The sequence below is a fragment of the Methanolobus bombayensis genome (assembly GCF_017873415.1).
Taxonomy (GTDB): Archaea; Halobacteriota; Methanosarcinia; order Methanosarcinales; family Methanosarcinaceae; genus Methanolobus; species Methanolobus bombayensis.
This window is the reverse complement of record NZ_JAGGKD010000010.1, coordinates 1-57671: the sequence shown is the minus strand read 5'-3', so window position 1 is coordinate 57671 and position 57671 is coordinate 1. Positions and strand designations below refer to the sequence as shown.

Genomic DNA, 57671 nt, shown 5'->3' with positions numbered 1-57671 from the left:
GTCAGTACCACTACTTGTACTGTTTCCCCACCATCCTGTGTCTTCCACAAGAACTGTGGCTGTGCGGTATGCAGTATAGTCGAGACTACTTTCACCTGCAGATCCTGATATGAACATACCCGGAATGAATTGCACTGTAAAGGTTAAAGCGATAAGGAATAACGATATCCCCAGGAGGAAATCAACTGCAATTTGACCTTTTTCATCAATCATTTCTAGAATATATGCCATATATAATATAAAAATGATTTGTTAAAACAAAAAATATACAGTTTGAAATGTGCATTCCTGCACTTTTGTAAGTATAACCTCTATGTTTTTAATTTAAGTTTACCGAAAGATCATTTCTGCTAACGTGAAGATATGTTATACTGCCCGGCATCCCGTCATAGTACAAAGTAAGAGTCGACTCATCATAATCCACAGGGTCAGAGTGTCCTGGCTGCTGGAGAGTAAACAGCACCGAACCGTCCATTGTAATGAGTTTCATATAATGTTGCGTAAGATTATAAAGTGGCATAATATCGCCTTTTGAGTAATCTACATTTGGTCCAAGGCTGATGGATGAATCGTTATCCCATGAAAAATCATTATTTTCATCATATTCCAATGTATATGTTTTTGAAAGCAGGTCTACTGTGGAAGATTGATCATCCTTTGCACCGTTCACTACAAAAATACCATTATGTTCCCATGTTTCAACACTGCCTACTGAGGTATCCTCATATTCAACATCAAGAAGTAGCTGGTTGGCACCACCTTTCTTTGCAAGGGTATATGTAAGTGTCTTTGTTCCTGATGTAGCAGTTATCTGATAGTTGCTTGGATTAAGTCCCTGTGATGCCCTGGCTTCAAGGTCAAAGGAGAAATTGTATATTGGTTCCGGATTAGAAGGATTCACAGATCCTACTTTAAAAGCAGACTTCAATGAGTCTTTTCCCATTGCAGGTATAACTTCGAGTTCAACTACTGCGGTACTGTTGTAGTCATCGGTTGTGGCAGTTGCATAGGCAAGTGTATTGGCATAGTCGGCCCATGCATTATAGAAATCGCTCTTGATGTAAATAATAACCTTGTCTGATGTAAGAGGATTTGTCCTTCTGTTATCTGAACCCGGGTCAGGATATAGTACTACAGGCATGTTATTAGAACTGACAGTGATGTCGACATCTGATTTTCCACTGTGCAGTGAGTCTCCCTGAACTCTCATTACAGGCAATGTCAGTGTTTCACCATTATAATGGAACTCCGGAGGTGATATCATTACTGATTTTCCGGTAGGATATTTTGACCAGACTCCTCCGCCTTCATAGCCTATGATTCTGTCGTTGTCTCTATAGACTATGCTTCCCATGGAGGCATTGAACTCATTCATTTCCGGGTTTGAAGTGTAACTTTTCCAGCTACCCCATCTGTGCCTGTTATTTTTATAACTGTTGTACCATGTGGCGTTTATATCCACTGAGATTATGACAATCTTGCTGGAATTGTAGGATTCATTGTTACCATTAACTTTTAAGTCTCCTGCCATCATTGACAGGGAAGTTGTCTGGCTCGGTGATTCTCCAAGGGCGACTTTACTTGTTCTGGAGTCCAGTACTGTGAATGCCTGTTCCACTTTCTGAGCGTTTGCTATGTCTTCCATTTCATAGATCGTAGGTACCCCATAAAGGAAGATCACACTGACAGATGTGATCGTAAGTGCCAGTATCATTATCATACCAACTACTGATGATACTGCTTTTTGTGATCTGAAGAAGTTTTTCACGATATGATCCTCCTTGTATTGTTTTTATTCAACGGTCACGCTCATGGGTGAAACTGTTATGAACACATCTATGTTAGGGTTGTAATTCTTCTCTGCATGGATGGTATTTGTTGTGGTATTTACATCTGTGACTGTCATTTCAAGCGAGTCATCAAAGTACTTCTCCCATGCTTCGTAGTATTCACTGGACATGGTAATTTCAACTTTTGATACGTTGGTATAGGTTTCAACTGCAAGTTGTCCACCATCAGCTATCACACGAATAAGTCCTGAACCTGAAGTCCCTTTTGAACCTGTTATCGTTGCCATTGGTATTACCAGGGAATGGTTGTCATATGCAAAGGCTGGTTTTGATATCATCAACGCTTTTCCTTGAGGATATTTTACCCATGCACCGGTATTCTCGTAGGCAACTGATGTGTCCTCATATTGGTTTTCGATCATGCGCAGCTGTCTTTCATATGATGTGGTTTCAAGGAACGAAGAAGATTCATTCCAGTGTTCCATACTTATATTCATATAACTGCTTCCGGTTACGTAGGTCGTTCCACCATACATCTTCAGTTCCACTGACTGGGAAGGTGCTTTACCGAATACTATTTTGTTCACGTTAGGGGTGAGTACTGAAAAGCTCTGCCTTATGTTTTCCATATGTCCCGTCTCTTTCATGTGCTGGACCATAGGGTATCCTGCAAGAGCTATCACTGCTATTGCAAGGAGCATAACTCCCAGAGTTATACTGAAATCCACAACTTCCGAGACAGCATCTTCTGTCTGGAACAGGCTTTTCTCTTTTTTCATCTGTAAATTCCCGGTTTTTCAGTAGATATTTATGATATTTGTTTCAGGTTCGTATGCAATTACAAAATTGCCTTTTATGCTCTGTACTGTGGTTGAGACTACCAGGGTATTTTCTGCAAAATAGGGAACTTTCACCTGAGTTCTCTCTCTTTCATCTGAAATGAAAACTATGTCCCTGGTGCTGTTGACTATCTCTATGGAATAAGGTTTGCCTGCAATTTTTGAAGGCAGAGAAAAATCGTATCTTATCTCTTCAAGATTTGATCCTGAATCTTCCATTGAACCTACCATGGTGTCAATTGTTGCTATCCTGACAGCAATGTCATTTCCGTGTATCTCAAATTCATCATGCATAACTGTCTGTTCGGCATTATCCATCAGGGAATAGAAAGAACTGAGGACAATTACTATCATGATCACACTTATTGAAAATGTCAGTATGAATCCAACTGAAATGGATACAGCATCCTCATTATCAATGAGTTTCCTGATCATCCTATGTTCCTCCCTGGCAGGGATATCGGAGTATTTCGAACAATTCTCATTTCGCCGGATGTCATTTCTACGGAAGGATTGACAATCCAGTATCTAGCAAAAACATAAGGGTCTCCTGATGTCTGGGTTCCTGAAAAGCTGCAATAACCAACTGCATTGCTTCCGTTAAGGATATTGATAGAATAATCGCCACCATCGGTATGGCTGTTGAAATAGAAGTTTTCAGGCGTTGAAAAGTCGATCCTGTCCCCTGTAATATTAATATGACTTGAAGCGGTGTAAGTACCGATTACTGATGACTGGTCAGAGACAGTGATGTTTATGTTCCCGCTGGAATTGTATAAATCAAGTGACCACAGTAGTCCTGATCTGTTAGTTATTGCTATTGTCAGACTGTTCGTGCTGTTTCCCAGGCGTGAAACATCTGGTATTTCCACTGCAAATCCGCTGGTTGTGTTGATATTTTTTATAACTGTCCAGTCGTCTCTCCCGCCAGCCAGACCATTCCGGGTAAAGTATGCCTCATTTAGTGTATTGTTTTCTATATTGTAGGTAAATCCGGACATGGCAAAATTCTTCTCTGCCATTTCAGAATATGATCCAATGTAATTTTCAAAATCTGTGTTGTTGAAACTTCCGTTAAGGGTTGCATATCTGTATGCATCTTCATATGCTTCAGTTGTTATCTGGGCCGCATTTGCAATTTCGTAGCGCGATGTATCAATACTTGCTTCAGAGGCAATATTGCTGGCATAGATCACATTGTTCAGCATGATCGTCAGCACGACTATACCTACGCCTACAGCGAATCCTGCAATCAGGAGCAGTTGTGCTTTATCATCTGAATTAATCTTTTTGGTCTGTATCAATGTGATCACATTCTCCAGAGTGTCATTTTTACATTGACTATATTGTAAAATCCGGTGCTGTTATCGATATCAGGAATAGCTGTGTTTGTCGCAAAGGATGACACATTTGCCACTTCATAGTCAGAAAGGATAACTTTTTTTGAAACTATTACTGCATTGTCCGAGGGGTCTCCATTGTATATGTAAGATCTTGATATTGATACTCCATCTTCATTTATCCATGCGAAATGAACATTATGTGCAATTCCTCTTGGTGTCGTAATGAAATTAAACATATCAACAAGAGAACTGTTTGTAAGAGTGGAATTCACTGAGGATCGCGATTCATATGCTGTCCCGTTCCATACATATTCGAGTCCGTTCCAGTTCAAAACGTCACTTTTCAGGGCAGAGGTGTGTCCGTAAGGTGCATATGAAAGAGCATTCAGCATGTCCTGTCCCATGGTCTGCATCTGGGCTTCGATGTGTGCGTTTGCAGTTGATGATGTAAGTGGTGTCAGGGAAGTTGCTTCAACGGCAAATACGATCACTCCTACCATTATCAGTGCAGCCATAACAGCCTCAAGTGTATGCATCTGCGCATCTCTGTCAGACATCAGGGAGTTTTTCCTGAACATTTTACCACACCCTGAAAGACATTATTGCTGTCTCTGTTTCTCCGTTGTCATCATTTCTGATGAGAACTATGCGTTTTGTCTGGCCTACGTTTACTCCCCGGGGAATCACTTTTCCTCCCGTATTGATCGTAGATGTCTGGTTCTCAAGTGTAACATTGAAATCATATCTAAGATATGAACCGGTCAGTCCCAGATAGTCAATGTATGAATCGTAATTAGTGTCCAGTTCTGTGAAGAAATCATCAGTTTTGTCTTTATTAAGCATGTTTGGGACGGTTTCGTCACCTTCACTAAGTATTTTCTCAACAAGTGCGGTGGATGTCCTGTCAGCTATAAGGGTTATTTCATCAGAATTTGAGTGAAATGGAGTAAATATTCCGGAAGTGTAATTGAATATAAAGATGACAGCGAACAGGAAAATAATAATTCCTATCAGATAATCTATAGTGATCTGTCCGTTGTTATCCATAAATGTTCCCTATCAACCCTGTGCGTTTGTTACACAAAGCATCTAAATTATAGAATCTAATATTATATAATATTAATATATTCCTATTCTAAATAAATCCATCCCAAACAATTAAACTAAATGAAGCATATCATCATTTCTAATGGATGAGATAAGGATAATCCATACAGGGGATACGCATATTGGATACCGGCAATATCATAGTGATGTGCGCCGGAAGGATTTTCTGAATGCTTTTTCTGCTGTGGTGGATGATGCTATTGATATGGGTGTGGATGCTTTAATACATTCAGGAGACCTGTTCGACTCACGCAATCCTACACTGGATGATATTCTTGATGCAATGGAACTCTTTTCAAGGCTTAAAAATGCAGAAATTCCGTTGCTTGCCATAGTAGGGAATCATGAGAGCAAACAGAATACCCAGTGGCTTGATCTGTACGGCAGCCTTGGTCTTGTGACAAGGCTCAGTAATGAGCCTTACAGACTTGGAGATGTTGCCATATATGGAATAGATAGTGTGGCAAAGACAAAGATACCATTATTCGATTATTCAATATTTGACGGCAAAGAAACTGGTGCCAGTTACAACCTGCTTGTGATGCACCAGCTTGTCAAGCCTTTCTCATTTGGTGACTGGGACATTAAGGAAGTCATCGAATCAATTCCATTTGACATACATGCGGTGCTTCTTGGAGATAATCACAAGTATGAAATTACAAAAGTGAATGACACGTGGGTAACCTATGCCGGAAGTACCGAAAGGAACAGTACATCTGAACGTGAGCCCCGGTCATATAATATAGTCACTGTAAAAGAAAGCGGCATAGATATCAGCAAAAGAATAATTCCAACACGTGATTTCCTGTTCATCCCTGCAAATGTGAGTGAGGGTCCCAAGGCCATTGAAGATGTTTTTAACGCTATAATGGAACACGACATTCATGACAAGGTCGTGTTCGTTGAACTTACAGGTGATGTGAAGGCGAGGCTTGATTTCAGTGAGATCGAAAAGTTCCTACTGTCAAGAGGAGCTCTGGTTCCGGGAATAAAGGATCTGCGTTCAGGAGTTGATACTCTCAATGATCCTACTTTGAAAGTGGTATTTTCAGATCCTGATGATGTTGTAAAAGAAGAGATTAAAAAAATGAATCTCACTTCCGGCGGTCTGCTGCTCGATGATATGATACGGGATTCCCGGATTGCCAAGACCAGAATGGGCGATGAAGCGGAACAGAAACTAGGGGAGCTTCTGGAGAAAATGGACTTTACACGCCCTGTTCCAGTTTCTATATCAGTTGAGGGGTCAAGTCCTGATTATTCTCCTGAACCTGAAGTAGAGTCTATTGATGAAACCCCTGTTAATTATTCTGAAAATACTGTCGAGTCAGAAGTTGAGACCCCGGTTGTTGAAAAGGCTGAAACCGTTGAATCCGTAGAAACTGATGAAAAAGAACTTCCAGTAGAAGAAGCAGCCATTGATTCTGGTAAAAAAGTTGAATCTGCAGACTCGACTTCAAAAAAAGTAAAAAAGAAAAAGGAAGATGAACCGAAGCCACGACAGTACAACCTGGGTGATTACCTGTGATGTTAAAACGTCTTAAAGTGGAGAATATCAGGAGCTACAAAAAGCTTGATCTGTCTTTCAAAGACGGCGTGACAGTAGTTTCAGGTGTTAACGGAAGTGGCAAATCCAGTCTTCTGGAAGCATGTTTTACAGGACTTTTTGGAAGTAAGACTCTGGATAAGGAGTTCGTTCTTTCTGATATAATCACAAAAGGTGCTACAAAGGCATCCATACTTCTTGAATTCGAACAGAATGGTCATCAATATTCCGTGGAGCAGACATTCAGGAACGATCCTGAAAAAGGCAGGGCTTCCAATACTAAATCTGTTTTCAAAAGAGACGGGGAGATTATATTCGATCAGGCTACCCGCAGTTATGAGGCGGTTACATCTCTTCTTAATATGGATGAAGAAGCATACCGTAACTGTGTTTACATCCGGCAGGGTGAGATCGATGTCCTGATCAACTCCAAACCTAAAGACCGGCAGAAAATGATAGATGACCTGTTGCAACTTGGAAAACTGGAAGAATACAGGGAAAGGGCTTCCAGTGCAAGGGTTGGCGTAGGCAGGCATCAGAGAGATAATGAAAGGCGGATCAAAGAGCTTGGTTCAGAGATTAAGCTCTTGGAAGATTCGGATCCCAGCGCAAGACTGGCTTCCATGAGAACACGGTCCTTAAAGATAGATGAGGAAATTTCTTCATTGAATGAGAAAAGGGACCGTACTCGCAGTTTGATCGATGATATTAAAAAGAAATTGTCTGAACTGAGTGAACTCTCATCTAAAAAAGAGTCTGTGCAGCAACAGATAAAGGAACTCAAAGACCGTAAGTCCCGTTCATTTACTTCTATTGATTCTTTTTCAAAGGATATTCATTCACGCAGGGAATCCTTGGAACTGAAGAAAGCAAAGTTATCTGAGATCGAGTCAAAACTTACTGTGAATTCAAAGGATGTAGATTCTCTCGTATCTGTAAAAGATGATGAGGAACGCTCTATCCGTGATAGGCTTGCGGAAGTGAAAAGCAAAAGGGCCGTTGCAGAAAAAGATCTTCTTAATATGGCACAATCGGTCAGGGATAATGAAAAACAGGTCAAAGCTCTTGAAGATGGAATGAAGGATGTGGAAGCACTTATTGAGTCTGTTCATTCTGAAACTAAAAAGCACAAACTTCAGATTGCTGAGCTTGAGAACCGGCGTAAGGAAATAGTCTCCAGAGTCTCTTCCCTGAGATTCAGCCTTGAAAAGCTTGAAAATATCGATGATGTCCTTGATCTTGTGAATAACCAGCAGAAAATATTTCATGGTCAGGAAGCTGAGCTGAAGGTCAAAATATCTGAATTAAAGGTCCGTCTTGAGAAATCAAAAAAGCTGCTGGAAGCAGGAAAGTGTCCTACATGCGGTCAGGAGCTTAAAGGTTCATGTGTGGAGCAGTCCACGGTTGAGGATGACGAGGCATTGTCAAAGCTGGAAAGTGAACTTTCACATTTAAAAGGAAAACAGGCTGAAACTGATGCAAGGATTGAGAAAGTAAAATCTGCAAGAAAATTTAAGTTGGAGATTGATGATGTTCTTCGTGATATCGGCTTGGAGAAGGAAGCAATTGAGCGTGATGGGAAGAGAATTGAGGAATATAAGCTTCGTATAAAGGCTGATGAGAACAAGATTGTGGAACTGCGTAGTGCTAAGGAATCTCTGGAAAAAGCACTTGAAGAAACCAGGGCAGGAATTGAAAAGATAAAACAGGAAGAGGGATCTATTCAGAAGGAACATTCTGATGTTCTTGAAAAACTCGGTATACTAAGGGAAATGCAGAAGATAATTGGTGAATCCGAGAAGATTGAGTCTGAGATTAAGCAGATGGAGGAGAAGATAAAGAGCATTCAGGAGATGATATCTTTATTTGAGGCTCAGATAGGTGAAAAGAAAGAGTCGCTGGAAGATATTAATAAGAATATAGGGGAATTCAATAAGAAGGAACTTGAAACTCTGAGCCAGGACTATGGCGATGCCTTTGAGAATATCAATTCAAAGATCGATGAACTGAAGCTTGAAAAAGATGAAGTCATGAAGAAGGCCGGTATGGCTGAAAATGATCGTAAGCGACTTTCAGATATGAAAAAAGGTCTTGATGTGCTGCAAAATAAAGGTGATTACCTGCAGGCTGTATATTCGGATGCTGAAGACCTCGAAAGTATGTACATGCGCATTCGTGCCCAGTTGCGTTCGAGTAATATTCAGACACTTGATACGCTTATAAATGAGATATTCACATTCATGTACTCTAACAATGCGTATTCTCATGTGATGCTGGATGCTGATTACAACCTCACGGTCTTTGAGAAGGACGGCACTGCACTTGAACCTAAACTTCTCAGTGGAGGTGAGAGGGCGCTCTTTAATCTTGTACTTCGTTGTGCTATCTATCGCCTGCTGTCACTTGGAAATTCTACGCATGCAGGGGAAGGACTTCCTCCGCTGATTATGGATGAGCCGACGGTTTTCCTTGACCGTGGACATGTGCATCAGTTGATCAAGCTTGTTGATATGATGAGGGAAATTGGAGTGGCACAGATTCTCATAGTTTCACACGATGAGTCGCTTATTGATTCCGCAGATAATGTTTTTGCAGTTGAGAAAGATCCGGTTACGAATAATTCTGCTATTTTTGCCAGGTAACACTGCCAGATGAAACTGAATGTTGTGATGCAGACCAAATTAAATAATTATTTATTCCTTGAATTAAAATACAGGAGACGACCATAAGGTATATTATACTTTTATTCATATATTAACGTGGTATTTTCGCATAACAGCGATGAGGGACTGAATGGATTTGCGAGGCTTTTCATGAACACTGAAAACAGGGACTTTGTCATTGAACGCCTTGAGCGGCAGCTCAAGGATAAAGAAGCAGAATTAGATGATATCAAAACCAATCTCCGTGAGTCGATACTCCGTGAGATACGAAGCGACCTTAAGAACGATCTTGATTTTAACAACCGTATAGCTCAGCTTGAACGTAAGGTCCAGTCCATAAGCAGTAATCTTAACGGTATCATGGACGAGCTTCTTGACCAGAAATCTATGATAAGGTCGTTGAAAGAGTTGTCCGTTCCTAAAGATATTCCTGTTCCAGATGAAAAGAAAATTGATACAAAGGCTGTATCTGAAGTAGAGAAACCAGCTCCTGCGGAAGCTCCTGTAGAACTTTCAAGTCCCAGGGTTTACAGGCCTGAACCTAAACCTGTTGCTTCTTCTGCCAATGCCCCTCAACCTGTAAAAGATTCACCTTCGGTAAATCCACCTTTAAAACCCACAGTTCCTAAAGAATCCGCACAGCAGCCCTCCAAACCAAAACCCAGAGTTTCCATTCGTTCAGCAGAACCTGAGCATGTTTCCAGAGAAAATCAGAAGCCTTCAGCTTCCAATATGCGTTTCAATGTGAGGGAAGTCCCTTCTGTGAAGCAGCCTGAAGTTCCCGAGCCTGAACCAGATTCTGAATATATCATTGCAGAAACTGATGATGAACGCCAGCTGAGACTCAACAGGACATCACGTCAGGAAGTAGATTCATGCAATTATATCGTTGCTGAAGAAGACACACCGGGATCATGCAATGATGAGAGTTCTGATTATGAGATCGTTGAAGCGCGTGAGGACGAAGATGCTGTAATAATGACCTCCACAAGAAAAAAATAACCTTTTCATAAAAACAGAGGGTTCACGTGCATATCAAGGAACTTGAGTTTATAAACTTCAAATCCTTCGGGAAAAAGGTAAAGATACCTTTTTTTGATGGTTTCACTACCATATCAGGTCCGAATGGTAGTGGTAAATCTAACATAATAGATGGTATTCTCTTTGTACTGGGACTTTCCAGTTCAAGGACTCTGAGGGCTGAAAAACTTACTGATCTTATCTATAACGGCGAAGGTTCCAAAAAACCTGATTTTGCCCAGGTGACTATTCGTTTTGACAATGGTGACCGTGAAATGCCTTTTGATGCAGACGAGGTTTCAATCACAAGAAAGATCAGGGAAACCGATTCCGGATATTACAGTTATTTCTATTTCAACGGCAAGGCCGTAAGTCTTGGTGATGTTCATAATTACCTCGCAAAAGCCCGTGTAACTCCTGAAGGATACAACGTTGTGATGCAGGGAGACGTTACACGCATCATCAATATGACTCCCGGTGAAAGGCGAAAGATCATAGATGAGATTGCCGGAGTTGCAGAGTTTGACAATAAAAGAGACCGTGCGCTCAGCGAACTTGAGATAGTTCGTGAAAGAGTCGAAAGAGTCGACATCATCATTGAAGAAGTAGGTCAGCAGCTTGCTAAATTAAAGACCGAACGCGACCAGGCACTTAAGTACCAGTCTCTGAAAGAAGAGAAAATGAAGTTCGAAGGCTTCGTTTTGCTGGCAAAGCTTAAGGATGCCAAAGTTGAGCTCACAAACGTTGTAGGTGACATTGAGGCAAAAGAAGAAGTTCTTTCTAAGCTGGAAGTAGACCTTGATACTAAAAGACTTGCTGTGGATAAGCTTGAGCAGGAACTTGAGGAAATGACCCTTCACATCCAGAAGATGGGTGAGAATGAACAGATCCGGATCAAGAAGGAGATAGAAGGCATCCGTGGTGAAGTTTCCAGGTGTACGGACACAATAGAGATATCAGAAAAAGAGATGGAAGATGTTGAGTCCAGAAGAAGAAAGGCTTTTGTTGATATTGACGAGATCAAGGGCAAGCTTGAGGAACTGGATTCTAAGATATCTGAAGAAAAAATGCGAAAGGAAAGCATCCTTGCCGAAATGTCAGAGCGCAAGACAGAACGTATGCTCCTGCAAAGCAAGATCGCTGATGTGGATGCTAAATTCGCCCAGACCCGTGATGAGTTAAGTACTCTGAAATCCCGGCTTGAAGAAGTGAAGAATGAGAAAAATGAGCTCATGCGTCAGGAAGACCGTCTGCTTGATTCTCAGAGAAGAAAATCAGTTGAAGCAAGAGATATTGAGAGCGAGATAGCTGATGCAAAATCCAAGGCAGAGTCTTCGGGAAGCGACACAAAATCCGTAGAATATGATATTGATAAACTCAATGAGAAGATCGATGCTCTGACAAAGGACATGGATGACCTTGAGTTCACACGTTCCCAGTTAAAAGTTATTGTTAAGGAATTTGAAGACGAGCTTCGCAAGCATGAGAATGATTATGCAAGGATCGAAGTTCGAGTCAGAGCTGCAGAGGACCACAGCAGATATTCCAAAGCCGTAGACATGGTGATGAATGAGAAAAAACACCACGGTCTGCCGGGAATATATGGTACTATTGCAGAACTCGGTAGCGTTGATCAGAAGTATTCCAATGCTCTGGGAATTGCTGCCGGTGGACGTATGCAGGCAGTTGTTGTTGAAAACGATGAAGATGCATCAAGAGCTATCTCTTTCCTAAAACAAAGACGCGGAGGCAGAGCAACCTTCCTTCCTTTGAACAAAATGGAAGCCCGCAGGCCTTACAAGAATCTTTCTGACAGGGAAGGTGTCATCGGTTATGCGATCGACCTTATAGATTTTGATAGCAAATTCGAGGCTGCATTCTGGTATGTTTTCAGGGATACTCTTATTGTTGATACTCTCACCAATGCTCGTCGCCTGATGGGGGGCTTAAGAATGGTCACGCTTGAAGGTGAAGTTATTGAAAAGAGCGGTGCAATGGTGGGAGGTTCCCAACAGCAGAAATCCGGTCTTTCATTTGCAGCATCTGAAAAGGATAAGCTTGTTAAGATCGCTGAAAAGATTACTGAACTTGATTCCAAACGCAGCAATGCAATCAAGAAACTGGATCAGGTTGAAGGTCATATTGCACAGATCAACCGTGAGATCCACGAACACGACAAGGACATCTCCAAGAAGCAGATGCAGCTTGAAGAGATTGCAGGCAGAGGTGAGCGTCTGGATCAGCTTATTGAAGCAAAGAGTCAAGAACTTGAAGAGATAGAGGAAGGACGCAAGCAGCTAAGAGTTGAGATGGATTCCACTCTTACAAAGAAGCAGGAACAGGAAGAGCTTGTTGTTTCACTTGAAAAGGATATTGAAGTCCTGGAAGAGAAACTGGCAGGCTCAGAAGTACCTGAACTTAACAGACAGGCAGAGCAGCTTGATGAAGAGATCAGGCGTCTGGATGGTCGTGTGAGGGATATTGATTCCACTCTTAATGCTCTTAATCTTGACCGTGATTATGCATCTAATAAGATGGAGGAGAACAGGGTACTCATCAAATCCATGGATGAAAAGAAGAGCACTCACAAACAGCGTGTTTCCGACCTTAAGGATAAGATCACTGAACTTGAGGAATCACTCAAAGAAAAGCAGCAGCGTGAAATGGAGCTTGCCGATGAGCTAAAGGAGTTGCAGCAGGAACGTGCAGAACTTCATGATAAGCATCTTTCCATGAAGAAGGAGTTTGATAAATTCAAGGAAAGATTCGATGAGGGCAACAGGCAGATGCTGGCTCTTAAAGCAACAAAGGAAGCCCTTGATGAACAGGTTGGTGATCTTGCTGAAGAGATCCAGAGGCGTGGAATCGAGGAAACAGAAGAGGTTCCCAATTATGAGACCGTGCGCACAAGAATTGGTTCTATTGAAAAGGCAATGGAAAGGCTTGAGCCTGTGAACATGCGCGCAATTGATGAGTATGACGAGGTTGAATCAAGACTTGATGAACTTGTGAGCAGGCGTGATACTCTCTCCACTGAAAGGGAGCAGATACTTGAGCGTATCGAACAATACGAGCAGCTCAAAAAAGACACTTTCATGGAAACCTATAATGGTATTAACGAACCATTCAAGGAAATATTCCATGAACTTTCCGATGGAATTGGAGAACTTGTTCTTGATAATTATGATGATCCTTTCGCAGGTGGTCTGACACTTAAGGCACAGCCAAAGGAAAAAACACTGCAGCGTCTTGAAGCTATGTCAGGAGGGGAAAAGAGTCTGACTGCGCTTTCATTTGTTTTCGCTATCCAGCAGTACAGGCCGGCACCTTTCTATGCATTTGATGAGATAGACATGTTCCTTGACGGAGCAAATGCCGGAAGGGTCGCCCAGCGTGTGAAAAAGGCAGTTAAGAATGCACAGTTCATTGTTGTGTCCCTGAGAAAACCAATGATCGAAGCTGCAGAACGCACGATTGGTGTTGCAATGCAGGAAAATAATATTACAAGTATTACGGGTGTGAAATTACGTTGAACGAAATAGCAGAGGATATGGAAATGGTTCAGGCAGTCGATATTGCCCCGATAGCTGATGTTTCGTTACCTTGCACCATTGACCAGGAGTTTGTTGATACTCTGAGGGGTCTGGGTGTGGATGAATCCCTTCTGGAATTCCCGGAAGATGTTCTCAGTGAACCTGTTGAGATCCTTATGAACCTTGCAAAGGATGGCGCTATCAATCCCTGGGATATTGATATTGTCAATGTTACTGACATGTTCCTTGAGCGTATCGAGGTCATGCAGATGCTTGACCTGCGTTTATCCGGCAGAACCCTTCTTTATGCAGCAATCCTCTTGCGCATGAAGTCGACAGGGATCGTTCAGGAAGAAGAGGATGATGAAGATTTTGATATGTTTGACGATGAACTGGACTTCTATGAAGTTGATGAATATCCGGTTCCAAAGCTTCCGATAAGGCGCAGGGCCACCCGTCCCGTAACGCTTCAGGAGCTTATCGTTGAGCTGCGGAAAGCTGAGAAAGTGGAAACCCGCAGGAAAGACCGCAGCGTTCACCGTAAGCTTGAGCAAAAGGCAGCAGCTACCACTGATGAAGTTCTTGGGATTGCTCATGAAGAAGATATTCTCGGGCGTGTCAGGGATATGGGTGAAAGGCTGAAAAAGTCCTTTGAGGATAGTGAATGTGTCGTGCTTTCCGATCTGATGACCGATGACAGGTCTGAGAACATTATGACCTATGTTTCATTGTTATTCCTTGCAACCGAAAAGAAAATCTGGCTTGCGCAGAAGGAACTTTTCGGTGAATTATATGTATATCCATGCGACGAGGCGTGCGATATTGTAACTGAGGCTGTTTAAGAGGTGTACTTTTGTCTATGAGTGACAAGGAAGTTATTGAAGCAGCTCTTTTTGCTGCCGGTGGTGCACTTGATGCTACTACTCTGGGTAAGCTTATAGGTAAAAACAAAAAGAAGGCTATTCCTATTGCTCTTGGTCTTGTGGAAGAATATGCTTCAAGGGAAACAGGTCTTGAAGTTCTGGATCTTGGTGAACGTTACGTTATGCAGGTAAAGCCCCAATATACTGATGCAGTAAGGCCTCTGGCTCCAAAGGAACTGAGTGCTCCCATGTTACGCACACTTTCCATGATAGCTTATCACCAGCCACTTATTCAGTCTGATCTTGTTGACATGAGAGGTAACTCTGCTTACGATCATATAAGGGAGTTAAAGGAAAGAGGTTTTGTTGAAGCCCTACCTCATGGCAGAACTAAGATTCTGCAGACCACTGCATTGTTTGCGGATTATTTTGGTCTGGAATCCAATGACCCTGAAATTGTTAAAAAGAAGATCATCGAACTCTCACGAGCCCAGAGTGGACAGAGTGGTCTTAATAAGTGGCTTGGAAGAAGATTCATTGGTGTAACTCCGATGTATGAGTCTCTGATGCAGCTATGTGGCATTAAGGAGTATAAAGTGATCAATGCCTATGATCCGACTGAATCAGAACTGGATGAGCTCGAAGATGTTTACAAGCTGGTTATTTCAAAAGGTTATCTTGAGAAAGTAAGCAAATATTATGACGGAGAGATAATCGAGGTCAGTTCAACTACATTTGATGACATTATTGATTCTGTTAAGCTACTTGAAAATGTCTGGGATGAGGATACTGCCGTTTCAAGTATTGAATCTATAACCGAGCTTAAAGAGCGTTATGTATCCAAAGCTCTTGTGATAAGTAAAAAGGTGCAGCCTGCCACTGAGATGGTTGCGCGCATCATCAGTGACCTGCGTCTTGGTGTCTCATCAACAGGAATTGTCATAGCTCCTGACTACGGGAAATCGAGTGATGGCGTTGATGTTTCAGAGGGTGCTGATATTTTGATCCCCACACACAAAGGCATGGACGGCGATCTTATTGAAAGAGTATGCAGCAAATATGATGCTGTTATTGATGGTCTTAAGAAGTTCGAAGATGACTGAGATGAAAAATTAGTATTAAATTTCATCTAAAATGTCTTAAAACTTTTATCATTTTGTCAGTCCCTTAAAAACCTATATAAATAAGAGGGTATAAGTTTATATACTGAATTGTTGAATATTAGCCCGCTTTAAATATGAGGATTATACTATGTCAGATTACAACATCAAAATTGAAAATGTGGTCGCATCTACCAAGCTTGCTGAGGAGTTCGATCTTACAAAAATAGAAGCTGAATTTGAGGGCGCGGAATATAACAAACAGAAATTCCCTGGTCTTGTCTACCGTGTTTCTGATCCAAAAGCCGCATTTTTGGTCTTCACTTCCGGTAAAGTGGTATGTACCGGCGCAAAGAATGTGGATGATGTTCACACTGTCATAGGCAATATGGCCCAGAAACTTAATGACATTGGCATCAAGACAATCGAAAATCCTGATATAACAGTGCAGAATATTGTTGCATCTGCAGACCTGCAGGCAGTCCTGAACCTGAACGCAATTGCAATCGGTCTTGGTCTTGAGAATATTGAATATGAGCCGGAACAGTTCCCTGGTCTTGTTTACCGTATTGACGATCCTAAGGTCGTAGTGCTTATTTTCAGTTCCGGAAAGCTTGTGGTCACCGGCGGCAAATCACCTGAGAATTGTGAACAGGGTGTTGAGGTCGTAAGACAGCAGCTTGACAGCATGGGTCTGCTTTAAGACCTTTCATTTCTATTTCTATATCGATGTCAAACGAAAATGTTTGTATTCTGCTGCCTACTCTGAACGAAGAGGCTACCATCGGTCAGGTTATCAGGGATTTTCGCTCTGAGGGTTTTGACAATATTCTTGTGATAGATGGTAACAGCAAGGATAAAACCCGTGAGATAGCTGAGGCTGAAGGCGCCAGGGTAGTTGTCCAGACCGGCAAGGGAAAAGGTCAGGCCATCAAGCAGTCTTTTGAGCTAATCGAGGAAGATTATGTTGTCATGGCGGATGGTGACGGAACAAACCTTGCAAAGGATGTTCATGCTGTTCTTGGTCCTGTGCTCGAAGGCAAGGCAGATCATGTTATGGGTAACAGACTTGTGGATTTTGAGGAAGGCGCTTTCACAAAGCTCAATCTTTTCGGGAACAAGGTAATAAACAAGATGTTCGGCATGGCCTATGGTGTGTGGCTTAATGATATTCTTACAGGTTACCGGGCATTCAATAAAAAAGCCATAAGATCTTTTGAGCTCAAGAAAATGGGATTTGAGGTCGAATCTGAAATTACCATAGAAAGCGTGAAGAAAGATCTGCGAATCGAAGAGGTTCCAACTACTTATCTGGCAAGACATTCAGAAGGTGCTACAAAATTGAATCCTCTTAAGGATGGATGGAGAATTGGTTCTACCATCTATAAAATGGCAAAACTTCATAACCCGATGTTCTATTTTGGAATAATCGGTGCTGCGTTTATCTTTGCAGGCATTATTGTTGGTGGTTTTGTGGTTATACAGTGGTTCCAGGGAGTTACTCGCATTCCAATGACAATTCTTACAACATTGCTTGTTGTTGCAGGTTTCCAGATGTTCATTTTCGGAATGCTCAGTGATCTGATGGTTACACTTCACAGGGAAAATATGCGCATGCTCCGTAAGATCAGCGAAAATACTGAAAATGATGATGACTGATCTTTAATGAGGCCCTGATTCTGTAAGTAAGATTGAAATATTGCGTCATTTTTCCTGATAACAAAACAATTTTAGTTGTATCCTGTTTTTCTATTCTGAATGTATCTCCCATGAATTATAGTACTATTGTCTTTTTTGATGTTGTTTTTTGAAATAAATAATCTCTTTGGCTATTTCGCTATGAAATAAAAAATCAATATCTATAAAGTTAACTTGACTTTATCTAAAGTTTATTTTTTGACAAACATTATATACGATTTGGTTATTGTAGGTTACATCAAAACTTGAGGTATAAACAATGACAATAGTTACAGATGCAAAAAATGGTAAGATCACAGAAGAGATGAAGATCGTTGCCAAGATTGAAGGTAAAGATCCTGAATTTATCAGACGTGGTGTTGCTTCAGGAAGAATCGTAATCCCAATGACCCCTTACAGGGACATAAAGATCTGTGGTATGGGTGAAGGTCTTAAAACTAAGGTAAACGCATCCATTGGTGCATCATCCGATATTGTTGATCTGGATGCAGAAGTTGCAAAAGCAAAGGCAGCAGAGGCAGCAGGTGCAGACACACTTATGGAGCTTGGTACCGGTGGAGACTTCCTTGGAATCAGGAAAGCTGTATGTGACGCAATCTCCCTTCCAGTAGGTTCAGTTCCACTCTATCAGGCATTCATAACAGCAGCAAAGAGAGACGGTTCTATTGTTCACATGACCGAGGACGATCTCTGGTACGCAACCGAGGAGCAGGCAAAGCTCGGTACAAACTTCATGGCTATTCACACAGGTATCAACAACATTGTTCTTGACAGGTTGAAGGCACACGGCAGATACGGTGGTCTCTGTTCCCGTGGCGGTGCATTCATGAGCACATGGATGCTTCACAACGAGAAGGAAAATCCACTTTATGCAGACTTCGACTACCTCTGTGAGATACTCAAGGAACACGAAGTTACCCTTTCAACCGGTAACGGAATGCGTGCAGGTGCAGTTCACGATGCAACCGACAGAGCACAGGTACAGGAGCTCATCATCAACTCAGAATGCGCACAGAAAGCACACGACAAATACGACCTTCAGGTAATCGTAGAAGGACCAGGTCACGTACCACTTGATCAGGTGGAGATGAACGTTAAACTCATGAAGGCAATGAGTGATGGAAAGCCATTCTATATGCTCGGTCCACTCGTATCTGATATAGGTGCAGGCCGTGACCACATCGTAACAGCTATCGGTGCATCAGCTTCCGCAGCAGCTGGCTGTGACTTCCTCTGCTATGTAACACCAGCAGAACACCTTGCACTTCCAAACCTTGAAGATGTTGTTGAAGGTGTCAAGACCTCAAAGATCGCTGCTCACGTTGGTGACATGGTCAAGTACCCAGAAACAGCTCGTGATGTTGACTTGGCAATGGGCAGAGCACGTGCAAAACTTGACTGGGAAGAACAGTATAAGCATGCACTCGACCCAGAACTTGCAAGAAGCATCAGAGACAGCAGAGCACCAGGCGACGAAGATGCATGTACAATGTGCGGTGACTTCTGCGCTCTTAAGATAGTAAACCAGAACTACGACCTCTGTAAGTAATGTTAAAGACATTACTTTTTTCTTTTCTTTTTTCAATTAATTGTGCTTTTATCTTTTGCTATTTTAACTCACTTTCAATAGCAGTATCTTTATATTCTTCTGTTATATCTTTAAGGCATAATTATGTTTATTGCAGTGACTTGTATAGCTAAATAAAGCAAAATACATTTTATTCTGGACCTAATTTAAACATGTATTTATATCAAAACTGATAAAAATAATATCATGTCAGTAATTACTCTTACTACTGATTTTGGAACTCTTTATCCTGCATCCATGAAGGGTGTTATACTTAGCATAAATCCTGAAGTTACGATTGTTGATATTAGCCATTCTGTTCCTCCTATTGATATCAGGGCTGGTGCCTTTGCCATCTATTCTGTGGTCAGGCATTTCCCTCCCGGCACAATTCATGTAGGTGTGATCGACCCAGGAGTAGGCACTGCTCGCAAGGCAATAATTATTAAAGCAGGTGACCAGTACTTTGTAGGTCCGGACAATGGTCTTTTGATTCCTGCTGCCCGGCTTCTAGGAGATTTCCAGGTTTATGAAATTGAGGATGGTCTTCTTCCGGATAGTGTTTCTTCAACGTTCCACGGAAGGGATATATTTGCCCCGGCTGCTGCTCATCTGTCTGCGGGACGTGATGTTCAGGAAATTGGCCGCAAAACCGATGATTATGTTGACCTTGATTTCTCAGTTTATTCCATAGAAAAACAGTTCATCGAGGCAATTGTTGTATATGTAGATGATTTTGGTAATATCATCACAAATATTCCGGCTGAAAAGCTACTGGATAAAATAAAACCCGGAACTATCTTATCAGTATCCGGCAGGCAAATGCCATTCATGAAAACCTACAGTGATGTTCCAAAATGGGGAATAGTTGCATTGGTGGGAAGCCACGGTTTTTTTGAAATTTCTGTAAATCAGGGAAGTGCATCACGCTTGCTTCATCTGACTAATGGGAACAGTATTCGGATAGGAATAATGGGCAGCATTTAGCTGCTTTCTTAATCTATTCTTTTTCTGACAATATACAAACAGCATAAGGCAATTAAAGCTATTATTGAACTGTTCTGACCCGTTGTGACACTTTCTTCTTCAGTTTCCGTTTCTGCTCCACTTTCCGGAGTTGTCACTTCCACGTCTCCCACTATAATCTCTGCATTGGTTATTTTTGTTTCCAGACTATCTCCTGCGGAATTGGTAATTATCACATTTTTCATCTCAAGAATGGCAACTCCTGATTTTTCCTTTGAATGCAATGTTATTGTAGCAAAAATATCAGGTTCCAGCATTGTGTCATCACCCATTATCACTGAATATATTTCATTCACAGTTCCAAGTTCATTATCAATGGTTCCCTTTGAGAATATTGTGCTTTCTCCATCCTGCTTGAAAAAGTTTCCTTCAGAGATGGATGTAACTTCTATTAGTTCGGGGTCATATGTCAGTTGCATCTCAGCACCGGAAACATTGACATCGCTTTCGATCATGATGTCAATAGTGAACTCCTCGTTTTCTTCAACGCTGGTTTGGGACGGATAAAAGGCAACTGATATCTCTGCGTTTGCAGTTCCTGCAAGTAAAAGTGTAATAAGAACAAAGATGGAAATGGCTGAGAATGACTTACAGCTTTTAATATATGTAATAGTGATCACCTTCAATTATTTCTTATAATTATTGATGCGTTATTATATTAAAACATTGCAGTTAATATGATGAGAAATTCACATCCATTCATAGTGCCTTGCAACTTCAGTATTGAAATTGTACATCAGGCTGTTCTCAACATAACCAAAGAAAAGGCATTTCTGACAATCACGTGCTTTCTCCTTTCGGAGTTTCCTTGTCCTTTCCCATACGTTTGCAATTCCTTCACTGATATGTCCTATCGGTTCACGATGGATTCTGCAGTTCTCTATACTGCCATCAGCTGTCACATCAAGTATGATGTCATTTGCATGGCATGTAAAATCAGGATTAAGGTCACGGGCCATTTTAAGGTATGTATAAGAGTTAATTATCGGATAACCTTCCTTTTTCATCTCAATTATCCTGTCAACAGTCTGATGATACTTTGAAATGTCACGTATTCCCATCATTTCCCAGGTATCATTCGCAATTCCCTGGAATTCGTACATAGGCTCAAATGATATTTTCACATCCAGATCTTTTGCCATTGTGATAAGTTCTTCAATATCATCCAGATTCTTTCCACTTATCACACAGTTTAGCAGAAGGGGATTGTCAAGCTTATCTTTTGCTTTCAGGATTCCTGGCATTATTCTTTCAAGATCAATGCCTCTTATCTCTTTATAACTGGAAGTTCCATCAACGGAAACAGAAAGATAGTCAAGGTCTACAAGTTCATCTATGCGTTTTTCAAGCAAAAGCCCATTCGTTATGAGTGATGTTACCATTCCAATACTTTTCGCATACGCCAGTATTCCAGGAAGGTCTTTCCTGAGAAGTGGTTCCACTGTCCATGCATTATATACAAGGATCCCAAATTCTCTTGCTTCATCAAGGAGCTTGAAGATGTCCTGAAGCTCCATTTCTTCGCCTTCTGTTTTCCAGTACTCGCAGAATGAACATTTCATGTTACATCTGGAATTGATGGCATGTGATAGAACAAAAGGACGTTTTCTTATGTGCATCTGCCAGACAGCTTTTGCAGCAATGAATGGTGAATATTTTGTCATGAAGATTATCCGCAGTTGTTTGTCCTCTTTTAAACTTACATAGACTAAAAAAGATTTGCTCTATCACCTGAAACCTTTTGTCTTATGATTAATCTTTATCATCGAAGCATTAATTATTATCAAATTGAATAAGATTCTACATAAATAGCACAAACTATATATTTAGTATTACTGTGTGATTATTCAATCTATTATGTTGGTAGGAGATTATAATGAGAAAAATTGTTTTGAGCTTATTATTCATTGGAATGCTGATGTGTTCCGCAGGTATGGGAAGTGCTCACTTCACAATGGTTTTCCCAAGCGATAGCGAAGACACCTTATGGGATGTAACTCCGGAAGATTACATCGCAGAGCTTGGTGACACAAAAGATGTTTATATGATGTGGGGTCACCCTTACGAACACATCCTTTTTGATATGTCTACTGTTCCTGAAGTTTCAGTTACAAAACCAGATGGCACTGTTGAAGAGCTGACTGTTGAAGAAACAACTGTTGATGGAATGGACGAAGAAGGTAACATGGGAACCTTTGTTGCTTACAAAACATCATTCACAGTGGACCAGATGGGCGATTCAGTCATTTCTGTAAAATATGCTGACGTTGACGAGGATATGGTTGACTTCACCAAAGCAGTAATTCACTGTGGAGAAGAAATGTGGGTTGGCTGGGATGCAGAAGTTGGTCAGGATACTGAGATCATACCATACATGAGACCCTACGGTATGGAAGAAGGATTTGTCTTCTCAGGTAAGGCACTTTACAATGGTGAAGCTCTCACTGGTGCTGATGTTGAAATAGAGATATATCATACTCTTGAGAAAGGTATCGAGATCGTCGAAGCTGCAGAAGAGATGTATCCATATGATGCACCAATGGTTTTCACAAGACTCACAAAGTCCAATGATGCAGGTGACTTCGTTTACACACTGGATGAACCTGGTATCTGGTTTGTTGGTGCAACAATGGAACCTGAAGAGGGGCAGCCTGTAAGAGGAGTATTTATTGTTCCTGTAATCGAATCATTCCCTGTAAAAGTTGTATCCGCAACATCTGATTCAACAATGGCTGAGGGAACAGCTGAATCATCACCTGAATCAGCAAGTACTCCCGGATTCATTGCATCTGTTGCCCTTGCAGGCATACTTGGTGCACTCTATACTATTATGAGAAAAGAATAGATTATAGCCAAAATATGATAGGGAGTCACCCTCTCTATCAAACCCTTTTTATACGTTGTTATTCATTCTCAGTCCAAAATCATATGAATTAAAAAACAATTCATACCAAATTATACATATGAGGTTACTATTATGCATATTTCTGACGGTGTACTATCCTTCCAGGTAATTGCTACTGGCTGGATTATTGCACTGATATTGAATGCCATAATCCTTTGGCGATGTAAATCCAGACATGACATGGCTGAGGAAATCCCTAAGATCTCCATTATGACAGGTGCCTTTTTCGTTGCATCCCTGGTTCATGTTTCCATAGGTCCAACAAGTGTACACCTTCTTTTGACCGGACTTCTTGGAGTTGTGCTTGGTATTATGGCATTCCCCGCAATGCTTGTTGGCCTCACATTACAGGCATTTCTTTTCCAGCACGGCGGCATTACAACCATTGGAATAAATAATGTGATGATGGGTATTCCTGCCCTTCTTGCATACTTGATATTCAGGTATGGATATCGTAAAGGTATCAATGCTTCTGTTCTGGGTATTATCTGTGGTGCCCTTGGAGTAATCCTGTCAGGGATTTTCCTTGCTTTAATGCTGATAACTACAGGTGAGGAATTTACTGAAATCGCCTATGCAATTGTAGTTGCTCATATTCCTGTAATGATCATCGAGGGAATAATAACGGGTTCTGTTGTAACCTTCATCCTGAAAGTCAGGCCGGAGCTGTTACCACTGGACAGGGAGGTTTGAGATAATGGATTCTTTAAGAATAATGAAAATTCTGGTTTTGATAGTCATGGTTCTTACAATGGCTATGCCTGCTGCTTCTGCACACAGGGTCTATGTTCAGGAAACTATTACAGAGGTTGAGATCAAAGCCTGGTTTGGTGGCGGAGATTCAATGGCTGATGCAGAAGTTGCTGTGTATGCTATCAAGAACGGCGAGGAAGAACTTTATATTGAGGACAAGACCGATTCGGATGGTCTCTTTTATTTCACTCCGAAGCTTGGAGTTTCAGAATACAGAGTTGAGGTTTCTGAAAGTGGTCACAAGAGCGAAACGACATTTGCTCTGACAGGAGGTGCTACTGAAGATACTGCAGAAGCAGAACTTCCACTGGAAGCAAAGATTGGTGCAGGTTTCGGATATATAATCGGAATAGCAGGTATTGCAATGTACCTGTCTGTCCGGAAATCAAAATCAGAATAAAGCCAATTCCCGGAACTTTGAGTAAAAGGTGACATAAAATGGAATACCCGGAAATAGATGCATATTCTTCGATGGATTCTCCCATTCATCGCTTTGATCCCCGGGCCAAGATCGTGTCATTTACTTTTCTTATATTCTCGCTTGTTTTTGTTAATGACATAAGGGTTGCTTTTTCAGGTTTGGTTTTCTCTTTTTTCATATTACTGGTATCCCGGTTACCTCCTGGATTTGCACTGAAAAGGATCAGGATGGTTTTTTTCTTTCTATTTCCTTTGCTACTGGTAATGCCGTTAACTGTAGAGGGCAGGGAAATTGCAAATATATCGGGAATTTCAGTCACACTTGATGGCCTGATATTTGCTTCACTCATAATCATGAGAGCACTGGCTGCAGTAACTCTTGCTCTTACCATGCTGGCAACTACAAGATTCGATATGACGATGAAAACCCTGTATGCCTTGAAAATTCCAGGGACGCTTGTTCAGATGCTCATGTTCACTTATCGTTACATCTTTGTGATAACCGATGAGTTTAGCAGGATGTGGGAATCCATGGAATGTAAGGGATTCAGCTTAAAAGCCAATTATCACGGACTTTCCATATTCGGAAATATGCTCGGCATGATTATCATAAAAAGTTATGACAGGACAAGAAGGGTCTATGAGTCAATGGTTTCAAAGGGATATAGTGGCAGGCCAAGGACCTTGGTTCATCTGAAAATGAGCGCAAAGGATTATGTACTAAGTACATGTATGGTGGGAATTGCAATCTTTGTGCATGCTTATCAATTTATATGATGTAATTACGGTAAAAATATGGTAGAAGCAATCAAGGTTGAAGATCTGAACTATTCCTATTCTGATGGAACAAAAGCCCTTGAGGATATAGGTCTCACAATTTATGAAGGTGAAAAGGTCGTTGTAGTTGGTCCAAACGGAGCTGGCAAAACTACATTTTTCCTGCACCTCAATGGAACAATCAAAAATCCACAGGGTGATGTCCGGGTATTTGGTAAAAGAATCTCTGACATGAAAATAGAGGATAGGATTCATCAGGTAGGTGTTGTTTTTCAGGATCCTGATGACCAGCTGTTCATGCCAACCGTATTCGATGATGTTGCTTTTGGTCCTATTAATATGGGTCTTGATGAAGAAGAAGTTGAAAAGCGTGTTAATAAAGCCCTTTCAAAGGTCGGTCTTGAGGGTTTTGAAAAAAAAGTTTCTCACAATCTAAGTTACGGACAGAAAAAAAGGGTTGCACTTGCTGCAGTGCTTTCAATGGAACCAAAAGTGCTGGTACTTGATGAGCCCACTGCGAATCTTGATCCAAAAAGCCGTGCGGATTTTATCAGTCTAATCAGTGATCTTAACGAGCGGGATGGAATAACTACAATTATCGCAATGCATGATGTCAATGCTCTTCCGACACTTGCAGATCGTGTTTATGTTCTAAATAAGCGCATAGTTGCGGAAGGTTCTCCAAGGGATATATTTTCTGACTGGTCGCTTCTTAAGGACAATAGTCTTGAGGCTCCGGATGTCTTTAAGTTGTTCAAGGTCCTGAACTGTTTTGGCTATTCTTCAGATGATTTGCCATTGTCCTTTGATGAGGCAGTGGAGGTCCTGACAAGAACAATTGAGGGGACAGAAGGTCATATTCATTTGCATATTCACGAACATACTCATAAAGAGATATCCCATGTGATGGACTCTTATAATCATCATCGCAATGGGAAAAAATAGTCCTACGCGAACATATATCTACTAACAGCACAAATATAGTACCGATGTTCAGGAAGATCCGCAGGTACATTACTATTTTCAGGGTATTCTCAAAATACAACCTTTTTAGCCTTATTTACAGTGAGGTTAACCAATACTATGTTTCCAACAGGAGAAATCCATGTGTACTGGATTACAAGAACAGGGAAAATGCTGTAAAACTTAGAAAAGCTCTTGAGGAACTGGGTCCTACATTCATAAAACTTGGTCAGATACTGAGTAAGAGGCCTGACATTGTTCCGGCTATTTACATCGAGGAACTGGGAAATCTTCAGGATAATGTTAATCCTCTTGGATTTGACAAAATGAAAGTAGCATTTGAAGGTTTTAGTTGTAGCATAGGGGAAGAGGAAATTGAAGAGAGCCTTGAACATTCGGGTTTTGATATTCATGAGATTTTCGAGGATTTCAATACTGAACCAATAGCATGTGCCTCAATTGCCCAGGTGTATGAGGCAAAACTGGATGGAAAAAAAGTTGCAGTAAAAATTACAAGACCCAATCTTATAGATACAATAAATCTTGATCTTGCAATACTCAATGACATCAAACCTATTATTGTAAGGCTTCTGGGTCTTGGAAAGAATTTCGATATCGATGGTTTCCTTTATGAATTCAGTGAGCTCCTCAGCCGTGAGCTCGACCTGAGCAATGAGGCAAGGAATATCAGGCGCTTTGAAGAGAACTTTGCAGATGTGAAAGAGGTACATGTCCCACATATCTATGACGATTTTTCCAATGAGAATGTCCTTGTCATGGATTATATGGAAGGTGTCACCATCAGAAAACTTTCAGACGTGCCTCGTGAAAAGAAAAAATGGTATGCCGATATTATCAGTAAAAGTTACCTGAAACAGGTTTATATTGATGGGTTCTATCATGCCGATCCCCATAGTTCAAACATAATCCTGCAGGAGGATGGTATCGCTTACATTGACTTTGGTGCAGTAGGTACAATAGACGATGAGCTGCGTCGTAATATGCTCAACCTTTTTTATGGTATTTACAAGAAAAGGCTGGATGTTGTATTTGAATCATTCTTGAAGATCACGGGAATAAACAAGGAAGATATCAATGTACGTCGTTTCAAGCTGGATCTTGACGATATAATCTCAAAGCAGAATTATTCATCCGGTGAACGTCAGAGTGATAATTATGCAACCCTTGGCCTGAAGTATGATCTGTCCCTTCCAACTGAGTTCTCAACACTTGAAAGGGCTCTAATTCTCATAGAGGCCAATTGTCTTGAACTTGATCCAAAGTTCAACCTGCTTGAAAATGCAAAACCTGTTATAGTGAAGGTTTTGATGAAGCGTTATTCTCCATTTGAGGCCTTTGAATACCTGCAGCTTGAAGGTGACAGGTATCTGGAAATTATCAAGGAACTACCTCAGGGTGTCAATGATGTGATCGAGACTATAAGGGGTTACAAGATCGAGAGATTCGAAAAGAAAACCGATGAGATCAGAAAATACAGGACAATCGATTCCATTGCAAAATACACATTTCTGCTTGGAATTCTGCTTGCATCTTCTTACTTTGCAACAAGTGGTGAAGGATACCTTCCAGTAATGGGTATTGTAGGATTCATGAGTGCTATATTCCTCTTTGCAGTTATTTTTGTACAAAACTCATGAATATTTGTTTGCTTAAGTCTCCCAACGATTGTAAATTTTATTAATGGTTAGTTTCATACTAATTATTGGGAGTTAAGAGAACTTTATTTTTTTCTCTTGATTAAAGGTTTCAAAGGGTGTGTGTAGATAAATCACGTAAAGGGAAATAATTTTGGCTGGCTCTTTGGTGGGAAGCACTATGATTTTTTTGCAACTATCCTTGGTTTTGGTGATACCTATTATACTCAGGTAGCTAAAGCCCTCCCACTTGAACATGGAATGTCTGTCCTTGATCTGGGATGTGGAACTGAATCTGTAGGTATTGCAGTTTCAAGGCAACTTGGAGGAGATGTTAATATTCATGGACTTGACCTTTCGAGCACACAACTGGATTATGCAGCCACAAAAGGCTCAAAATCAGGTACTTCTCTGAATCTGTATAGGGGTTCAATGGATCTTCTCCCATTTGATGATAGATCTTTTGATCTTGTAGTTACATCAGTGGCATTCTGTGAGACCACATCCGAGGTAAGAATAGGAGCTATTAAGGAAGTTTCACGTGTGTTGAAGGATCAGTCTTGTTTTGGAATTGTTGATTGTGCAAAACCAATAATGGGTTTGGATACTGTTATGATGCTTCCTTTCTTTATGTTCAAGGAAACTCCGGAGAGTTGGAATAATCACTATCCTGATATTTGCAGGGAAAATAATCTGATACTTGAAAACGAGATATATATTAAATCCTATGTAAAATGCCAGCTTTTCAGGAAAGCTGATTAAAAAAGAATGTGTTGTCCGCACAAAGGCGGACAGATAATGTTTGTTTATCCGAAGAGTGCTCCGAGACCAGCCATGCCGCTCTCTTCTGCTGCGTCGTCTTCCTCTTCTTCCTCAGCTGCCTCTTCTTCTGCTGGAGCTTCTTCAGCTGCTGCTGCTGGAGCTGCGCCTGCTGCCGGTGCTGCTGCGACTGCTGCGGTTGCCATTGCTTCCTCGATGTCTACGCCATCAAGAGCTGCGACAAGTGCCTTTGCACGTGCGTCGTCAACGTCTGCGCCTGCTGCCTGAAGTACGGCTACTACTGATTCTTCTGTAATGTCTTTACCTGCTTTGTAGAGTAAAAGTGCTGCATATATGTATTCCATGTGAAATCACCTTTTATTTATATCAATGTAAATTTTGTATTTTGTAAATTCTGATTATCCGAAGAGTGCTCCAAGTCCGGCCATGCCGTCTTCTTCACTTGACTCCTCTTCTTGTTCTTCTTCCTTCTCTTCTTCTTCTTCAACAGTAGTCTCTGCCGGAGCAGCTGCGGCTGCACTTGCTGCAGCACCCAGTGCTTCTTTCAGTTCATCGTCAACTGCTTCTGCATTGTTAGCAGATGCAACGGATGCAACTGAAAGCATTTCAGACTGTGCTTTTCCAAGAAGTATATCGACAATCTCTGGTTCAAATACCTCTGCGTTGACACCAAGGTTGCGCGCATCTGATGTTGCTTTTGCAATAAGTGTGTTGATGTTCTCTGCAGTTGGGTATGCTGCAAACACGGATGTGTTGAATGCCTGCTGTGCTGCCAGTACGATATCTGAGAAGTATTTGTCTTCGTCAATGGCCAATACATCTGGTGTGAAAACCATTCCGCTTTCAAAAGCTGCTCTTAGGTCAAGACCTACTTCCATTGGGTAGATCTCAAGCCTTGTGAGCATTGCAGCGAGTTTCTGTGAAACTGCCTCGCCTTCCTTTGCTACGGCTTTTGTCTCTCTGATTACCACTTTGCCACCGTCGATAGCTGCAGGAATTCCTGCTGCCTGCATATCTCCGAGTATTGGGCCAGGTGGGAATGATGTTTCGCCTGCCTCGACAATAATATCTTTAGGTGCAATTGCACCTGCTTTAATTGGAGATGGGCTCTTGCTCTTTTCCAGTGTTTTGAATAACTTGAAAGGATTCTGTTCTGTGAAAACAAGGGCTGTCTGAGCATCAACATACTCTTCCATTTCCTTTCCTTCACTGGATTCGTCAAGTGCTCGTCTTATAAGGGTGTTCCTAGAGACTTTCAAAACAGCCTTGTCCTTAAGGTCTCTTCTCATCTTCTGAAGTTGTTTTGCAGGAATCCCTCCAATACCGATGACACCAAAGATCGGATATTTCTTGATGAGTTCCTTTATTTCCTCAACTTCATCCTTTTTCCACTGTGGGATATGACTTGTGTGGTGATCTTCTTCCATCATGCCACCTTCACTGATTTGCCCATTGTGGTTGTAACATAAATAGCTTTTATGTTGTGCTTACCCTTTTCAAGGGAGCCTTCCACTCTGCTAAGGACTGTTTCTACGTTCTCTGCAAGTTCCTGGATATCCATTTCTCTGCGGCCAACGGATACATGGAAAGTAAGCTTATCCTTTGATCTTACTCTTATTGAGCTTCTTGCGCTGTTGATAAGATCTGCCACATTCTTTCCAGGTGGCAATGGAGTTGGCATCTTTCCTCTTGGACCCAATATGGCACCAAGTGCTTTACCAATCTGTGCCATGTACTGGACTTCAGCAACAAAAAAGTCGTATTCATTTGCAACTGATCTGGCACGTGATTTGTCTTCGGCCATTTCAGCAAGATCTTCCTCAGAGAATACGATTTCTGCGCCAGCTTCTTTTGCCTGGAGACCAACCTCACCTTTCGCAAATACTGCGATCTTGAGGTCTTTTCCTAATCCGTTTGGAAGTAATATTTCTTCATCAACACGGTTTTTAGGCTGACTCATATCCAGATTTTTTAAGTTAATAGCAAGTTCCACACCTTCTGAGAATTTCCTTTCAGGTGATTCAGCTAATAACTTCTCAATAGCTTCTACTATACTTTCGTCTGCCATTCTTTACCTCCCGTAGTGTTGAACTCAAGGTTCAGGCAGGACCGTTACGGTCTACTACGGATTTGTCTAGAGTTTCAGGTTCTAAAACCATCACTCTGTCTATAGTGGCACTCCAATAATCTGTATTAATATTAAAGTTATTGGTTAGTGCATGGGCTTACCATGCTTCTTGTGCCAGTGCATCGTCAAACTGTCCCTCGTCGATTGCTTTCTGACATTCCTTTGCAGTCATGCCTTCAGCAGTTACGCCCATAGGGACGCAGGAACCGAGTACTTCCTTCACAGCAGCTTTAAGGTCGTATGAAAGGATGTCTTCTCTTTTCATGCGTGCGACCTTTGCAGCCTGTGCAATTGTAATGTTTCCTACGGTTACTGTGTTTGGCTCACCGGATCCCTTCTGGATTCCAGCTTCCTGTAATATAAGTGCAGATGTTGGTGGGGTTCCGACTTCAATCTCGAAACTCTTGTCGTCTGCTACTATTACCTTGACAGGGACTTGCATCCCATTGTAATCGCTTGTCTTTTCGTTGATCTTGTCGATCACGTCTTTTATGTTAATACCAAGAGGACCAAGAGCAGGACCGAGTGGTGGGCCTGGATTTGCTTTTCCTCCTGGGACCAATGCTTCAACAACATTTGCCATTTGAATATCACCGTTAAATTAAATCGTTGATTAATAATAAATATGATTAGTTCAGGAATTTTCCTCTTCTTCTTTCCTGAGGATTCTTACAGTATCACCACGAATAGTTATAGGTATCGGTACAACTGCATCAAACAGTTCTACTGTAATTTCTTCGTGGCCTTCATCAACCCTCTTTACACGTGCCTTTTCACCTTTGAAAGGACCGGATGTTATCTCGATGATAGCTCCTTCTGAAATTCCGGTTACCGTTGGTTTTGGTGTGAGGAAGTGAGATATTTCCTCGATGGATGACTGGCCCTTTACCAATGCACGGGCATGTGGTACCGTCTGTATTGCCTGTTCCACATCTCCGGGCGATGATGCTTCAATAAGCACATACCCTTTCAGCTCATCAGGTGCAAGGATAGCTCTGATGTCCAGATGCTCTTTCCTTGCGGATTGCGTTATCATATTTGCTACTGATCGTTCCTGATTCGCAGTTGTTTTCACTACGAATATCGCTGACTCTGCGGTCATATTTACACCCATTTAGGCATTTCCACCAATAATAGATATATAAGGAAGCCTACAAACCCTATCGCAAGTATTCCCAGACCAGCGACCTTGGCGATGGTAAGGAATTCTTCTCTGGATGGTTTTTTTGTAAGTTTCAGCACCCTTAAATATGTCTTTAAGGATTGGTTTATGCTAGCGCTATTGATTTTGTTTAGATCAAATGAATTTTCTGCCAAAGTACTTCACAACCGGTTAGATCGTTTGTAATGCATGCGTATATTTTGAAGTCTATAATGTCAGAACTTTATGTCTGCTATATATAGCGCCATCAAAACAACGTCTTTAATAAAATACCTTTCGATTGGATTGCCAGAATATGCCATCCAATCAAAAGTTAATCATGTTAAAAAAGGGAGATGTTCTATTTAACAAAATCGATTCCGTATTTCCTGGTTACATTCTTTGCACCGCCGTGACCATATATCTGCGGTGACTTTACCCCTGTAACCACTATCATAGTACGCACAGTCTGTTCGAGTTCATCATTGACCTGTGCTCCCCAGATAAGTCTTGCTTCAGGATCGATTCTGCTGTATACTTCCTGTACAACACTTTCAGCCTCTGCAATTGTCATGTCCGGGCCACCGATAACATTGACAAGTGCGGATGTCGCGCCAGATATGTCCACGTCTAAAAGCGGGCTGCGAAGTGCTTTCTGTACGGACTCGACTGCTTTAATCTCTCCATCTGCTTCTCCAAGTCCTATCATTGCCACACCACCGTTCTGCATGACAGTTCTGACATCTGCAAAGTCAAGGTTAACGAGACCTGGTTTTGTAATAAGTTCTGTTATACCCTTTACTGCTCTCATAAGGACTTCATCGGAAACTTTGAACGCTGCCTGGAGTGGTAATCTTGGAACTACTTCAAGGAGTTTGTCATTTGGAACTACTATCACAGTGTCTGCTACTTCTCTGAGTCTCTCAAGACCTGCCTCAGCATTTGTCCTTCTAACTTGTCCCTCTACACTGAATGGCAATGTTACAACGGCAATGGTAAGCGCTCCCGCGTCCCTTGCAGCTTCAGCAACTATGGGGGCTGATCCTGTTCCGGTTCCTCCTCCTAGTCCACATGTAATGAATACCATGTCAGAGCCATTTACTACAGCAGCAATTTCGTCAACACTCTCAAGTGCTGCATCCTCGCCTATCTGCGGGAGACTACCTGCACCGAGACCTCTTGTCTTTTTCTTTCCAATGAGTATTTTCTGGTCTGCTTTAATATTCAGCAGGTGTTGAGCATCTGTGTTCACTGCAATGAACTCTGCACCTTTTATTCCTTCTTCGACCATTCTTTGTGTACTGTTGGAACCGCCGCCGCCACATCCTATTACTTTGATGTTGGTGTGTAACTGACGTAGCATGTCCTCTAATTCTGCATTTATGTCTTTGTGCTCGGGGCTTGCAACCGGACCACGGATATTTTCCTCCTGCTCAGATCTTGCAAGTGCCTCTTCTACTATGGATCTCATTCTTTTTCTCCCTCAAATGAAAATCGTATATTGGATTACAGGTATGAATATTTATATTTAATTGGATATATGGATGTGCTTGACTCTTCTTTTATGTACCATCCCGGGTGTGATGGTCTTTCCCTCTACAACAACGGAATTTCCTCTTGCAAGTTCACCCAGCATCGGCCCTGCCGGAATTCCTAGTTCTTTTGCTGCCCTGGGATTAAATTTTTCGTTGCTGATACAAAGTATATTCTCATCAGGAATATATTTAATTTCATAATGCTCTTTTAGTATTTTAATGCATTCATTTGTAACGTTCTGCATAGCACTTTTTGTTTCTTCACCCATTCCCATTATGGTATTTGAAAGAGTTCCGTTCTTTCTTTCCATATATATGGGTGCGCAGTGTATGAGCATTTCTTCAGTAAGCTTCTTGCTAGCTTTTACTGTTTCCTGAAATAATTCTTCACAAATTTGGCACTGAGTCAATTCTCCATATTCCCTTTCTTTTTCACCAGGAGATTTTTTTAACCCTGATCTGAATACTTCTGTGATTCTGAATTTTCCTTCAGGGCATAAGTCATTGCATTTCTCCTTAATTTCCATGAACAGTTCCCATTGAACTTCCCCTATCTCTCTTATGTCGCTTTCCCTCAGCAATACAAATCCAAGTTCATCCAGTAATTGTGCAAGTCTTTCCCTTTCTTTTGAACTCATGGACTTCCTGTCAAAATATGCAAAATCAGCCCCGGATTTCTCAAAAGCTTGCAACATTATATTTCTGTCTACAAAAGATAACTGATAATCAGGGAAATTGTGACCGAATGTAACTTCAGCTCCCAATATCAGTTCTGTTTGTCTGGATGCATAGTGGCCACCTCCAAATCCAACGGCAATCGGGATATATTTTCCAGTTTTCTTACTTGCATTAAATTCTCTTATTGCTTCCAATATTGCTTTTGATGCAATGTCTCCTGCTTCAGGATCATTCCATTGCTTTTCCGAACTTCCGATCTCTGCATATACCATTGGCGTTTTAAGGTCGGTAGGTCCGTGATGTGTAGATTCCATATTTACTTCATAATCTATATTTTCTGCAAGTTCCTTCATATTTCTTAATATAAGGCGCAGAACATGGGGTGCAGCCACTGACAGTTCCTTCGGTCTCCCTCCAAAATCTGCTTTATCCGGGTTTCCAGTGAAATGAGCAGTTAGCACTGATCTTCCATCATTACTTTTATGTTTTGATGCCACAACTATCAGGTCAGTTTCAAATCCATATGTTCTCATTTTCTCATCGATTTGATCTTCGTAAATATGATGTCCTTCGATCTCAAGAATTCGTATTTCCTGATTCTCATAAATTGAATTTAATCCTTCCCAGTCATCAGGTATCTGGTCGGGTTTTTCCCATTGTGTATTATGAAGGAGGTGGTTCTTTATGTTCTGACTTGCCGCATCGGCGGCAGAACATAATATGTTTGTCTTTTTCATGTTCTGTAGTCCGTCCATTGGTTTAGTTTCATCGCAGTAATTAATTTCTTTTTCCAATGTTTGTATCATTTTTCTTTCAGTAGTTTTAATGCTTATGATGGTATCATCTGAATTGAGACAATATCCTGTTATTAGGAATAACGGGGTGTAGGGGTAGAGAAAGCCTACGACTTTAGTCGTAGGATGAATCGTACCTCACTGGCTGTTGATAAACTCATCATAACAACATTGGAATCGTATCTCATTGAACAAAAAAAGCAAACATTCCAAAGCAACATTAAAGTAATAAGAAAACAATATACTGTTGTTGATTTTAGAGTGATATCATGGTCAGAAAAGAAGGTCAGAACTGTAGAAATCTCAGGTTTCTGATCCACCCTAATCCTGAACAGGAAGTAAAGATGGAAGAAACTCTGGAAACCTGCAGGAAGTTATGGAATGATCTTCTCTCAACAAGAATTAACCTCTATGATATCTATGGATTATATCCAGATTCACAAATGCTGGAAAAACAACTCAAGTTCTTTGACTATGCTAACAATATCCATTCTCAAGTAAGGCTTAATGTTTTTGAAAGAGTTCAACAAGCATACTTCAAGTTCTTAGATGATATCAAAAATGGTAGACTTAAAGGAAGCAAACCAAGAAAAGGAACTTTCGTCAAAAGAAAGGATGTTCCTGCAGCAAATCCTCCTTATTCTCTTCTTGGAAAAAAAAGTTCGAAACCTATCAAATATGATGGTCTTCTTCGAAAAGGACATCCGAGATTCAAAGGTAAAGAAGACTACTATAGTTTCACATACAAGCAACATGGAAATGGTTGGGAACTAAGAGGAAACAACTTGTTCTTGTCTAAGATAACTGATAAGAACAACCTGATAAAGATAGATGTTAACAACGATATCCTTAATGGTCAATTGAAAACATGTACGATCAAAAAAGAAGGCAAGAAATGGTTTGCTTTCATAACAATTGAACTTCCTGATTATCCTGAACCAATCATACCACAAACTATGGTAGGTATCGATCTAGGATTGAACAATTTGATAGCAACATCTGATGGTGAATTCATCGAACCACCAAAGTTGCTCAGGAATGCAGAAAAAAGATTAGCAGTTGAACAGAGAAAACTCTCCAATATGGAATATGGCTCTCAGAACTACCTTAAACAAAAACGTAAAGTGAACAGGATTCACAGAAATGTTAAAGGTACTCGCAATCATATTTCACATTGTCTGAGCAAGTTGCTTGTAGCAAAATACGACCTAATAGTGTTCGAGGATCTGAAGATAAAGAACATGGTCAAGGTACGAAGCTATGCTAAATCTATTCACGATGCAGCATGGGGAAGACTTGTTCTACATGTAATGTACAAGGCTGCTGAGATAGGAAAAATAACTGAAAAGGTTAATCCTAAAAATACGTCTCAGACTTGTTCAGCATGTGGAAAGAAAAAGAAAGTATTTCTCAAAAAAGGAGAAAGGAGATTTCACTGTGAACATTGTGATCTCAAAATAGACAGGGATGTCAACGCTGCCATCAACATCCTGTTAAGATCAAAAACATACACAAATACCGTGGGGCTCACGGGAATCTACGGCTGTGGAGTTGGAACCTCTACATCCAGCTGTAAAGCTGGGTTGCAAGTTCCGACAATGAATCAGCAATTGCTTAACCTTATGCAAGGCTAAGGCTCCTTAAGGGTTCAATAGAACCCAACGACTTCAGTCGTTGGAGTAGTCAGTATTTCAACTCAGGGATGAATAATGTCTTGAATCTCAATTTGATATCATTCGATCAAGTTAATGGTGTGATACTTTGGCTGACACGACAATCAACGGTGTTTTGATAAAAAAACTGGAAAATGCAGGTTTTATGATAAAGTCTGATGATATGGTAGTTTATATTGATCCAAATGGACTCGGTGATGTGCACATTCCAGAAAAGGAAATGGCAGATATTATTCTCATAACAAACGAGTACTTTGGTCATTGTGACCCCGACTCTATAAAGAAAGTCCGTAAATCAGATTGCACAACTCTCATACCTGAACAAATGAGCTTGCATTTCAGGGGGGATGCCAGGCGTGTGATGGATGGCGACTCTCTGGCAGATGAATTAAGTATTAAAGGTGTAGATATTGAAGTTTTACCTGCATATGATTCATGCGAAACAGCTCTGGCCCCTGGTAAAGGTGTAGGTTACTTCTTCCTATTCGGAGGTCTTGGAATATATCATGCAGGACATACCTGTGATATTGCTGATCTGAAAGGTCTGTCTCCGGATGTCCTTATGCTGCCTGTAGGTGATCATGTAATGGATATTGAAAAGGCGGCAAATGCAGTGTCAATGTTTGGATCTGTTTATGTAATTCCTATGTTCTATGGACTCGATAGTACTGGATGTCCAATGTTTACGAATATTGTCAGGGAAAAGAATCCCTCTGCAGAAGTGATATTACTTTGAATTAAGGTGTTTGATTTATGGCCAGATCTCGAAAAAAGAACAAGGCTGTGGCTCGTAGTATTGCACAGGATAGGATCGAGTACCTTTTTGACCTTGCGAAAAGTGAGTTTTTAATAAATCCGGATAAAAGTAAGAGATATGTTGCACTTGCTCGTAAAATAGGGATGAGGCATCGGGTGGGTATCCCTTCTGAACTTAAAAGACGGTTCTGTAAAAACTGTGGCTCTTTATTGGTTCCTGGAAACAATTCCCGTGTTCGTTTGCAGGATGAAATAATTATAATTACTTGCCTGGATTGCGGCGATATCGAAAGATATCCTTTTGGCAAAGAAAAGAAAAATTAGTTATGGATTTATCCATGAAATTAACTTTGTTGCCAGATATGCCACAATGAATATTATTGCTCCCATTCCTACATAAAGAAATATATTTCTGAATACGACCTCTTTGTCGGAGCCTGCTTTAATTCCCATTCCTCCACAGCATCCGCCGCCACATGAGTTACAAGCGACATTGGAGTCTGTTTCAGTTTCAACCTCACTTTTATTCAATAAAGGGATTATTGTTTTCTCTGACATTAGTTGTCCTTCTCTTTTTTATCATATTAGGTTCTTTGCCATGGGATGAAAATAAAAACAATTGCTCTTTATTTTTGATGTATTAAAAAACAGGACGACGAGAGGGGGATTCGAACCCCCGAGGCGCATAGCACCACAGGATTAGCAATCCTGCGCCATACCGGGCTTGGCTATCTCGTCATATTTGTAATGTTCGTTCCTAAACGTAATTCAGGTATTTAACGTTTTCCGGTTTTAAGTGACAGGCACGCCCGAAGTCGTTGCTTATTCCATTATCAGGTGGTCTGCAATTTCGCCTCCACCCCGCAACCCTCCAAGCGACGATTGTCTACGGTAGGCCTGCTCCCTTCCGGGCCTGGGCTGGTTCCCGCAGTTAAGATATAAGAACAAGCTCTCCAGCAAGCACCTATATCAACGTCATCCAAGCAGGACGGGGTTTCTTAGTTGAAATTACAGGTTTGAAAATGGTCCAAACATCTTCTTCAGGCTTCGTCTCCCGCATATCGGCGATTTCGGGTAACAGGTAACGCCGGCCTACCCAGACTAGCCTGCCACCCTAACATGGGCATTACTGCTTATAAAAGTATCCTTTGCCAGTAATGTATAAAGGAGTTCAGTGTCATAGGTTGATATTAAATTCAACATGTAATAGTAATATATAGAATGTCGGACTATAATATATTAGGAGGTCTGAAATGGAGGAATTGATTGGATTTGTATCTGGAAATAAAAATCGCCAGAAATTACTTGCTCTCTTAGGTTCCAAACACCAGCTTGATGCTGAAAAATTGGCTAAGAATATGCATATTGCCCGTCCTTCCGTTGAAAAGATAGTAGATGAGTTACTTGAAAAAGAGTTGATTTTTCAGGACTCTGATATGTATATGCTCACTGAGCTGGGTGAATTGCTGGAGAAAAAGGTTCAGAACATTTAGTACTTAATCATTTTTTTGTTTTCATATCAATGTGTCTGTCCTTAATTTTATTCCTGATTCGGTTATAGCATATTCTTTGATAGAACGAAGGTGTTTTGTTCCTCTGGATTTTGTGACACACATATATCTGCGATCCTTTGCTTTGGAATTGTGTAATATCAGTACTGAGTCCATAATAGAAGCTACGTCTATTTTTTCATTTCCGGGGCATTCTGAAGGTGCAGTATCTGTTGTGAAAAGGGAAGTAATATTTTTACTTTTAAGATAGCTCGTTATGGAATAAAGGTAACCTCTGAGTTCCAGTTTGTCAGGTATGGCAATTTCCATGTGATTTATCCCATCAAAAAATACTCTTTTAATATTATTCTTTTCAATGACTTCTTTTATATTTGTCGCATGCTCTGCAGGGTACATCTCATTTGGATTGGTACATACAAAATGTAGAAGTCCTCTATCTACATATTCTTCCAGTTCCAATCCTATTTTCTTTGATTCAAGTATCATCTGATGGGGCGAATCCTCAAAAGTGACCACCATGGATGACTTGTTCTTCTCAAGTCCCTGAAGCATGAATTGCAAACCAAATAGCTTTTTTCCTGTCCCTGGGATGCCTGCGACAAGTAAGCTGTTGTAGCAGAACAATCCTCCCTCGAACATACTGTCAAGTCCGGGAATGCCGGTCTCAATTCTTGAATCGTCAAGTTTTATATTAGTCTCTGGTCTGAGGTGGGGGTATACTGTAAAACCGGATGAATTTATATTGTAAAGATATTTATGTGAGGTTATTTCTGAACGCTTACCGGGATCAATTCCTCTCATTTTGATGAATTCCATTCTGTGGTCAGCTCTTGTATTCCTGTCTTCTCTTGTCAGGTATATTATTCCGTCTGAGAGGTGACTGACAACAGAATTGTGAATCTCTGATTTTAGCAATTCTCCTACAAGAAATGTGACCATATTCCTTTCCTGTAACATAGAATCAAGAGTATAGAAAAACCTTCTTTTTTCCTGTTCAATAAACCCAAATCCCAATGGTGTTATAGGATCAATGACAAGTCTGTCTGGTTTTATTGATTCTAATATGTTTCCTATCTCTATCAGGGTTGTAAGGGGGTCTTTTTCTGCCAGCTGCCTGTTTATTGAGTGCACTTCAAAAGAATCTTCATAAAAATCAAGTGTTGAATTATAGAGTTTTAGTTTCTCTGGATTTTCGGTTGTTATGGGAATATAAAGTGCTTTTTCACCACTTTTCGAAGCATTTGATAACATCTGCAGTGACATGATCGTTTTTCCTACTCCTGCAGATCCGGCTACCAGAAATGTGGAGGGTGATATAATTCCTCCAAGGATCGTGTCGAGTCCCTTTATACCACACGAAATATGTTTCAATTGGTCCATTTTATCTTTGGTTTTTTTTTGTATGTTGGATAATTGTTTATTCGTTAATTTAATATACTCTTTTATATAATTACTTGTTGGTGAAAATGATGAATTACAGATGTCCTGTTTGTGAAGGTAAAATGAACCGTTGGAGATATCCTACATTAAAAAGGCATGATCACTTTGGCCGCACGCTGGCAATCTACAAATGTGTTGAATGCGGCCATGAAGAGATGTTTCCTGATCTTTAGAACATTGAATATACTTCTTCGTGTGGATGTATCACAAATCCACCGGGAGTTATATCATATGGATGAATCTTCTTACTGTGATCTGATCCTCTCATCTTGTATATTTCCATACTCCTCATTCTAACATTTTCGTGCCTTTTGTAGTATAATACTATAGTACCGTCAGTGACGAAGTTTTCAACACCGAATCTTGAAGGTTTTGATTCGTCAATAAGCTCACATGTCATCATGGAGGTCAGACCTATGACTTCCAGCGTGGTGCTAAGTTTCAGGAGTTCTATTCTAATTTTGGCAGGGTCCTGAAGGTAGAAACTCACGGATGTTGTAGAGTCAACAAGTGCACGCTTTGCATTGATCTCTTCTTGCGTAGCAATAATCTGGTCCATCATGGATCTGATATCAAAAGGTCTTACATCTACATATTTTTCCTGTGACGGTATTCCAATCTTGGTGGAACATGCATCAATGATAACAAGCTTATTCTCGTCTTCAAGTGCCTGTAGATCCCATCCAAACTTGAGAACGTTTTCTCTTATCTGTTCGGGCCTTTCTTCGGTTGCGACAATTATTCCGTTTTCCCCGTATTTCGTTATCCCGTTGTAAATGAATTGGATGGAAAAATTAGTTTTACCTGCACCAGAAGTACCTGATATCAGGTAAGTCCTGTCACGGATAAGGCCGCCACCGCATAATTCGTCAAAACCCGGAATGCCTGTCTTGACACGATTTGTTTCATCATCCATTGATATCTCTTCAGAAACTGCACCATCGAACATCTTATTTATTCACTCCTAATGATTGGTAATATCCCTCATCGATTATGTCAAAATTTTTGTGTATATTGCCAGACTTTATTTCATGTCTCTTTTATGTTATAACATATATAAATATATTGAACTATTCCGTGTATAATGACTTTGATTTTATCGATATTCAATGAAAAATATAATATGCAATGTAATATAGCATCGACGATTAGTAAATATTAGTTCACGTTTTGTCTGTTTTTTCTTTTAAATTTCAATGTGACTTCGACATTTCCCGTCAATTGCATCGATGTTTGCCAATGCAATGCGATAATTGTTCTGATATAGACCACAAAAGATTTAATACGGCAATTGTTTAATAGAACACTTGTAATCCAATATGACGGGATTAGGAGGGTGATGAAGTCTCCTTCGGCAATGGACGAACTCCACTGTTTGTCTGAAGCTAGAAGATTTAATAGGGCGAAATTCGCTTTATTCTTTGATTCTCACTCTTTTACACGAATTAAATACGGAGGAAAATTTAATGAAAAGATTTACAACAATCGCATTAGTTGCTCTTATTGCGCTTGCAGCATTAGTTATGCCTGTAACTGCAGTGGACAGCGTAGAAGTGCGCAGTTCCATTTTCAATGGCACTGACTTTGAGGATATCTTCGGCCAGCAGGCTGGAGATGGTGACATCGTAATTAACACTACAAACTTCGCAGGCTTCTGGTATGATATCGATGAAGATCTTGCAAGTGAAGAAATAACAATTATAAATGACTCAACTCTTGTAGATTATAATGGATATACAATTGAGGAAGAAGGTCTCTTGTATAATGCAACCATCGTACAGAACGCATACGAAGCTGACTTCGCTGACGAAGATACCACGGATGATAATACCACATTCCCACTCATCGGTCTCTTCGCTGATAAGTATGTTCCAACAGATGACGATGATGCAGGCGAGCTTGTAAAGCTCCTTCTCGACACAGATGATAAGTACACACTCAGGACTGGCTCCGCACTTGAGCTCGCTGGCGGCTATGAACTTACCGCAAAGCAGATCGATGTAGAAGGAGACAAGGTCTGGATGGAGCTCTCCAAGGATGGAGAATTCGTTGAGGATGAAGTTGTCGACCTCACAGGCAAAGATTCAGCAACCTGGGACTACGATGTAGATGTCGGTGACCAGTCTGATGTAATCGTCTTCAGAGTACTCATTACTGACGTCTTCCAGGGTCAGGTAGACAGCCTTGCTGTAGTTGAAGGTCTCTGGCTCGTAGATTACGAGAACATCATGGAAGTAGAGACCTCCGATGAATTTGGAGAACTTGAAGTTGATGCAGTTGGTAAAACCATTTCAATGTTCAACTCTGGTACACTCACACTTTCACAGGATAAGACCATAGACCTTGCAGAAGGTATGAAGATTCAGACTGCAGATGATGCAAATGATCTCCTCAGGTTCTACGTCTTGAAGGAATACACCGAACCAGGAACTTATGAAATTAGAGGTAGCATCGCACTTGACGACGAAACAACAGAGTGGACAACAGATAACTTCGCAGGCTTCTGGTATGATCTTGATGATAACGAAGGTTCAGAAACCCTCTCCATCACTGTAGCTGGTAGATCAGTTGCAGATGAAGAAGGTCTCTGGTACAACACAACCATCGTTCAGACATCATACGAGGCTGACTTTGCTGATGAAGATACCACAGATGACAATACTACATTCCCAATCATTGGACTCTTTGCACAGGAATATGTTTCAACAGATGACGATGATGCAGGCGAGCTTGTAAAGCTCCTTCTCGACACAGATGATAAGTACACACTCAGGACTGGCTCCGCACTTGAGCTCGCTGGCGGCTATGAACTTACCGCAAAGCAGATCGATGTAGAGGGTGACAAGGTTTGGATGGAACTCTCCAAGGATGGAGAATTCGTCGAGGATGAAGTCGTCGATCTTTCAAACAAAGATTCAGCAACCTGGGACTATGACGTAGATGTCGGTGACCAGTCTGATGTAATCGTCTTCAGAGTACTCATTACTGATGTTTTCCAGGGTCAGGTAGACAGCCTTGCTGTTGTTGAAGGTCTCTGGCTCCTTGATTACGAGAACGTAATGGAGATTGAAACCTCTGATGAATTTGGAGAACTTGAAGTTAATGCAGTTGGTAAAACTATTTCAATGTTCAACTCCAACACACTCACACTTTCAAAAGACAAGGAAATCGACCTTGCAGAAGGTATGATGCTTAAGACTGCAGACAACTCCACAACACTCAGATACTACCCACTCGTCGAGAGAACAATCGGTGACGAAATGGCTGTAGAAGAACCTGAGGAAGAGGAAGAAGTAACCGAAGAAGATGAAATGCCTACTGAGGGAGAAGAAGTAACCGAAGAGGAAATGCCTGCTGAGGAAGAAGAAGAAACTCCTGTAGAAGAGGAAGAAGAAGAAACTACTGAAGAACCTGCTGAAGAAGAATCCCCTGGATTTGAAGCAGTCTTCGCAGTAGCTGGACTTCTTGCAGTAGCATACCTCGTCAGAAGAGACTAAACATTTAAAATGAAGAAGGGTTAATCCCTTCTTACTATCTTTTTTTAATTCAATATTATTTTTCAAAGAGGTGTAACCATGAAAAAAATCATTTTGGTTTTGATATTAAGCATCTTAATGTTGTCTATCTCCGGTTGCACGGATGAATTTGTAGAAGAAACGCCTGCAACAGATGTACAGGATTTAGAGAATGCTTCTGGTTCTACTGATATGATGAGTGTAGACACTATTGCTGGCTCATCTTCAATTGTTGATCTCGTACCAACTGAGAATTTGCCTGAAAATTATGAGTTGCTTGGTACACATGAACTTTCTGCAGATGAAATAGGTGCAGATTACGTAGAAATCGAAGGTATTGTAGAAGGATTGGAAGGTCTCTACCTGTACTCGGAGTCTACTGATGTTCAACTTGAAGTTATTGAAACAAACAGTGCTGAAAATGCCGAAGAATTCATCACTACATACAAGTCTGAATTCAGCAATCTCAGAGTTGGTGACAGATTTACAAATGTATCTGTAAATGGGCATAATGCTGTACAAATACTTGATTATGTAACTGTAGGGTCGGAGGACGTTAAAAGATATGCTCTCATATGGAGCAACGGCAAGTTTGTATTTGTCGTAGATGGCGCAACAGAAGATATTGATGTTTTACTCACATTGGCCGAATCAACTGGATATTGATCCTGGCCAATCCTTTTTAAAATCATTTTTATTATTTGGACAGTCTCTCTTTCAATCGATATGCTTTAATAGGACTTTGTCCTTTTAGGTGCTGCACTGCCCGGATAGCCTAGTTGGTTGGGGCGCCAGACTCATAGGGAATAAATTTCCGTGCGTCCAAAATCTCCTGAGATATCTGGAGGTCGCGTGTTCGAGTCACGCTCCGGGCACTCTTCTTTATTTTTGTTTTATATCAACGCAAAGCATATATGCTGCAAGCCTGTAAGGTAAGTCATGAACTTTCAGATACTGGATGCTGATTACATCGGACACGAAAGTGGTCCGGTAGTCCGTCTTTTTGGTAGGGCTGAAGATGGTCAGAGCGTCTGTTGTTTTGTACCGGAATTTGAACCTTATTTTTATATGAATGCAGATGGTGAGCTTGATAAGCTCTCTATTATGTTGAAAGAAAGATTTGACGTAATTAAAAAGGTTGATATTGTTCCAAAATTTGAACCTGTAGGTTATCAGGTGTCAAAGAAACCAATGCTACGTATTACTACCATGGAACCACGTAATGTTCCTGAAATACGTGATGATGTGCTTACTCTTCCTGGTGTAAAGGAGGTATATGAAACCGATATCCTTTTCAGGAATCGTTTTATGATTGACATGGATCTCCATGGTATGGGTTGGGTCACAGCAGAGGCAATTTCTGAAAGTCCATTTTCTGATGATCATATTTATTGTGACTCGGTTTTTACGGCTTCTTCTCTCAAAGAAACCGAAAAGCTCTCTATAGCTCCACTTAAGCATGTTTCATTTGACATCGAATGTCTTCCTATAGATGGTTCTATGCCCGTGCCTGAAACATCTCCTGTGATTATGATCAGTATGTCCTTCAGTCCTGCATTTAAAGGTCATGACACTCTTGTTCTGGTTTCCAAACAGGTAGAAGGGACAGGTGAGGATGTTCTTTGTTTTGACTCTGAAACTCAGATGCTTAACAATTTCTTTGAGATATTTCAGGAATATGATGCAGACATCGTCTCCGGTTATAACATAAATGACTTTGATATTCCTTACATTGCAGACAGGGTTGCCATTCTTTGCGGATCTGGAGACACAATAAGGCCTACTGTTGGTCGTGATGGCAGGGTTCTGAGTTATCGTAAGATAGGCAATCGTACAATGGTTTCCATTCCCGGCAGAGTTGTAGTTGATGCGTTGCCGCTTCTGCGAAGCCAGTACAGCCTTAAGCGATATACTCTCAGGAATGTGGCAAAAGAATTGCTTGATATGGAGAAATTGGATGTTGCTCCATCTGAGATGGAAGAATACTGGAATGATTCCGGTGAAAAGATCTTAAAATTCATAGATTATGCACGTAGGGACTCTGAACTTGCAATAGAACTAATCCTTAAACTGCGTCTTCTTGATAAACATATTGCTGTAGCCCGGGTAAGCGGTTCTCTCCTCCAGGAAGTTGTCGATGGAGGTCAGACCTCAATGGTTGATAACCTGCTTTTGAGGGAATATGGCAGGCAGGATAGAGTTATTCCTCCAAAGCCAAGTGATGAGCTTGTAGCCATGAGAAATCGCAGTAGTGAAGGTCTGAAGGGTGGTGAGGTACTGGAGCCCAAAAAAGGTCTTCTTGAAAATGTTGTAATCCTTGACTACAAATCACTTTATCCTACTATTATGATGGCTCACAACCTGTGTTATACAACAGTTGTGGATCAGGATCGTCCTGAAAACGGGGAAACAATAGTTCCTCCTTCCGGTGGAGAGTTTGTTTCTTCTGAGGTTGCAAAAGGCATAATGCCATCTATTCTTGAAAATTTGCTCCTGCGAAGGACAGAAACAAAAAAGAGAATGAAGAATGCATCAGATGAATCGGAATATCGTGTTCTTGATGCAACCCAGCTTGCCCTGAAAATCCTGCTTAACAGCTTTTATGGTTACTCTGGTTATACCCGTGCAAGGCTTTACAGTCTCACTCTTGCAAATGCAGTAACTAGTTTTGGCAGAGATAATATTCTCAGTACTCGTGCCCTCATTAATGGTGGCATAAGTAAGGTAATCCTTAAAGAAGGTTCAGCTTATTTCACAGAGGAACTGTCTCCTATTGAACCAGATGATCAGGTTGTGTCACTTTCAGTGGTCTATGGGGATACTGACAGTGTATTTGTTCAGTGCAGTTCAAAGCAGGAAATTACCCTTGACAATGCTGGTCTGGTTGGAAAGAAGATTGCAGGAACAGTATCTTCCTCCCTTCCGGATCCCATGGAACTTGAATTCGAATCAATAGCAAAACGCGCACTGTTCATCGCAAAGAAACGTTATGCAATATGGGTATTCGAACGTTCAGGGGATGAATGGAAGGATGGCATTAAAGTAAAAGGTATGGAAACTGTACGCAGGGATTGGTGTGAGCTTACATCCAAGACTCTTAACCGTATACTTGAACTGGTTCTTAAGGAAGGTAATGTAGAAGCTGCTGTGCAGCATGTTCGCAGTGTTGTGGATGGTGTGCGAAACATCGATGTCAGGAAAGATTCCGACATTATTGAGGACCTGACCATGACTCGTATGTTCTCTAAAAAAGCTTCGAGATATAAGAATAAACAACCTCATCTGACAGTAGCTGAAAAGATAGAGGAAAGAACTGGAACTCCTCCTCCTGTAGGAGAACGCATTCCCTTTGTTATCGTTGCTGGAAAGGACTTGTTTGTGAACCGTGCTGAAGATCCGGAATATGTAAAGGAGAACAATCTTACCATTGATGTGGACTATTATGTCAAAAAGCAGCTATTACCCCCGGTAGAAAGGATTCTGGGCGTATTTGGTGTGGATATTGCAAGCCTCGATTATGACTCTAAACAGAAAGGTCTGTTTGATTTTTCAGATAAACCGCCAGAGTCTCCAATAAAAAAGTTCAAGCAAAAAGAAAGTGGAGTTAAAGCCCAACAACAACCTGTAGACAAAAAATCACAGAGTTCGTTGTTCGATTTTTAACCTGTCCTATTTTTAAGATTAATTAAGATCTTTTCTCTGACCTTCTGCAATGTAAACTATGCTTTCGCATATATTACATGCATGATCGCCTATTCTTTCAATGTAACGAAGTACGAATAGAAGATGTGATGCATTGGTTATTATGCTATCATCCTCTATCATCATTTCAATAAGTTCTTTCTCGATTGCATAGAATGATTTGTCAATTTCGTCATCTCTTTTTGCAGTATCTTCGGCCAGTTTAGCATCATTGTTTTCAAAGGCTGTCATTGCATCTTCCAGCATGTTATTTGCCATCTCTGCCATTTTAGGAATGTCCACAAGGGGCTTGACATGTTCTCCCTCTATTTCTTTTGTGATCTCGGCAATGTTCACTGCCAGATCACTCATTCTCTCAATATCAATTGCTATTTTCAAACATGAGGTGACAAATCTCATGTCTCCTGCAGTAGGACTTTGAAGTGCTATTATCTGGGATATTGATCTTTCAATTTTCATTTCATAATCATCGATTGGCTGATCTCCATCAATGACATCTTGTGCGAGTCCTTTGTCAAGTTCTTTCAAAGACTTAATTGAATTGTCAATGGCTTCATGTGCCAGTTTACCCATTTCTTTCACATCATTTTTCAAAATATCAAGAGTTTCGTGGTATCTTGTGCGCGTCATTTTTCCACCCTGTTTCTTGTACTTAATTTTCTTTCAGTATGATTTTAATTATTCGGCTGAAAACTTGTAATGTGTGGATTTTGATGTATATTTTGTTGAACTTTCCTTCAAATTGCAAGTTCTGAATTTAAAAACAGAAATCATCCAGAAAAGTTGAGAACTGTTTTCCTGGATGGTCCAATTCTTTGTGAATTAATTGAGATTGACTCTCTGGCTTTCAGAAATGTAAACAATACTTTCGCATATATTACATGCATGATCACCGAATCTTTCAAGATAGCGGAGCACTAAAAGAAGATGTGAAGCGTTGCTGATGATTGTTTTATCCTTTATCATCATTTCAATAAGTTTATTCTGCGTTCCGTAAAATAACCTGTCAACATCGTCATCTTTAAGGGAAATTGACTTTGCCAGTTCACTATCCATTGTTTCAAAGGCTTTGATCGTCTGTTGCAACATCTCGTCACATATCTCAGCCATTTTCATAATATTGTCTAATGGTTCTGTACTCTCTTTTTCCATACATTTAGCAACATTAGCAATATCTACTGCCAGATCACTCATTCTTTCGAGATCAATTGCTATTTTAAAGCAGGAAATAACTAACCTCATATCTCCTGCAGTTGGATTCTGGCGTGCTATCAGTTGTGTTGCACATTTCTGGATCTTCAGTTCATACTCGTCAATTTTCTGGTCGCCCTCAAATATATTTTCAGCAAGTTCTGTATCCTTTGTTATCAATACTTCCTTTGAGCTAGCAAGAGCATTATGGGACAATTCTCCCATTTCTATAACGAATTCTTTAAGCGTATCCAGACTTTGCTGAAATTGATCTCTTGTCATTTAACTTCACCCGAATCTGCCGGTGATATAATCTTCTGTTTCTTTCTGCTGAGGGTTTTCAAATATCTGGTTTGTCTTTCCAAATTCAATAAGATCACCCAGTAGGAAGAAAGCTGTATAATCTGATATCCTGGCAGCCTGTTGCATGTTATGTGTTACAATGACGATTGTGTAATCCTTTTTTAGTTCCATTATAAGATCTTCGATCTTACCTGTGGATATTGGGTCAAGTGCACTGCATGGTTCATCGAACAATATGACTTCAGGTTTGACTGCAAGCGTTCTTGCAATACACAGTCTTTGCTGCTGACCGCCGCTGAGGTCCAGGGCAGAGGTGTCAAGTCTGTCTGATGTTTCTTCCCAGAGTGCTCCTGACTTGAGAGCATGTTCGACTATTCTAGGCATCTCTTTTTTACCCATTCCATGTATTTTTGGTCCATAAGCAATATTGTCAAATATGGACATCGGGAAAGGATTTGGTTTCTGGAAGACCATTCCAACTCTTTTTCTGAGGTCTACAACATCCGTTTCTTTTGCGTAAATATCTTCTTGATCGATGCTGACATGACCCTCTATCCTGCAGTTTGGGATAAGGTCATTCATCCTGTTAAAACACCTGAGGAATGTAGACTTTCCACATCCTGACGGGCCTATGAATGCTGTAACGCTGTTCTTTGGGATATCTATCGATATGTCATGGAGTGCGTGATTATCTCCATACCAGAGATTGAGGTTTTTTACTTCAATTTCGGTTCCGTTATCGTAAATTTCTGGCATATATTATCCTCTTGATTTTATGTCAAAATGGACGTGATTTCATCATCTTTTGAGCTTATTTCTGTAATGTGTTCTCAAAGTTACTGCCACAAGGTTCACACACAGTACAATTATTAGCAATATCAATGCAGTGCCATATTGTATCGGCCTTGTCTGGGCAATACTGGTGCCTGATGTTGCAAGCACATAAAGGTGGTATGGCAGTGCCATAAATTCTGAATATATTGAATCTGGTAGTCTTGGAAGGAAATAGGCAGCCCCGGTGAGCAGAATTGGTGCTGTTTCTCCTGCAACTCTTCCAATACTAAGTATTGCTCCGGTTATCATCCCGGGAATTGCAGCTGGGAGTACTACTCTTCTAATTGTTTCCCATTTGGTAACACCCAGTGCAAGTGAAGCTTCCCTGTATTCTTTAGGTACAGTAAGAAGTGCCTCCTGGCTTGCTCTTATTATTACTGGAAGTATGAGCAGTGCAAGTGTTAAAGAGGCTGAAAGAATTGAGGGTCCAAAACCAAGATATTTCACAAACATTGCGAGTCCGAACAATCCGAATACTACGGATGGTGTTCCTGCAAGGTTACTTATGGCCATCTCTATTGCCCAGGTTGTTTTGCTTGGCTTTGCATATTCTGTAAGGTAGATAGCAGAAAGCATTCCCAGTGGAAGGGCAACAGCCATTGATCCTATAATGAGGTATGTTGTGCCCATAATTGCAGGATATATTCCGCCTTCCGTCATTCTGTTTCTGGGCATCTCTGTAATGAAGTCGAGACTTATGGCGCTATATCCGTTGGATATTATGTAATAAAGGATTACCAGTACGAAGGCAACAACCATTCCCGTTGCTATTTTTAATAACCCAAAGGCTATTTTTTCATTGATTTTTGCATTGGAATACATGGTTATCACAGGTTGAACCTATATCTCCTTTTTATGTAATTGGCTATGATGTTGATTATGAATGTAGTAATAAAAAGCACAGAACCTATTGCAAAGAGCGCGTGAAAGTGATCGCTTCCCTGTGGGACTTCTCCCATCTCAAGGGCAATTGTTGCTGTCATGGTTCTCACAGGTGCAAAGAGGCCAGAGGGAAATCCCGGGATTACTGCTGAGTTTCCTGTGACCATCATTACTGTCATGGTCTCACCAATTGCTCTTCCTATTCCGAGCATAACAGCGGCTGATATTCCTGAAAGTGCTGCAGGAACTGTTACTTTGTATATGGTTTGCCATCTGGTTGAGCCCAGTGCAAGTGATCCTTCTTTTATAGATCTTGGTACTGAACTGATGGCATCTTCTGATATTGATATTATAGTAGGCAATGCCATTATGCCTAACATGATAGAACCTGTAAGTGCAGTCTGTCCTGTGGGGATACCTAGGGTTTTCTGGACCACTGGAACAAGTATGACAAGGCCAAAGAAACCGTAGACTACAGAAGGTATTCCTGCAAGGATCTCTGTTACAGGCTTAAGGAAATTGGCAATCTTCGGGTTTGCCAGTTCTGATATGTATATTGCTGATGCAATTCCTAACGGAACTGAGAACAGTATTGCTCCAACAGTCACTATTAATGATCCAAGGAACAATGGCAGAAGTCCGAAATGTTCCGGATCTGCTGTTGGGAACCATTTAGTATCAGTTAAAAACTCACCAAACGGATAATTCTCAAATAGCAGTATCCCGTCCCGGAATAAAAAAATACAAAGGAGAAAAAGGACAACAATTGCCACTGCTCCTGCTGCGAAGAGAATTGACTCAATGCCCTTTTCCTTCAGGTATCTGTTTAACATCTATTCCTCTGATACCTGGTGTTTTTAATTTACTGGGAAGTATCCGACTTCTGAGACTATGTCCTGTCCAGTGGAGCTCATTACATAGTCGATATATTCCTCTGCAAGTCCAGTTGGTTCACCATCTGTGTAGTAGTGGAGAGGTCTTGCAAGCGGATAGTCTCCTGCCATGATGTTCTCAGGGGTAGGCTCTACAAATCCGTCTCCGCCATCAAGTGCAAGTGCAGTGGTTGTTTCATCAAGGTATGCGTACCCGATGTATCCGATTGCTCCTGTGTTCTGTCCTACTTCCTGCACAATTGCACCGGTTGCTGGCTGTACAAGTGCATCCTGGCGGTATTCTTCGTCAAGAAGTACTTCTTCCTGGAAGTATCCGTATGTTCCTGAACTGCTGTCACGGGTTATTACTGTGATCGCAAGGTCTTCTCCACCTACATCTGCCCAGTTGCTTACGCTTCCGTCATAGATACTCTTGAGCTGTTCGAAAGTAAGTTCTGTTACAGGGTTCTCAGGATTCACGACTACTGCAATTCCGTCCCATGCAATAATATGTTCAACAGGGTTGATACCGTTTGCCTGTGCATTTTCAATCTCTGAGTCCTTTATCTTCCTTGAAGCCATTGCGATCTCGACTTCACCGTCTATAAGTGCTGCAATTCCTACACCAGATCCTCCACCAATTACGGTAATGGACTTTTCTGGATTTGCGATCATGAATTCTTCAGCTTCTGCCTGTGTAAGTGGAAGCACTGTGTCTGATCCTTTGATCATGATACTTTCAGCTTCTACTTCTTCTGTTGTGGCGTCTTCTGAAGTTGTTTCTTCTGTTGTCTCTTGATTGTCTACACAACCGATCCCGACGAATGCGGTTGCAATAATCAACATTACTATGGAAAAAATTGTAATGTTCTTGAATAATTTTCCTGATATCATATTCTGGTTCACCATTTATTTATGGGTTCTACGTAATTTGTCAGTGAACCATAACAAAGTCGATACATAAGGGTTATGTAAGTACAATATATATTCCTATGTTAGCCTCAATTTTATATTGCAACTATATATCTGCTATATATTAGTATATAGTATGTGCTGTTTTTTCTGCAATTAATTATCATAAAAAGCATATACTTTTATTGAGATATAGGGCACTATGCCAGATATTCTTATTAAGAACACCAAAGTTTTTGTCAATAATTATCTTCAACCTGCAGAGGTTCTTATTGATGATGGAAAAATATCCCGTATAGCAAAAGAAATAGATGTTCAAAGGTTAAATCAGGTTATTGATGCAAAAGGTTCACTTACACTTCCTGCAGGCATAGATGTCCATGTCCATTTCCGTGATCCGGGTTTAATTGAGAAAGAAGACTGGTACACAGGCTCCTGTTCTGCTGCTGCTGGTGGGATTACCACTGTCATTGATCATCCAAATACAATTCCCCCAACTATTGATAAGAAGTCCTTCAAAGATAAGATGAAGATTGCAAACCGCAATTCTATAGTTGATTTCGGACTTTATGGCGGAGTAACAGGTAATATCGAAAAACTCCCTGAATTGTGGGAAAGTGGAGCAACTGCCTTTGGTGAGATATTCATGGCAGAGTCAACTGGTGCTCTCAATATAGATGAAAAATGTCTTGATGAAGCACTGGCTGTGTTGAAACAACTTGGTGCACTTCCATGTATTCATGCAGAGGATGACAAGATCAGGCTGGAATGTGAGGCTTTTCTTAAGAATGATTATGCTCCGGATTCTCACTCCCGTGCACGACCGAACCATTGTGAGGCATTTGCTGTTGAGAAAGCTATCAAACTTATAAGGAAGAATGAAACAAAGGCACATTTCTGCCATATAAGTGCCATGGAATCGGTGGGTCTTTTGCGTAAAGAACGCTATATTGATTCAAGGGAAGGCCGTGCTCCTACGATCACAAGTGAAGCTGCACCTCATCATCTTTTCCTTTCAACCAAAGACTGGGATCATCTTGGTTCATTTGGGCGAATGAATCCTCCTCTCCGGGACCGCCGAAGTGTTAAAATGTTGCTAAATTCACTCAATGATGGTACTATTGATTTGGTAGCCTCGGATCATGCACCTCATACTGAAGCTGAAAAAGATGTAGATATAAAGAGTGCTCCTTCGGGAGTTCCCGGTGTTGAAACACTTATGCCTTTAATGCTTGTTGCTGTAAAAAGGAATCTCCTCCCTCTGGGACGCATGATAGATGTGACAAGCAAGAATCCTGCAAGGATATTTGGTCTTGACAGGTTTTCAAAAGGTCGTTTTGCAGAAGGTTATGATGCGGATATAATTGTAGTTAATCATTCTAACGTTACTGAGATCAAAGGGGATAATCTTCACAGCAAGGCAGGTTGGACACCTTATGAGGGTATGGATGGTATTTTCCCTGAGTATACTATTGCCCGGGGAGAACTTGTCTGGGATGGTGACCTGGTAGCATCAAGAGGGCGTGGCAACTTCCTTCCAGGTAAAGGATTGATTTCAGAATCCTCTGAATAGTTATGTTCATAATTTAGAATGTGTGTCCATAATACCATAACATTTTAAATATATAATCACATATTATGTACATATGGTGGTGTGATGAAAACCAAATTCCCTATTCATACTACATTAAGCGCAGATGCTATTAAGGTTCTCGAAAGGTACGAGAAAGAACTTGGTGCAAAGAATGTCGTGCTTGAAAAGGCACTTCTTAATCTTGATTCTACACGTTTCAAGGCCAAACTTGACACACAGAATATTGATCGTATCATCAAAAGAGTTACAACTGGAATTCCAGGAATGGATGATTTTCTGGAAGGTGGATTCCCAAAAGGTTTTGCCATTGTTGTGACTGGTCCCCCTGGCACTGGAAAGACTACATTTTCGATGCAGTATCTCATGGAAGGTGTGAAGAACGGTGAGCGGTGCATTTTCTTTTCTTTTGAGGAAAGAGCACAACAACTCGTCCAGCATTTTGCAAGGTTCGGATGGGATGTCGGTAAGTATATTGACGATGGTTATCTGGAAATATTCGGAATCTCTATGCTTACTTCAGAGGAAATGATGGAGATTATCGATTCTCATAAGCCTGAAAGAGTTGTTTTTGATTCTATGAATGTACTTACGGCACCAAGTGATTTCCGTACTTCGACTTCATGGCGCGGACTTCATCGTTTACTCAAGAAAAACCAGACTACTGCTATTCTTGTTACTGAAAAGTCCCATGGGATAGAAATAAAGGAATATGATGATTTTGATTTCCTCGGTGATGGTGTTGTTTTCCTGGATTTTATTCAGACAAATGATATTGACACAACTCCGATGCCTGTGATGGCTGTTCACAAAATGAGGGCAACACGTGTTGACCATACGCCACAACCATTCAGGTTCACTAACAATGGTATTGCCAAGTACAGGGCTCTTAATATTCCTTCAAAGGTTCTTCAGGACAGGATTGAAAAAAGAAGAGCTGAAAGACTTGGTGGTGGGATGTCAATGGATGAAGTATGATAGAAGACTGGCAACAATTGTTGTCAGGTATATTGCTTTAAAGCTTCCTGCTCCGCCAATACTTATGAATGCACTACCTGTTTTTTCTTTATTGAATGTAAGTGCTGAAATTATATTTCCTGCTAATATTCCACCGACACCTGCTATGAATGTAATTGCTGCCACATTTTCCGGTGAAACAATGAGTGAGAACGGCAGGGCTATGAGTCCGATGTAGTCAGGTACTATCAGTCCTATTCCTCCTACCATTTCAGCAAGGAGACTCACTGCGACAACTACTATCAGCATTATTTCCAGTGCAGTGTTGTTTGGCTGGGTTAGTAGCAGATATATTGTTGCAAGTGCAGGTATTAACGCACCGCCAAGGTTTGCTGTTATTTTTGTTTTAAAAACTCTGTCTTTTCCAATGTTCAGTTCCTTTACGACGGGGACTGAATATATATCTTCAAGTATGGGTGCGTATCTGAATAATTGCTCGGGTTTTTTGGATCGTGTGCTCAGTAAAGGTATTTCGACAACAGATCCTAGCAGCATGGTAAAAAGAATGGCCATCAGTGCGAGGGGATTTATTGTCCCCAATGAAAGTTGTCCTTTATAACAAAGGGCTGCTGTGGGGAGCAGAATCAATACAAAAGCTGCGTATGTCCTGAGTTCAGAACTGTTGGTATATCCTCGCATCTGGCCACCGGTAAATAATTAGGACTCCAGAGTTTTAATATTTTTGGTGAGATATACTAGTGTATTATCTATGTTTTTGATTTAGTAGTAATCAAGCTGTGACTGAAGCATTTCCTGCCTTTTCTTTTCCAGATAACTGTAAACACTTCCATGGTTTGCGCCGTCAATTAGCATTTCAATGGATGTTCTTGCTATCTGGTTCTGCTCAGGAGTTCCTATTATGCTTACTGTTTTTCCATATACTGATATTTTAACACCTATCAGCCTTTCAGTTATTTCTCTTGTCTTGCCACCTTTTCCTATGATTCTTCCTTTTAAACGCAGCAGTTCTTTTGATGTTCCTATGTGTTTTGAAAGATCAATGATCTCAAGCATCAGCATATCGTCATCAAACATTGAAAATGTTTTATCCGGATTGAATCCTCTTGCAATTGCGTTTATTACGTCTTCAGCCTTCATTGCACCTACAGGGTCCTCTCCGGGAATTATCTCCACAGTTCCTTCCTCGCTGTCAATGTCCAGACTTGCTGTTGATCTCTCTTCTATTATCTGCTTGACGCGACCTTTTGGACCGATAATTGCGCCAACTCTGTCTTTAGGAACTTTGATGTGTGTCATACTGGTCTACCTTTTGCTTTATAGATCATTTTCTTCGTTTTTCTTTTCCTTGTTCCTGATTGATGTATATATTTCCTGGGGATCTGCGATAATTTTGTATTTTTTGAAATAGCGAACTATGTTCTCTATATCTCTTCTCAGGAAATCGATTGAACGGGGATGTTCCCGGGTGACTGACTGGCCCATATCAATGAATACAGGTTCGTCTTTTTCAGGGATCATGAGTATGTTGTATTCGCTCAAGTCTCCATGTACAAGGTTTGCTTTGTTGTAAAGGAGGTCAACATAATTGATTATTATATTAAATACCTTTTCTGCATTTTCTTTTCCAAGTCTGTATCCTTTGAGTTGGGGGTATGGTGTTCCATTCTCTCCCATAAATTCCATCACAAGGATATTGCGTTCAGCGACTATTGGTTCAGGTACGTGGATTCCTGCGTCTTTTGCACGTACAAGGTTCCTTTGTTCTTTTTTTGTCCATGCAAATATTATATCGCGTTTTGAGTGTCTTACATTCCTAAAACGGGGGTCTCCAAGAATATATTCTTCCATTGAATTGAAGTTACTCGAAGATATTCTGTATATCTTTACTGCTATGTCTTTCTCTTCATCTTCCGCAAGGAATATGTTTGCTTCTTTTCCTGTACTTATTGAACCGCCAATTGCTTCTATTATTTTTTTATTTGATAATGTATAAAGTGTTTTCAGTGTAGGCTCGTCAAAGACATTTTCTTTTACTTTGAGCGTGTCTGTATCTTTGCGCTTTATTCTTAGTTTGTCCACTTCAGTGTCAATACGCTTTATTTTGCTTGTAACTTCCTTTTTCATGATCTGTTTATCCTTTAAGGAAACCTTTGCGTTCAAGCCAGTTTGCCTGTGGCCGCGTATATTTCCAGATTACATCCGCTTTTTCGTTCTGGAAATCCCAGGGGACTGCTATTACGATATCTCCTTCTCGAATCCATGTTTTCTTTTTCATTGATCCGGGAATTCTTCCCATTCTTACAATACCATCCATGCATCTGAGTTTAACATGATTTGCTCCAAGCATGTTTTCCACGGTGGCCAGGATTTCATTATTTTCTTTGCGTGGGGTGCGAACTCTTGTGACTTCGCCTGTATCAGAAACATTATTCTTTCTTTTAGACTGCAAGCTGATCCCTCTTGCAATTTTATGGGTTTGAGTACTGCTATGTATCTTATGTTGTTAAAGCTTACGTATTGCTGCGCCCGGTTTATGTCCTCTTTGTTATGGTATTGTGGCCTTGATGGTGGCAGCGATATTAATAAAATATAAATTAATTAAATACGTAACATTTATATTGGATGATTTGTATCTATGAATTCCCTCCAAAGCGTTTTGGAGGTGTCATACTGTTTACTGTTTTATCATACAGTTGTAGTTAATGACGACACCACAAAATCCATATAGGATTAAGATATAACTTAATAATCCTAGTGGGAATGTGGGTAGTTTGATGATTCCTCTATGATGTCTCATCCTTTGCCTTCGGATCTCTTGATTCGGAAGGTATATATACGATGATGACCTTTGAAGGAGTCCGCGCAAATCGCGCGAAAACACTTACAA

57 protein-coding genes, 2 tRNA genes and 1 other RNA gene (1 of these 60 running past the window's edge) are annotated in these 57671 nt (G+C 40.8%); 28 read left to right on the top strand and 32 right to left on the bottom strand.

Annotated features, from left to right (window positions below; genetic code table 11):
- The 7 genes from J2746_RS11370 to J2746_RS11340 all read right to left on the bottom strand — a co-directional run.
- Positions 1 to 213, bottom strand: partial view of a DUF7287 family protein gene (locus J2746_RS11370; protein WP_209620805.1) — the beginning only. 744 nt of this gene lie to the left of the window's left edge; the window shows 213 of its 957 coding nt (coding positions 1–213); the start codon lies at positions 211 to 213; the stop codon falls past the left edge of the window.
- Between the two features lie 106 nt (positions 214 to 319).
- Positions 320 to 1768 (bottom strand): DUF7289 family protein, encoded by a 1449-nt coding sequence (locus J2746_RS11365; RefSeq protein ID WP_342451840.1) that lies wholly within the window; start codon positions 1766 to 1768, stop codon positions 320 to 322.
- Positions 1769 to 1792: 24 nt separating this feature from the next.
- Positions 1793 to 2569 (bottom strand): DUF7289 family protein, encoded by a 777-nt coding sequence (locus J2746_RS11360; protein WP_209620804.1) that lies wholly within the window; start codon positions 2567 to 2569, stop codon positions 1793 to 1795.
- 18 nt (positions 2570 to 2587) lie between these two features.
- Positions 2588 to 3064 (bottom strand): DUF7266 family protein, encoded by a 477-nt coding sequence (locus J2746_RS11355; protein ID WP_209620801.1) that lies wholly within the window; start codon positions 3062 to 3064, stop codon positions 2588 to 2590.
- The gene (locus J2746_RS11350) at positions 3061 to 3933 is read right to left on the bottom strand and encodes an immunoglobulin domain-containing protein (protein ID WP_209620798.1); all 873 of its coding nucleotides are present in this window, start codon (positions 3931 to 3933) and stop codon (positions 3061 to 3063) included. Before J2746_RS11350 ends, J2746_RS11355 begins: the two co-directional genes overlap by 4 nt.
- A 5-nt stretch (positions 3934 to 3938) precedes the next feature.
- Positions 3939 to 4550: a DUF7288 family protein gene (locus tag J2746_RS11345; RefSeq protein ID WP_245250120.1), complete on the bottom strand. Its 612-nt coding sequence runs from the start codon at positions 4548 to 4550 to the stop codon at positions 3939 to 3941.
- A 1-nt stretch (position 4551) separates the two neighbouring features.
- Positions 4552 to 5019 carry a DUF7287 family protein gene (locus J2746_RS11340; RefSeq protein WP_209620796.1) on the bottom strand — a complete coding sequence of 156 codons (468 nt, stop codon included), beginning with the start codon at positions 5017 to 5019 and terminating at the stop codon, positions 4552 to 4554.
- Positions 5020 to 5161: 142 nt separating this feature from the next.
- On the opposite strand from J2746_RS11340, the gene J2746_RS11335 reads away from it, so the two are divergent.
- The 10 genes from J2746_RS11335 to J2746_RS11290 all read left to right on the top strand — a co-directional run bounded on the left by J2746_RS11335 (position 5162) and on the right by J2746_RS11290 (position 20056).
- The gene (locus J2746_RS11335) at positions 5162 to 6607 is read left to right on the top strand and encodes a metallophosphoesterase family protein (RefSeq protein WP_209620793.1); all 1446 of its coding nucleotides are present in this window, start codon (positions 5162 to 5164) and stop codon (positions 6605 to 6607) included.
- Positions 6607 to 9267 (top strand): AAA family ATPase, encoded by a 2661-nt coding sequence (locus tag J2746_RS11330; RefSeq protein WP_209620790.1) that lies wholly within the window; start codon positions 6607 to 6609, stop codon positions 9265 to 9267. Before J2746_RS11335 ends, J2746_RS11330 begins: the two co-directional genes overlap by 1 nt.
- A gap of 171 nt (positions 9268 to 9438) precedes the next feature.
- Complete coding sequence (locus J2746_RS11325) at positions 9439 to 10290, top strand: magnesium transporter CorA family protein (protein WP_209620788.1); 852 nt, start codon at positions 9439 to 9441, stop codon at positions 10288 to 10290.
- Between the two features lie 26 nt (positions 10291 to 10316).
- The gene (smc, locus tag J2746_RS11320; RefSeq protein ID WP_209620786.1) at positions 10317 to 13841 is read left to right on the top strand and encodes a chromosome segregation protein SMC; all 3525 of its coding nucleotides are present in this window, start codon (positions 10317 to 10319) and stop codon (positions 13839 to 13841) included.
- Positions 13838 to 14683: a segregation/condensation protein A gene (locus tag J2746_RS11315; protein WP_245250119.1), complete on the top strand. Its 846-nt coding sequence runs from the start codon at positions 13838 to 13840 to the stop codon at positions 14681 to 14683. The genes smc and J2746_RS11315 overlap by 4 nt, the downstream gene beginning before the upstream one ends.
- 17 nt (positions 14684 to 14700) lie before the next feature.
- Positions 14701 to 15807 carry an SMC-Scp complex subunit ScpB gene (gene scpB, locus J2746_RS11310; RefSeq protein WP_209620784.1) on the top strand — a complete coding sequence of 369 codons (1107 nt, stop codon included), beginning with the start codon at positions 14701 to 14703 and terminating at the stop codon, positions 15805 to 15807.
- 148 nt (positions 15808 to 15955) lie between these two features.
- A complete protein-coding gene (locus tag J2746_RS11305; RefSeq protein ID WP_209620781.1) occupies positions 15956 to 16507 on the top strand; it encodes a TATA-box-binding protein in 552 nt (183 codons plus the stop codon).
- A 26-nt stretch (positions 16508 to 16533) separates the two neighbouring features.
- Complete coding sequence (aglJ, locus tag J2746_RS11300) at positions 16534 to 17463, top strand: S-layer glycoprotein N-glycosyltransferase AglJ (RefSeq protein ID WP_209620778.1); 930 nt, start codon at positions 16534 to 16536, stop codon at positions 17461 to 17463.
- Positions 17464 to 17761: 298 nt separating this feature from the next.
- Complete coding sequence (gene thiC / locus J2746_RS11295; protein ID WP_209620775.1) at positions 17762 to 19051, top strand: phosphomethylpyrimidine synthase ThiC; 1290 nt, start codon at positions 17762 to 17764, stop codon at positions 19049 to 19051.
- 225 nt (positions 19052 to 19276) lie between these two features.
- Positions 19277 to 20056: an SAM hydrolase/SAM-dependent halogenase family protein gene (locus J2746_RS11290; RefSeq protein WP_209620772.1), complete on the top strand. Its 780-nt coding sequence runs from the start codon at positions 19277 to 19279 to the stop codon at positions 20054 to 20056.
- Positions 20057 to 20064: 8 nt separating this feature from the next.
- Here the strand turns inward: J2746_RS11290 and J2746_RS11285 are convergent, their stop codons facing one another.
- On the bottom strand, positions 20065 to 20715 hold the full coding sequence (locus J2746_RS11285) for a cohesin domain-containing protein (RefSeq protein ID WP_209620767.1): 651 nt from the start codon (positions 20713 to 20715) through the stop codon (positions 20065 to 20067).
- Between the two features lie 69 nt (positions 20716 to 20784).
- Positions 20785 to 21759 carry a radical SAM protein gene (locus tag J2746_RS11280; RefSeq protein WP_209620765.1) on the bottom strand — a complete coding sequence of 325 codons (975 nt, stop codon included), beginning with the start codon at positions 21757 to 21759 and terminating at the stop codon, positions 20785 to 20787.
- A gap of 212 nt (positions 21760 to 21971) precedes the next feature.
- Here J2746_RS11280 and J2746_RS11275 point away from each other — a divergent pair, with 212 nt between their 5' ends.
- The 7 genes from J2746_RS11275 to J2746_RS11245 all read left to right on the top strand — a co-directional run bounded on the left by J2746_RS11275 (position 21972) and on the right by J2746_RS11245 (position 28330).
- Positions 21972 to 22940 carry a DUF4198 domain-containing protein gene (locus J2746_RS11275; RefSeq protein ID WP_209620762.1) on the top strand — a complete coding sequence of 323 codons (969 nt, stop codon included), beginning with the start codon at positions 21972 to 21974 and terminating at the stop codon, positions 22938 to 22940.
- A gap of 132 nt (positions 22941 to 23072) precedes the next feature.
- Entirely contained in the window at positions 23073 to 23693 is a 621-nt protein-coding gene (gene cbiM, locus J2746_RS11270) for a cobalt transporter CbiM (RefSeq protein WP_209620758.1), read from the top strand.
- 4 nt (positions 23694 to 23697) lie between these two features.
- Positions 23698 to 24153 (top strand): hypothetical protein, encoded by a 456-nt coding sequence (locus J2746_RS11265; RefSeq protein WP_245250118.1) that lies wholly within the window; start codon positions 23698 to 23700, stop codon positions 24151 to 24153.
- A gap of 38 nt (positions 24154 to 24191) precedes the next feature.
- Entirely contained in the window at positions 24192 to 24950 is a 759-nt protein-coding gene (gene cbiQ, locus J2746_RS11260) for a cobalt ECF transporter T component CbiQ (RefSeq protein ID WP_209620755.1), read from the top strand.
- Positions 24951 to 24968: 18 nt separating this feature from the next.
- Positions 24969 to 25895, top strand: coding sequence for an energy-coupling factor ABC transporter ATP-binding protein (locus J2746_RS11255; protein WP_209620752.1), 927 nt, complete (start codon positions 24969 to 24971; stop codon positions 25893 to 25895).
- A 44-nt stretch (positions 25896 to 25939) separates the two neighbouring features.
- Positions 25940 to 27571 carry an ABC1 kinase family protein gene (locus J2746_RS11250; protein WP_209620749.1) on the top strand — a complete coding sequence of 544 codons (1632 nt, stop codon included), beginning with the start codon at positions 25940 to 25942 and terminating at the stop codon, positions 27569 to 27571.
- Between the two features lie 126 nt (positions 27572 to 27697).
- A complete protein-coding gene (locus J2746_RS11245; protein WP_209620866.1) occupies positions 27698 to 28330 on the top strand; it encodes a class I SAM-dependent methyltransferase in 633 nt (210 codons plus the stop codon).
- A gap of 44 nt (positions 28331 to 28374) precedes the next feature.
- On the opposite strand, the gene rpl12p is transcribed toward J2746_RS11245, so the two are convergent.
- From rpl12p to J2746_RS11205, 8 genes are all read right to left on the bottom strand, one after another.
- Positions 28375 to 28692, bottom strand: coding sequence for a 50S ribosomal protein P1 (gene rpl12p, locus J2746_RS11240; RefSeq protein ID WP_209620746.1), 318 nt, complete (start codon positions 28690 to 28692; stop codon positions 28375 to 28377).
- Positions 28693 to 28746: 54 nt separating this feature from the next.
- A complete protein-coding gene (locus tag J2746_RS11235) occupies positions 28747 to 29778 on the bottom strand; it encodes a 50S ribosomal protein L10 (protein WP_209620743.1) in 1032 nt (343 codons plus the stop codon).
- Positions 29775 to 30416 (bottom strand): 50S ribosomal protein L1, encoded by a 642-nt coding sequence (locus J2746_RS11230; RefSeq protein ID WP_209620740.1) that lies wholly within the window; start codon positions 30414 to 30416, stop codon positions 29775 to 29777. The genes J2746_RS11235 and J2746_RS11230 overlap by 4 nt, the downstream gene beginning before the upstream one ends.
- A 157-nt stretch (positions 30417 to 30573) precedes the next feature.
- Entirely contained in the window at positions 30574 to 31059 is a 486-nt protein-coding gene (locus J2746_RS11225) for a 50S ribosomal protein L11 (protein WP_209620737.1), read from the bottom strand.
- A gap of 51 nt (positions 31060 to 31110) precedes the next feature.
- Complete coding sequence (locus J2746_RS11220) at positions 31111 to 31578, bottom strand: transcription elongation factor Spt5 (protein WP_209620863.1); 468 nt, start codon at positions 31576 to 31578, stop codon at positions 31111 to 31113.
- 2 nt (positions 31579 to 31580) lie between these two features.
- The gene (locus tag J2746_RS11215) at positions 31581 to 31763 is read right to left on the bottom strand and encodes a protein translocase SEC61 complex subunit gamma (protein WP_425342651.1); all 183 of its coding nucleotides are present in this window, start codon (positions 31761 to 31763) and stop codon (positions 31581 to 31583) included.
- A gap of 215 nt (positions 31764 to 31978) precedes the next feature.
- Positions 31979 to 33088 carry a cell division protein FtsZ gene (ftsZ, locus tag J2746_RS11210; RefSeq protein WP_209620731.1) on the bottom strand — a complete coding sequence of 370 codons (1110 nt, stop codon included), beginning with the start codon at positions 33086 to 33088 and terminating at the stop codon, positions 31979 to 31981.
- A 57-nt stretch (positions 33089 to 33145) separates the two neighbouring features.
- Complete coding sequence (locus J2746_RS11205) at positions 33146 to 34636, bottom strand: D-aminoacyl-tRNA deacylase (RefSeq protein ID WP_245250117.1); 1491 nt, start codon at positions 34634 to 34636, stop codon at positions 33146 to 33148.
- A gap of 257 nt (positions 34637 to 34893) precedes the next feature.
- Here J2746_RS11205 and J2746_RS11200 point away from each other — a divergent pair, with 257 nt between their 5' ends.
- The 3 genes from J2746_RS11200 to J2746_RS11190 all read left to right on the top strand — a co-directional run bounded on the left by J2746_RS11200 (position 34894) and on the right by J2746_RS11190 (position 37377).
- The gene (locus J2746_RS11200; RefSeq protein WP_209620728.1) at positions 34894 to 36258 is read left to right on the top strand and encodes an RNA-guided endonuclease InsQ/TnpB family protein; all 1365 of its coding nucleotides are present in this window, start codon (positions 34894 to 34896) and stop codon (positions 36256 to 36258) included.
- A gap of 127 nt (positions 36259 to 36385) precedes the next feature.
- Positions 36386 to 37033, top strand: coding sequence for an MBL fold metallo-hydrolase (locus tag J2746_RS11195; protein WP_209620725.1), 648 nt, complete (start codon positions 36386 to 36388; stop codon positions 37031 to 37033).
- A gap of 17 nt (positions 37034 to 37050) precedes the next feature.
- On the top strand, positions 37051 to 37377 hold the full coding sequence (locus J2746_RS11190) for a ribonuclease P protein component 4 (RefSeq protein ID WP_209620722.1): 327 nt from the start codon (positions 37051 to 37053) through the stop codon (positions 37375 to 37377).
- Here the strand turns inward: J2746_RS11190 and J2746_RS11185 are convergent, their stop codons facing one another.
- The 3 genes from J2746_RS11185 to ffs form a co-directional block, all read right to left on the bottom strand.
- Positions 37378 to 37611: a hypothetical protein gene (locus tag J2746_RS11185; protein WP_209620719.1), complete on the bottom strand. Its 234-nt coding sequence runs from the start codon at positions 37609 to 37611 to the stop codon at positions 37378 to 37380.
- A 95-nt stretch (positions 37612 to 37706) separates the two neighbouring features.
- A tRNA-Ser gene (locus tag J2746_RS11180) sits at positions 37707 to 37791 on the bottom strand.
- A 59-nt stretch (positions 37792 to 37850) separates the two neighbouring features.
- Positions 37851 to 38165, bottom strand: an RNA gene (ffs, locus tag J2746_RS11175) — signal recognition particle sRNA.
- 141 nt (positions 38166 to 38306) lie between these two features.
- On the opposite strand from ffs, the gene J2746_RS11170 reads away from it, so the two are divergent.
- A complete protein-coding gene (locus tag J2746_RS11170) occupies positions 38307 to 38546 on the top strand; it encodes a MarR family transcriptional regulator (RefSeq protein WP_209620718.1) in 240 nt (79 codons plus the stop codon).
- A gap of 21 nt (positions 38547 to 38567) precedes the next feature.
- Here the strand turns inward: J2746_RS11170 and J2746_RS11165 are convergent, their stop codons facing one another.
- Entirely contained in the window at positions 38568 to 39944 is a 1377-nt protein-coding gene (locus J2746_RS11165; RefSeq protein ID WP_209620715.1) for an ATPase domain-containing protein, read from the bottom strand.
- Positions 39945 to 40033: 89 nt separating this feature from the next.
- Between J2746_RS11165 and J2746_RS11160 the strand changes: the two genes are divergently transcribed.
- Positions 40034 to 40177, top strand: a complete 144-nt coding sequence (locus J2746_RS11160; RefSeq protein ID WP_209620713.1) for a hypothetical protein — start codon at positions 40034 to 40036, stop codon at positions 40175 to 40177.
- Here J2746_RS11160 and J2746_RS11155 read toward each other — a convergent pair.
- Entirely contained in the window at positions 40174 to 40953 is a 780-nt protein-coding gene (locus tag J2746_RS11155) for an ATPase domain-containing protein (protein ID WP_091710929.1), read from the bottom strand. The two genes, J2746_RS11160 and J2746_RS11155, sit on opposite strands and share 4 nt — an antisense overlap.
- A 517-nt stretch (positions 40954 to 41470) precedes the next feature.
- Here J2746_RS11155 and J2746_RS11150 point away from each other — a divergent pair.
- From J2746_RS11150 to J2746_RS11135, 4 genes are all read left to right on the top strand, one after another.
- Complete coding sequence (locus J2746_RS11150; RefSeq protein WP_209620710.1) at positions 41471 to 43501, top strand: S-layer protein domain-containing protein; 2031 nt, start codon at positions 41471 to 41473, stop codon at positions 43499 to 43501.
- 78 nt (positions 43502 to 43579) lie between these two features.
- The gene (locus J2746_RS11145) at positions 43580 to 44185 is read left to right on the top strand and encodes a hypothetical protein (protein WP_209620707.1); all 606 of its coding nucleotides are present in this window, start codon (positions 43580 to 43582) and stop codon (positions 44183 to 44185) included.
- A 98-nt stretch (positions 44186 to 44283) separates the two neighbouring features.
- Positions 44284 to 44394, top strand: a tRNA-Met gene (locus J2746_RS11140).
- 64 nt (positions 44395 to 44458) lie between these two features.
- Positions 44459 to 47182, top strand: a complete 2724-nt coding sequence (locus J2746_RS11135; protein WP_209620704.1) for a DNA-directed DNA polymerase — start codon at positions 44459 to 44461, stop codon at positions 47180 to 47182.
- A gap of 18 nt (positions 47183 to 47200) precedes the next feature.
- Here the strand turns inward: J2746_RS11135 and phoU (J2746_RS11130) are convergent, their stop codons facing one another.
- The 6 genes from phoU (J2746_RS11130) to J2746_RS11105 all read right to left on the bottom strand — a co-directional run bounded on the left by phoU (J2746_RS11130) (position 47201) and on the right by J2746_RS11105 (position 52197).
- Entirely contained in the window at positions 47201 to 47851 is a 651-nt protein-coding gene (gene phoU / locus J2746_RS11130; RefSeq protein ID WP_209620699.1) for a phosphate signaling complex protein PhoU, read from the bottom strand.
- Between the two features lie 192 nt (positions 47852 to 48043).
- Positions 48044 to 48694, bottom strand: a complete 651-nt coding sequence (phoU, locus tag J2746_RS11125; RefSeq protein WP_209620696.1) for a phosphate signaling complex protein PhoU — start codon at positions 48692 to 48694, stop codon at positions 48044 to 48046.
- 6 nt (positions 48695 to 48700) lie between these two features.
- Positions 48701 to 49471, bottom strand: coding sequence for a phosphate ABC transporter ATP-binding protein PstB (gene pstB, locus J2746_RS11120; protein WP_209620693.1), 771 nt, complete (start codon positions 49469 to 49471; stop codon positions 48701 to 48703).
- A 42-nt stretch (positions 49472 to 49513) separates the two neighbouring features.
- On the bottom strand, positions 49514 to 50371 hold the full coding sequence (gene pstA, locus J2746_RS11115; RefSeq protein WP_209620690.1) for a phosphate ABC transporter permease PstA: 858 nt from the start codon (positions 50369 to 50371) through the stop codon (positions 49514 to 49516).
- A 5-nt stretch (positions 50372 to 50376) separates the two neighbouring features.
- The gene (pstC, locus tag J2746_RS11110) at positions 50377 to 51264 is read right to left on the bottom strand and encodes a phosphate ABC transporter permease subunit PstC (RefSeq protein ID WP_209620688.1); all 888 of its coding nucleotides are present in this window, start codon (positions 51262 to 51264) and stop codon (positions 50377 to 50379) included.
- 24 nt (positions 51265 to 51288) lie between these two features.
- On the bottom strand, positions 51289 to 52197 hold the full coding sequence (locus J2746_RS11105; RefSeq protein ID WP_209620685.1) for a PstS family phosphate ABC transporter substrate-binding protein: 909 nt from the start codon (positions 52195 to 52197) through the stop codon (positions 51289 to 51291).
- A gap of 220 nt (positions 52198 to 52417) precedes the next feature.
- On the opposite strand from J2746_RS11105, the gene J2746_RS11100 reads away from it, so the two are divergent.
- On the top strand, positions 52418 to 53788 hold the full coding sequence (locus J2746_RS11100; protein WP_209620682.1) for a dihydroorotase: 1371 nt from the start codon (positions 52418 to 52420) through the stop codon (positions 53786 to 53788).
- A gap of 84 nt (positions 53789 to 53872) precedes the next feature.
- Positions 53873 to 54784: an RAD55 family ATPase gene (locus J2746_RS11095; protein WP_209620679.1), complete on the top strand. Its 912-nt coding sequence runs from the start codon at positions 53873 to 53875 to the stop codon at positions 54782 to 54784.
- On the opposite strand, the gene J2746_RS11090 is transcribed toward J2746_RS11095, so the two are convergent.
- From J2746_RS11090 to eif1A, 4 genes are all read right to left on the bottom strand, one after another.
- Positions 54767 to 55462 (bottom strand): DUF1614 domain-containing protein, encoded by a 696-nt coding sequence (locus tag J2746_RS11090; RefSeq protein WP_209620676.1) that lies wholly within the window; start codon positions 55460 to 55462, stop codon positions 54767 to 54769. The two genes, J2746_RS11095 and J2746_RS11090, sit on opposite strands and share 18 nt — an antisense overlap.
- A gap of 81 nt (positions 55463 to 55543) precedes the next feature.
- Positions 55544 to 56080 carry a KH domain-containing protein gene (locus tag J2746_RS11085; protein WP_209620673.1) on the bottom strand — a complete coding sequence of 179 codons (537 nt, stop codon included), beginning with the start codon at positions 56078 to 56080 and terminating at the stop codon, positions 55544 to 55546.
- A gap of 18 nt (positions 56081 to 56098) precedes the next feature.
- Positions 56099 to 56908, bottom strand: coding sequence for a serine protein kinase RIO (locus J2746_RS11080; protein WP_209620670.1), 810 nt, complete (start codon positions 56906 to 56908; stop codon positions 56099 to 56101).
- 7 nt (positions 56909 to 56915) lie between these two features.
- On the bottom strand, positions 56916 to 57233 hold the full coding sequence (gene eif1A / locus J2746_RS11075) for a translation initiation factor eIF-1A (protein WP_209620667.1): 318 nt from the start codon (positions 57231 to 57233) through the stop codon (positions 56916 to 56918).
- Positions 57234 to 57671: the final 438 nt, after the last annotated feature.

What these genes read in the sequence shown, in the direction of transcription:
- J2746_RS11360 (WP_209620804.1), bottom strand. Translation starts at nt 2,569, where the DNA reads ATGAAAAAAGAGAAAAGCCTGTTCCAGACAGAAGATGCTGTCTCGGAA.
- J2746_RS11355 (WP_209620801.1), bottom strand. Translation starts at nt 3,064, where the DNA reads ATGATCAGGAAACTCATTGATAATGAGGATGCTGTATCCATTTCAGTT.
- J2746_RS11345 (WP_245250120.1), bottom strand. Translation starts at nt 4,550, where the DNA reads ATGTTCAGGAAAAACTCCCTGATGTCTGACAGAGATGCGCAGATGCAT.
- J2746_RS11340 (WP_209620796.1), bottom strand. Translation starts at nt 5,019, where the DNA reads ATGGATAACAACGGACAGATCACTATAGATTATCTGATAGGAATTATT.
- J2746_RS11335 (WP_209620793.1), top strand. Translation starts at nt 5,162, where the DNA reads ATGGATGAGATAAGGATAATCCATACAGGGGATACGCATATTGGATAC.
- J2746_RS11330 (WP_209620790.1), top strand. Translation starts at nt 6,607, where the DNA reads ATGTTAAAACGTCTTAAAGTGGAGAATATCAGGAGCTACAAAAAGCTT.
- J2746_RS11325 (WP_209620788.1), top strand. Translation starts at nt 9,439, where the DNA reads ATGAACACTGAAAACAGGGACTTTGTCATTGAACGCCTTGAGCGGCAG.
- scpB (WP_209620784.1), top strand. Translation starts at nt 14,701, where the DNA reads ATGAGTGACAAGGAAGTTATTGAAGCAGCTCTTTTTGCTGCCGGTGGT.
- J2746_RS11305 (WP_209620781.1), top strand. Translation starts at nt 15,956, where the DNA reads ATGTCAGATTACAACATCAAAATTGAAAATGTGGTCGCATCTACCAAG.
- aglJ (WP_209620778.1), top strand. Translation starts at nt 16,534, where the DNA reads ATGTCAAACGAAAATGTTTGTATTCTGCTGCCTACTCTGAACGAAGAG.
- thiC (WP_209620775.1), top strand. Translation starts at nt 17,762, where the DNA reads ATGACAATAGTTACAGATGCAAAAAATGGTAAGATCACAGAAGAGATG.
- J2746_RS11290 (WP_209620772.1), top strand. Translation starts at nt 19,277, where the DNA reads ATGTCAGTAATTACTCTTACTACTGATTTTGGAACTCTTTATCCTGCA.
- J2746_RS11280 (WP_209620765.1), bottom strand. Translation starts at nt 21,759, where the DNA reads ATGACAAAATATTCACCATTCATTGCTGCAAAAGCTGTCTGGCAGATG.
- J2746_RS11275 (WP_209620762.1), top strand. Translation starts at nt 21,972, where the DNA reads ATGAGAAAAATTGTTTTGAGCTTATTATTCATTGGAATGCTGATGTGT.
- cbiM (WP_209620758.1), top strand. Translation starts at nt 23,073, where the DNA reads ATGCATATTTCTGACGGTGTACTATCCTTCCAGGTAATTGCTACTGGC.
- J2746_RS11265 (WP_245250118.1), top strand. Translation starts at nt 23,698, where the DNA reads ATGGATTCTTTAAGAATAATGAAAATTCTGGTTTTGATAGTCATGGTT.
- cbiQ (WP_209620755.1), top strand. Translation starts at nt 24,192, where the DNA reads ATGGAATACCCGGAAATAGATGCATATTCTTCGATGGATTCTCCCATT.
- J2746_RS11255 (WP_209620752.1), top strand. Translation starts at nt 24,969, where the DNA reads ATGGTAGAAGCAATCAAGGTTGAAGATCTGAACTATTCCTATTCTGAT.
- J2746_RS11250 (WP_209620749.1), top strand. Translation starts at nt 25,940, where the DNA reads ATGTTCAGGAAGATCCGCAGGTACATTACTATTTTCAGGGTATTCTCA.
- rpl12p (WP_209620746.1), bottom strand. Translation starts at nt 28,692, where the DNA reads ATGGAATACATATATGCAGCACTTTTACTCTACAAAGCAGGTAAAGAC.
- J2746_RS11235 (WP_209620743.1), bottom strand. Translation starts at nt 29,778, where the DNA reads ATGATGGAAGAAGATCACCACACAAGTCATATCCCACAGTGGAAAAAG.
- J2746_RS11230 (WP_209620740.1), bottom strand. Translation starts at nt 30,416, where the DNA reads ATGGCAGACGAAAGTATAGTAGAAGCTATTGAGAAGTTATTAGCTGAA.
- J2746_RS11225 (WP_209620737.1), bottom strand. Translation starts at nt 31,059, where the DNA reads ATGGCAAATGTTGTTGAAGCATTGGTCCCAGGAGGAAAAGCAAATCCA.
- J2746_RS11220 (WP_209620863.1), bottom strand. Translation starts at nt 31,578, where the DNA reads ATGACCGCAGAGTCAGCGATATTCGTAGTGAAAACAACTGCGAATCAG.
- ftsZ (WP_209620731.1), bottom strand. Translation starts at nt 33,088, where the DNA reads ATGAGATCCATAGTAGAAGAGGCACTTGCAAGATCTGAGCAGGAGGAA.
- J2746_RS11205 (WP_245250117.1), bottom strand. Translation starts at nt 34,636, where the DNA reads ATGATACAAACATTGGAAAAAGAAATTAATTACTGCGATGAAACTAAA.
- J2746_RS11200 (WP_209620728.1), top strand. Translation starts at nt 34,894, where the DNA reads ATGGTCAGAAAAGAAGGTCAGAACTGTAGAAATCTCAGGTTTCTGATC.
- J2746_RS11190 (WP_209620722.1), top strand. Translation starts at nt 37,051, where the DNA reads ATGGCCAGATCTCGAAAAAAGAACAAGGCTGTGGCTCGTAGTATTGCA.
- J2746_RS11185 (WP_209620719.1), bottom strand. Translation starts at nt 37,611, where the DNA reads ATGTCAGAGAAAACAATAATCCCTTTATTGAATAAAAGTGAGGTTGAA.
- J2746_RS11170 (WP_209620718.1), top strand. Translation starts at nt 38,307, where the DNA reads ATGGAGGAATTGATTGGATTTGTATCTGGAAATAAAAATCGCCAGAAA.
- J2746_RS11165 (WP_209620715.1), bottom strand. Translation starts at nt 39,944, where the DNA reads ATGGACCAATTGAAACATATTTCGTGTGGTATAAAGGGACTCGACACG.
- J2746_RS11160 (WP_209620713.1), top strand. Translation starts at nt 40,034, where the DNA reads ATGAATTACAGATGTCCTGTTTGTGAAGGTAAAATGAACCGTTGGAGA.
- J2746_RS11155 (WP_091710929.1), bottom strand. Translation starts at nt 40,953, where the DNA reads ATGTTCGATGGTGCAGTTTCTGAAGAGATATCAATGGATGATGAAACA.
- J2746_RS11150 (WP_209620710.1), top strand. Translation starts at nt 41,471, where the DNA reads ATGAAAAGATTTACAACAATCGCATTAGTTGCTCTTATTGCGCTTGCA.
- J2746_RS11145 (WP_209620707.1), top strand. Translation starts at nt 43,580, where the DNA reads ATGAAAAAAATCATTTTGGTTTTGATATTAAGCATCTTAATGTTGTCT.
- J2746_RS11135 (WP_209620704.1), top strand. Translation starts at nt 44,459, where the DNA reads ATGAACTTTCAGATACTGGATGCTGATTACATCGGACACGAAAGTGGT.
- phoU (WP_209620699.1), bottom strand. Translation starts at nt 47,851, where the DNA reads ATGACGCGCACAAGATACCACGAAACTCTTGATATTTTGAAAAATGAT.
- phoU (WP_209620696.1), bottom strand. Translation starts at nt 48,694, where the DNA reads ATGACAAGAGATCAATTTCAGCAAAGTCTGGATACGCTTAAAGAATTC.
- pstB (WP_209620693.1), bottom strand. Translation starts at nt 49,471, where the DNA reads ATGCCAGAAATTTACGATAACGGAACCGAAATTGAAGTAAAAAACCTC.
- pstA (WP_209620690.1), bottom strand. Translation starts at nt 50,371, where the DNA reads ATGTATTCCAATGCAAAAATCAATGAAAAAATAGCCTTTGGGTTATTA.
- pstC (WP_209620688.1), bottom strand. Translation starts at nt 51,264, where the DNA reads ATGTTAAACAGATACCTGAAGGAAAAGGGCATTGAGTCAATTCTCTTC.
- J2746_RS11105 (WP_209620685.1), bottom strand. Translation starts at nt 52,197, where the DNA reads ATGATATCAGGAAAATTATTCAAGAACATTACAATTTTTTCCATAGTA.
- J2746_RS11100 (WP_209620682.1), top strand. Translation starts at nt 52,418, where the DNA reads ATGCCAGATATTCTTATTAAGAACACCAAAGTTTTTGTCAATAATTAT.
- J2746_RS11095 (WP_209620679.1), top strand. Translation starts at nt 53,873, where the DNA reads ATGAAAACCAAATTCCCTATTCATACTACATTAAGCGCAGATGCTATT.
- J2746_RS11090 (WP_209620676.1), bottom strand. Translation starts at nt 55,462, where the DNA reads ATGCGAGGATATACCAACAGTTCTGAACTCAGGACATACGCAGCTTTT.
- J2746_RS11085 (WP_209620673.1), bottom strand. Translation starts at nt 56,080, where the DNA reads ATGACACACATCAAAGTTCCTAAAGACAGAGTTGGCGCAATTATCGGT.
- J2746_RS11080 (WP_209620670.1), bottom strand. Translation starts at nt 56,908, where the DNA reads ATGAAAAAGGAAGTTACAAGCAAAATAAAGCGTATTGACACTGAAGTG.